Source organism: Sphingobacterium puteale (genome assembly GCF_003627955.1).
Taxonomy (GTDB): domain Bacteria; phylum Bacteroidota; class Bacteroidia; order Sphingobacteriales; family Sphingobacteriaceae; genus Sphingobacterium; species Sphingobacterium puteale.
In genome coordinates, this window is record NZ_RBWS01000012.1 from 173,014 (window position 1) to 227,803 (window position 54,790).

Sequence of the window (54,790 nt, forward strand, 5' to 3'; positions counted from 1 at the left end):
TCCAAAGATAATGCTCATCTGGAGCAACTGTGTATGGGATACGGCTTTTGTGCCTCCGTAGGTGGTGTAGATAACTACAAAACTTCCGATAATCAGCGTTGTTAGTGTCAGGTCGATATGCAGAATGGCCGAAATGATCAACGATGGGGCAAAAATGGTGATACCCGTTGAAATACCACGCTGGATTAAAAACAGTAATGCCGTGAGCCCGCGGGTCTTGACGTCGAATCTTTTCTCCAGGAATTCATAAGCCGTGAAGACTTTAAGTCTGTGAAATATCGGAATAAAAGTGATACAGAGTACAATCATGGCCAAGGGGAGGCCAAAATAAAACTGTACAAAACTCATTCCCGAGGAGTAGGCTAATCCCGGAGCCGACAGAAAAGTAATGGCACTCGCCTGAGTGGCCATTACCGAAAGCCCGACATGGTACCAGGGCAATGAACGATTGCCCAGAAGATAACCATCAATATTTTTGATCCCTCTACTTTTATAGATGCCATAGACGACAATCGACAAAAGTGTTAGCAATAGAACAATCCAATCTACCGTACTCATGAATAATGATTCGTAAAAAAGTACAGAAAAAGGATAAATATAAATAGCCAGATAACGACTATCCAATAGTAACGTTTCCAGCTATTCATCTTGTTTTTTATCTATCTGAGGCCTTTTGAGGATAGATCACACTGTTAAAAAATGCAGCGATAATCAATCCGATAACAGCACCACCAATGATACTTAAAAATGTCTCATTTGCAGTGAAGCCAATTAATGCACCAAATACTACAGCAACTAAAAGGATAATTCCTTTAGCCTTTCCTGCATCTATTGTTGTACAGTTGTTGTCAATCTGATTTTCCATTATGATATTCTATTTTGATTTTGATAACAAATTTACAAATAATCTGTAAGCTCCGGGAATTCCCGCAGGCAATTGTCTAAAAAAAGATAGTGATGTATAGACAAATTTCCCTTTCCCATAGTTAGCAATCAAAAGAGATCCTTTGTGCAGTTGCTCGCCCGGATCCTGCATACTGATCGGTGTACGGTATCTCTTGTCGATATTTTCGGCGAAATACAGACCTCTCTCCTGCACCCAATTGTCAAAGTCTGCTTTTGTAATTTTATTGGGATAATTGAAAACCGGATCTTTTTCGTCAAAATGAACCGTGGCAAGTTCATCGGTAACCCGGTTCCTCCCAAGGCCAAAAGCGTAGGGGCCCAAATTTTTGGAAACCAATCCGTTACTTACATTATATTGCTCGAGAACAGTGCCGCCACTACTGACATAGTCCAGCAGTGTTTTCTGAATTTGTGCGATATCTTTATTGACATTGAATATCCTGACACCCAGGATGACCGCATCGTAACCCGATAGATCTCCTTTTAAGAGCTGCTCACCTGTTAATACATCCACTTTGATGCCAATAGCACTGAGCGACTCGGGAATAAGGTCTCCAGCACCATGGATGTAGGCTATTCTTTTGACTTCATTGCTGAGATTTATATTGCTCATTTTTATAGCAACATCAGGAAAATAAACGATCTCCGGAATATGGTTATAGCCTATGGTTTTTATCTCTTTTAGTCGATCTTTTTGATCAACTTGGAAGAGTAGCGTATCAATGGATGAAATAGCCGAATTCAAAGGGCTTATTGTGATTTCTTTTGATAGGCTGCTAACGTCCGGGTTAAACTGGAGATCAAATGAAGGCGGATTTATTTCCCAGCCTTTTATGCTAATTGGCGTTATGCGAAATGATTGTGCGGGTGCCTGTCCATTTTTTTGGAATGAAATATTTACTTTGACAGATCGGGCATTTTGGGTCAGAGCCAGTGGGCTCGAACTCTTTGCTGTGAGCTGTGGCAGAATGACGACCGGATTATAGATTTCACCACGGACAGGGTCCGTATACTTATATTGTATATTCTGGTCAAATGTGACGGTGGTACCGTTGATCATTAATTCAAAGCGTACTTTTGGATGATCGGGGTTTTCGGGGTAACCGGTGAGGCTGAAGTCCCTGACATTAAACTTCCCTTTGGCATGGGGTTCATTAAGCCAATAAGGTTGTGTGGAGTTTGTCGCATTTACCGCAATAGTATCTTTTAAAAGAAGGTTGCTGACCAGATTTTTATGGATCTCTTTGCCATTGAGCTTCACCAGCTGTACGGTAACATCCGGACGTCTCGCAATAAGGGCGTTGTCGACATTGATCTGATCACCTACAGCATAATCCGGTTTTTTTGCGATACTTTCAAGCCAGATCCCGCCGCAGGCAAGGATCAGTTTTTCGACTTCTTTTTTCTTTTGATCCCGCCAGTAATCATCCTTGATCTGATTGAGGGCTTTATAGAGCTGCAGCAGTTCTGGTAAGGCCGATTCCGGTTTGTCGATCTGATAGTTTTGATTGACTTTTGTGATCAGTGATTGTACTGTTCCGCTATTTGGTATTCTTTTCCAGGAAGTATCTATTCCTTCCAACGGAGAAGCTGTTGCGGGTGCGCCGTCGACATATTCAAAATATTCAATGGAAGAGCCGCGTTGGGCGGCAGATCCGAAACCCTGGCTTTTATGGGAAGAGCGGCTATGTGCGGCAATTTCACCGTATGAGGCACCTGTCAGCGCATTGTAGTTGCCGATGTCCACTTTGAGCTGATCTTCACGCGTATTGTCCTGTCCGCCAAAGTTAAAGGTATTCCAGAGAAGGCGTTTCGCCTGCCATGGCTTTACATATTGAAGCTGTTCCGTAAACTGCTTGGGGTCAGCGGCGGCTTTGAATGCTTCGTGTGCGAGCATTGCGGAGGCCTGATGATGGCCATGGCCACCCCTGGCATCGGGTGGAAATCTCGTTATGATCACATCAGGTCTAAATTTGCGGATCAACCATACTGCTTCGGCGAGCACCCGTTGTTTGTCCCAAAAGTCAAATGTTTCCTCAGGAGTCTTTGAAAAGCCAAAATCGTAAGCTGAGGAGAAAAATTGTTCCCCTTTGTCGATCTTTCTCGCAGCAAGAAGCTCCTGCGTGCGGATCAGTCCCAATTCAACGCCTTGTTCGGTGCCGATAAGATTCTGCCCTCCGTCACCACGGGTCAGGGATAAATAACCCGTTCTATATTTTTTCTCCTGGGCCAGCCAGGCGATCAGACGGGTATTTTCGTCATCCGGATGTGCTGCAAAGTACAGAACGGAGCCTAAAACATTCAATTTTTCCAGGTTGAGCTTAATCTCGGCGGCATTCCACTGTGGATTTTGTGCTTGTACAGTTGACTTTGACAGCATGCTGGCCAATAGAATAATGACAGAAAGAAAGGGTTTTCGCATGCCTAAAGATAAAGATTTCATCCAAAACAGCATCGTTACGCATTGTAATATTAATGTATATTATTTGATTTAAAGAAGGTGAAAATCTGAGGAAATAAGAAGGTTAGCTTAAAATTCGTCCAAAAATAAAAAACGGAAATTCCAACCAAGTTGAAATTTCCGTTTAACAATTAAAATATTTTTTCCTGAAACGAATTTTTAGAGAATAGTTATTTTGTCGCTTCGCTCCAAGTGGCAACCTTTAACATAGTAAATATATGTAGAAAATATTTAGTTCTGTCAGATTCCTTCAATTAGTTTTCCACATTGCTAAATTTTGTCAACAATTTAGCTTTTGAGCAACTAAAAATATGAAAAGAAAGTTTCACTTCAGTGTGTTAAGTCAAGCAAAATTATTTGTCTATTGCTCCTAGAACACGTTTCATGAACATATTTAAGGCATCTTTCTTCGAATTGCCTTCTTTTATCAATTTATCAACCTCCACGGCACCGTATAGGTTAGAAATTAATTCACCGATCACATCGAGTTCCTCATCTTTCAATGGAGCCTCTGTAAGAGCTTCCAGTGTCTCGATGGTCTCCAGGACATAGTCAACATCATTTTGTTCGATGAATTCTGTAAGATGTTTAATTACCGGCAGCTTCATTGAATAATTCTACTAATGCGTCCAACTTATTTGTTTGTACTTGATTTACCAATTTACCATTTTTAAATGCAGCAAATGTAGGCAGATTATTGACGTTTGCCAATTTGCGTGATTCAGGAAATTTCTCCGCATCAGCGATGATAAAAGGAACACTTTCGTTTTCGCCGGACAATTTCTTGAATTTTGGTTTCATGATTTTGCAGTTACCACACCATGTAGCAGCATACTGAACCATCACAATATCGTTATTGTTTACAATTTCTTGTAAATTATCGCTTTCTAATTCTTGTAACATGATTTTATTATTAAGGTGATTGATGGAGAAATCAACAGGAGCCGGGATAAAGGCCCCTGTTGATAAGACCTGAGGTCCTTTATTGTTAGTGTTTAGCTAAATAGTCAGCTACACCTTTTCTGTCTGCATTCATTGCATCTTTACCTTCTTCCCAGTTTGCAGGACACACTTCGCCAAATTTTTGCACGTGAGCATAAGCGTCGATCAAACGTAAATATTCTTTTACGTTACGGCCCAAAGGCATGTCGTTTACAGACTCGTGGAATACACGGCCAGTTTCGTCGATCAAATAAGTAGCTCTGTAAGTAACAGCAGATCCCTGTGCTAATGTACCGTACTGAGGATGCTCAACTTCCTGAACGTCCAGGATACCCAATACGCTAGATAAGTTGCGGTTCGTATCAGCTAAAATAGGATATTCAACACCTTCGATACCACCATTATCTTTTGCAGTGTTTAACCAAGCAAAGTGAACTTCGTTTGTGTCGCAAGAAGCACCGATTAAAATTGTATTGCGTTTTTCGAATTCAGCAGCAGCCTCTTGGAACGCGTGTAATTCTGTAGGACATACAAAAGTGAAATCTTTTGGATACCAGAACAAAAGTACTTTTTTACCTTCTTTAACTGCTTTTTCGAAAATGTTGATCTGCAAATTGTCGCCTAAATAATCAATCGCATCTACTGTAATGCTTGGAAAACTTTTACCTGTGAAACTCATAATATATCTTTCTTTTTTTGTTGACACAAAGATAAGGTAACCCGGTTCAAAAAGCGAATTGATTTTACCAATACACTATCATCAAAATCTATTATGACTGGAATATAACAATAAGTTTTTATTATATTAATATAGTGCGTTTGAGGGGAGACGGCCCGAACGGGGATTTCTTGAAAAAATAAAACAATTCATACTGGGGTAGTTACAGATTAATGCGTCAAAATAGTTGCACAATTGATGTGCAAAAGCTACTTTTGCGACGTTCTATATCAAAATAGGGCAATGCTGGAGGGGTTCCAGAGCGGTCAAATGGGACGGACTGTAAATCCGTTGCTTCGGCTTCGAAGGTTCGAATCCTTCTCCCTCCACATTTTTTCCTTTATAAAATTGACTTAAATTTCCCCGCCAAAATAGATGAGCATATTGGACCAACGGCACCATTTAAAGATGGATTTTTAAATTATATAACTCCATTGATGGGAGTCTACTGCTGTTGCCCTATAAAGCATATTGTAAGTGTATTAAGTACTGTCTTTTAAAAATTCGGTGAATCTATTAAGGTATAGCTGGAACTGCCATTGTATGTATTATGGGGTTTATAACAGTGTGCGGTGGCAGTTGAGATTATTGGCGGCAATCCTCACCGAATTGCATTTTGCTTCTGATCACAGCGTCCGGAAAAAAATATAGTATGGATTTTCAACTTACTATTGACTTATTTATAAAATAAACCTAAGTTTGGCTTTTGAAACGGCCCCGTAGTTCAACGGATAGAATAGATGTTTCCTAAACATTTGATAGCAGTTCGATTCTGCTCGGGGCTACATAAGGAGAAGTGATGTCAGCAATTTCGCTTTTCAATTGCAGGAGAAATACGATGAAAGTAATTTCTCCTGTTTTATTTTAATGGATAATCATCTTCGCTATTTGTATTCCCTAATGTAGTTGAATTAGGTGTTGGACGGCGTCTCTTTAAATAGGGATAGCCTTCCGACCATGCCAAACATGAGTAGGCCGAAGCAGGCGAAAACACCATAGGAATAGCGCAAACTAAATGCTTCTGCAATATAGCCGATCAGTGGAGGACCCATTAAAAACCCGAGATAGCTAATGCTGGAAACCATGGCCAAGGCCACGCCTGATGGCACATTTTTATTTTGACCGGCGATGCTATAGATAGACGGTACATTACAGGCGACACCGATACCCACGAGCATAAAAGCAAGCGTGCATATAATAAATTGAGGAAAAATGACCGAGGTCATCATGCCTACGAACATCAGGAGTCCGCTATATTGTAAGGTTCTTTTGCGTCCCAGCTTACGGATCACGGCGTCGCCCACAAAACGGCCCGTCGCCATCATGATCATAAAAGAAGCATAGCCCACGACAACGAGCTTTTCGGGCGCATGAACGATTTCCTTAAAGTATACCCCGCTCCAGTCAAACATGGCGCCCTCGGTTGCCATGCTGAAAAAACCGATGATGCCCAGTTGTAAAAGACTGCCCTCAGGTCTGGAAAAAAAACTTCGCCGTTCTTTCTGTGGTGATTTTCCAGGAACCAGATAGCGTTGATTGATGAATGTATTGCCGATGACCAAGGCCAATATGATCAAAAAATGTGATAAGGTATCCAGACCAAGGTTCATGGTGAGCAGCCCGACCAAAGCGCCTGTAAAGCCGGCGATGCTCCATGCGCCATGGAAAGATGTCATAATGGACTTTTTATAGATCTGTTCGGTAGCTACCCCTTGCGTATTGACGGAGATATTACACATATTTCCCGTTACGCCAAAAAGAAAGAGAATAGCTCCCAGTTGCCAGGCATTTTGAGCAAAGGCGATGGAGCATAGGACCAATGCATATGCAATCGGTACGATACGCAGCACTTTGGCGCTACCATATCTGGTGACCAATTTACCCGAAAGAGCCATTGTGACCAGCTGTCCTATGGGAAGCATCAATAAAATGGTTCCCAGCTGCCCTTCGCTCAGATGAAGACGCTCCTTGATGACCGGAATACGGCTAGCCCAGGAGGCGAAAGCAATACCCTGACAAAAAAAGAAAAGAGATACTGCAATCCGAATGCGATTACGTTTATTATAAAGATCTTCTTCTGAGAGAGTTAGCGTAGTGTCCATAGTTCCTGATTTTGAGGGTGCAAAGTTACGGATAAGTATTTCATTTTACGACAGCATCAATAAAGAAATTTAATCACTCAGTCCCGAAGGAACATAATCGCTAAGGCTTGGCAAGAGTAGAAAATGATAATAAAGATTGTTGAAAATTATATCTAAAACAAGTGATAATTATCTTCTTTAATTTCGCTTTATGGTGGCCAAGGTTGCGATAATTATCTTCTTTTATGCATTTGTGTAAATTTTGTTATGTTAAACGCTTTATTATTAGATTGATACATTTTCCAGAACCAAACTTGACCCTACTCTACTTGATCAAGACGGCATATGTAGAATTTACCTGCCTTTTTTACTTAAATATACGAAGTTGTCCAAACAAGACCTACTCATGTCAGGTTAAAATACAATCAAAATGTAAAATTCGCAATACGTCAGTAGTTTTTCGATTTCGTATTCTATTTTTGTTAAAGGCAAACAATTATTAGCCTCCTAGATAAATGATAAAAAAACTGCTTTTGAGTGCAGTTCTGGCCTACGGCGGAACTGCTTATGTCGTTGCGCAGCAACCGACATTTTTGTCTCATCCAACATTGACACCCGATGGGAAGGAGATGGTATTCAGCTATGAAGGAGATCTTTGGAAAGTAGCGAGCCAGGGAGGTGTTGCTGTCCGGCTTACGGGTATGGAGGGCAACGAAATCAACCCCCGAATCTCTCCGGACGGTAAATGGTTAGCATTCTCGGCCAATCAAAATGGGAATATGGATGTGTATGTCATGCCTTTGGCCGGTGGGGATATCCGTCAGCTGACCGCACATGATGCCTCCGATGAGGTGGACAGCTGGAGCTGGGACAGTAAATCACTCTATTTTACTTCGACACGTTATAATCGCATGGGAGGCTACCAAGTCTCATTGGACGGGGGGACGGCAACCCGCCTATTTCCACATTTTTTCAACTATATCAGCGGTATCGTTCCTACACCTTCAGGAGAGCTCCTATTTAACGATAGCTGGGAAGGATATAGTTCGGCAAACCGCAAGCGATATAAAGGAGCATTCAACCCCGATATCCGTTCCTATAACCCCAAAACAAAAGCCTTTCAGCAATATACAGACTATGTTGGAAAAGATCTTTGGCCAACGGCAGATCAAAAGGGAAACATCTACTATGTTTCGGATGAAAACAACGGCGAATACAACCTGTATCAGCTCAGCGGTACGACCAAATCAGCACTGACAAGCTTTACAGAATCCATTAAAAGACCGTTTGTGTCAGCAAATGGCGATAAAATTGCATTTGAAAAGGGGTATCAACTCTATATTTATGATGTCGCCGGAAAAAAAACGGTACAGCCTAATATCGCTTTAAACCGTAATCAAGTACTTGGAAAGCTGAAGGAATTCAATATTTCGGGCAATATCAGCAATTTTGATGTTTCGCCCGACGGCAAAAAAATAGCCTTTGTATCCAGAGGAGAGCTATTTGTTTCCGATAGCGAAGGCAAGTTTGTGCGTCAGATGCCGGGCTCAGGCGAGCGTGTCATGGAAGTCAAATGGCTTAAGGACAGTAAAACCCTGCTTTATAGTCAAACATACCGGGGATATCAAAACTGGTTTTCACGTACGGCGGATGGAAAAAGTGAGGTGAAGCAGCTGACCGAAGACCTTCGAAACAACCGCGACATTAGCTTTAACGCCGACCGAACGAAAGCAGTATACCTAAGCGGCCGCGATGAGGTACGAACATTGGATCTAGGGAGTCTCAAAAGCCAGACCGTGGTTAAAGACGAAATCTGGGGCTTCCAGAATTCTTCTCCCTCATTTTCGCCCGACGGCAATTATCTGTTATTTACGGCAATGCGTAATTTTGAGCAGGATATCTTTGTCCATAACCTCAAGAGCGGACAAACGACCAACCTAACCAATACCGGTGTCTCCGAAACCAGCCCTTATTGGTCTCCGGATGGGAAGTATATTTATTTTGCGAGCAACAGAACGAAACCCTCATACCCTACAGGAATGCAAAATTCGAGCATCTTCCGTATGGCACTGACCAATTTTGACCAACCGTATCGCAGTGCCAAGTTTGACGAATTATTTGCCCAGCCCGCAGTAAAAAAAGATTCGGTCGCAAATAAGCCGAAAGCGCCTAAAAAAGAAAACGACGCTAAGGATAAGAGTAAGTCAAATGCAGATAAGAATAAGCCGGCAGCTCCCGGTTCAGAATCGAAGAAGACGATCTTGGTACAGCTTGATCTTGAGGGCTTGCGTGATCGTATCGAACAGGTCAGTCCTGCATCCGGGACACAGTACAACCCTTTGGTGATCCAAAAGGCAGATAAGACCTATGTGTTCTATTCGTCTGACCATGAGGGTAAATTCAGTGCTTACCGTACCGTATATGAACCATTCACGGCGCCCAAAACTGAAAAGGTCATCGAAGGTGGCATGGGACAGGTACAGGAATCGGCAGGTAAATACTTTGTGCTGAACAGGGGCACCATCCAGAAATACAGTCTGGAGGGAAACAAGCTCGATGCGATAACCATGAGCTTTAAATTCAACCGAGATCTGGAGAAAGAGTTTAACCAGATGTTTTATGAGACTTGGGCCAATCTGGAAGAGAACTTTTATGACAGTAATTTTCATGGGGTAGACTGGACGGCAACCAAAAAGAAATACGAAAAATATCTGCCCGGCATTAACGACCGCAATGATCTGCGTATTCTCCTGAACGATATGCTGGGCGAGCTCAACTCATCACACTTGGGCTTTAGTTCCACGGGTGCCGAAGAACGGAAGCCTTTTGGCTTCGTGACCAACGAAATCGGAGTGGAATATGATAGCGAAAACCCGTATAAGATCAGCCGGATCGTAGGCAACGGACCTGCAGCAAAGAAAGAGGTGGATATTAAAGCGGGTGATGTGTTGGTCGCGGTCAATGGTGTTAAATTGAATACTACGGCAGATCGGGACAGTTATTTTACAGGACCATCATTGGAAGAGGAAGTGCAACTGACATTAAGCCGTAATGGCAAAGAGGTCCATACCAATGTGCGGCCGGTTTCGAGTACAGCTTTTAGGGAATTGATTTACGATGAATGGATCAAGGATAACCGCAGCCGTGTAGACAGACTTAGTGACAATAAGATTGCTTATTCACATATGAAGAATATGTCGGGCGGAGAATTACAGCGTTTTCTTATCGATATGGCTGAGCAGGAAAATAACAAGCAGGGCATCATCTTAGACCTGCGGTATAATACCGGAGGAAATGTACATGATGAGGTCTTACGCTTTTTATCGCAGCGGCCCTATCTACAATGGCAGTATCGTGGTGGAAAACGAGCGCCACAGAGTAATTTTGCACCCGCTGCCAAGCCGATCGTGCTGTTGATCAATGAACAGTCTCTGAGTGACGCAGAGATGACCGCAGCTGGATTCAAAGCATTGAAACTGGGTAAAATCATTGGTAATGAAACTTACCGCTGGATCATCTTTACCTCAGGTAAGGGACTGGTCGACGGGTCTTTCTACCGCCTACCTTCCTGGGGTTGCTATACGCTGGATGGTCAGGATCTGGAGCAGACAGGTGTCGCACCTGATATTTTTGTGAAAAATACAGTTCAGGACCGTATGGAAAATAAAGATCCGCAGCTGGAGCGGGCAGTGAAAGAAATCTTAGCCGATCTCAAGTAATACTGCACAACAATACAAGGCTGGAAGCTGGAGGGGAATCCCCTCCGGCTATAGCAAGATTAATTCCTCTGCGACCTCTTTACAGCTATTTAAAATTATTTTATCCCGCTCTTGTGAAATCTTGATCTTTTGTGCATCCCTTCTCAAAACATAAAAAGAACAGACATGGAAAAGATCATATTACAAGTAAAAGAATCCTGCATGGCGGATTGGGGAAAAATGACAGCAAAGGAACAAGGGCGCTTTTGTGGCAAGTGCGAAAAGATAGTCGTTGATTTCTCTCAGATGAATGATCAGGAAATCGTTGATCAGATCAAAAGATCCAGTAAAGGGCTTTGCGGTCGTTTTTATGAAGATCAGCTGTTACGTGAATTGGATGCCAGTTTTTCCTTTGCAAAAAATCCGGTATGGCTTAATAAGTGGAATGGTATTGCTGCCGGACTGATGCTGATCGGTTCATTGAGCTTGCCTGTGGTGCAGGCACAAACCTTCACAACAGGAAAAGTGGCTATGGTACATTCAAAAGACGTAGCAGCGATCGAATCTGTCGAAAAACAGACAATTCCGAGCCAAGCTCTCAAAAGTGAACCTGCATTGTCAAATCAGGATAGCATTAAGGTAAAGATCTCAGGAAAAATTGTATGTGCTTCTGGCGAGGGCAGCATGGCGGGAACTGACGTGTCAATTGGAGATCACCATACGAAAGCTGGTGAAAATGGCAGCTTTGAGCTTTGGGTACCACAATCCCTATTTAGTAAAGACCAGGAACTACGTGCACAAATGATCGGGTATAAGACTGTTGTTGTTCGCTTAAAAAAGGGCAACTCGAAAGCTATAAATAAGCCTATTAAGATGGAGGTTAGACCAATGATCATGGGGCTTATTGCTACTTCGGATCGGTAGAAACTAGGCCACCTGAAGGTGTTCTATTTTTTGCTTGGCTGTAAGTGAGTAATGGTCGATGCATCGAGATGCCCAGAAGACTCTTTTGACAGTTTTTAAGTGCTTATATGTCTAATCTGGGCTTTTCCGAAAAGGTTTTGATCGTTATCGCATGTTATATAATTTTGTGGAACCAATGTATGAATGTACATTTAAGGCGATCGAAGCCATGGAACAAAAAATGGAAGACAAAAAATAAAAAATCGACTTTATACTTGACTTTCTCTTTGCTGAACCTTACATTTGATTTATCGAATGACTTCGTAGCTCAGTTGGTAGAGCAACAGACTCTTAATCTGTGGGTCCTGAGTTCGAGCCTCAGCGGGGTCACTTTCAAAAAAGCCGTTTTACGTGAGTAGGACGGTTTTTTTTTGTGGGTTATCCGTTCATTTACAATGAATTAGTGTATATCGTAGCATTTTGCTGGTTAATATTTTTGTTAATTAATTCTATGTCCTAAAATACAACATTTAGGGCATAATTGATGTAAAAGTTATAGTTTTGGCGCATTTTTGGCGCACTTTTTTAGACTGTTTTCCAAGTAGGACATGATTTTTTTAGGTTTAAACCAAGTAATTATTGTGCCTTAGTCTATCATAATAATTGTTGATATAAATTTTGAACGGGCATACTATCTTTCTTCATTTTTTTAAATGGCAGTGGGTTGATTAAATCGGTCGCCAGCCGTACTTGTCGTTCAGGTTTACTACAAAATAGCCGCACCAAAGCCTTGCTTGGCTTATGGGAAGGAATTATAAAATTTTTAGTTTTTCACAAAGGAGTCTCATAGTAGACTTCGGATGCACTGAAGATAGGATTCCGTAGTAGAACTATTTAAATCTTAACATTTATATTGTTTTGCCGTAGATAATCACTAGGCGACATATTCGTAATCTTTTTAAAATTCCGGTAAAAACTTGTTTTGGAACTGAATCCACATTCAAATGCCAATGACACTAGATTATATTTTCGATTTTCTGGTATTAGGACTATTCGTTTGAATGTCTCTACCCTAAATGAATTGACATAGTCATAGAAATTCTTGCCTTCTATCGAATTTATGACCTGAGAAAGTGAACCAGGTGGAATAGTAAGGAGGATTGCCAGATCACCTAATGTCAAATCTGGATTTTGGTAACATTTCTGATCTTCCATCAACTGGGTAAGCTCAGCATAAATTCTGTTCCTCTCGGTATCTTCTAATCTTGTTTTTTCGTACTTAATTTTGTCAGATTTTTTCTCTTTATCAACCACTGCACTATACAGTGGATTTATAGTTAACTCGATCTCTTTAGGAAGAAGTACTTCATGTGTAGACAATGCATTTGAAAAGATACCTACCTGTCGGATACCAAAATATCCGATAAAAAAAATAAATAGTGTTATCCCTATAAATAAGACTGGGGGGATCTGCACTGTTATTACAATTGCCCAGATAACCCCCATTCCGAAAACGAGATACTGCATCCAATTCAGCGTAATTTTGCTAGTATTGGAAAACTGCGCTTTAATGTTTCGATTGTGTCGATATAAAAGGATTGTGGATAAAATAATATATATAGCTCCTGAAATCATAAGACCGGACTCCATTATCAAAAACACAAGGTCAAATTCAGGTGCAACATGATGATACCCTTTTGTGGTAACGATTGCAACAGGCAATAAAAAAACTAATACTATAGCTATTATAATAGCGGGAATAAAATGAAACAAATAATGCCATGTATATTTCTGTTGACCACTTATAAAAACAATATATAAGTACAAAAATGGGCCATGTAAATATGGGAATGGTAATTCCCAGCCGATTAACTTTGGTATTTTTTGTATTTCGCCCGAACCGTAAAGCCCTATGAGAATAAGGTCAAAAAAAGCAAAAAAAAGCCAAGAGGCTAAAATTTTGTCTGCAACATTTTTCTGTTTCTTGGTAAGGAGTAAAAGAAACAGAAATAGTGAGATGCTAACGCCAAAAAAATAAATAAATAGCCAAGCTAAGTTCATAACGGGGTATAAATAAGCAGAAATAATTGCTGTTTTTTAATGAATTACTCGTTAAAAGCCAATTGTCCAGCTAACTTTCCATCAATGAGTACTCCATATCCAGACATCACTACAAAATTAATTTAATTGGTTTGAAATTAACTGGAAAAAAAGAATTTGTTGTGTAATATCTTTTACACAACAAATTCTTCAGTAAGATAGATCTGCACTTCAGATTGTAAGCTATTGTTTTTCACCCACAAAAGTATATGGAATTTCTAATTCATTAACCACTAAGCTTAATTTCTTTTCTGAAACTTGATATGAAAACACCCCTTGAGGATCATCACCATCAACCAATCCTGGGACATCTGCTTTTGCCTGAATTGTCCTGGGGGGCACGCTTGAGTAAGGTTCTCCTGATTTTGCTTCAAACTTTAGTCGTTTATTATCCACCTTAGTAACAATAAATATGGCATTTGTATGGTTAGTTCTGCCAATACTTAAAATACCCTTATATGTTCCTGTTGCCACATCGATGGAGCCACTATCTGAACCAGGGTTGTCATCCTTATCTTTGCTGCAGCCAACGTAAGATATCAACGCAAAAATAATGATCAATGCACTACTAAACCTAATTTTTAAATTTGTCTTTTTCATATTATTCTATTTTTAATTAGAGATTCAAAACTAAATAAACAGGTGACCATAAAAGTTCCACCTTACAAAACGGAACTCCTTTTATCCATATTTAAAGCCCATTATTCCCATGTGGCAAAAGGGATCACATGATAACACCAAAGCGTTACCAGGCATTGTGCGATCAGGACAACCAACCAAAAATCAAAGCGTTTTGCGCTCTTTTTTAGGTTCAGTCCGTAATGTATTATGGATGTGAAATTCCCCACGGGAAATAAAATTGTTGCACAATACAACAGGATCGTTGAAAAAGATTTATCCCCTATCTGGGTAATGTCATTGCTGAATACGATAAGCCCCGAAAACACGAATAGTAATAAGGCAATTGAACTGGGAGCTTCTGCTGATTTGAAATAGTTACACTTCTTTCCATAAATATTAAAAATGAAAAGTAACAACAAGGTCGGAGCCGCCAGCACTCCAAGCGTAATAGAAAGAGCTGGTAATATGATTTTCCAGCCATTAACTTTTTTTAAGGTCATTATACCTGTCGTAAGATATGACTCCCCATGTTCATCCTTATAGAATAAGTGAGAGGCTTCTGTCTTATTTTGAGCAATATAGAGCAGACCATCTTCAGCTGTTATGAGGGTTTCTTTCTTTAGGAATGGTTTGATCGAAATGGCAGATTTGTGATTTTCTACCTTGGTATAAGAACTGATGATATCCAAAAGTTCCATTGGGAAAATCTTTGTAATTACGGGCACATAGTATCCGTTTCGATCCAAGTCCCACAGAGCATGGGCCGTTTCTTTTTTTGAAGGAAAGGATGTTCGCATCGGATGTATATGCAAATTATCGATCAAGGCTTGATTAAACACTTCATAGTTCGCTGTCTCACTGTCCATATTATGGGCTATAAAGAAAGCTTTTTTTTCTTTTGGGAAAATGTAATACATTGCCCGAAAGCCGATTGTGTTCCCCGAATGAACAATTCCGACTACGGCATGGCGATCTCTGGATAAAGCGCCAAATGCGTAGCCGAGCTTCAGCCCGTTCTTTGCGGCGATGGTCTGTTCGGGCCGTCCAAATTGTTTAATAAATTCGCTTCTGATGAATTCTTTACCATCTAACCGCCCCTCGTTGAGAATAAATTGCAAAAAAGTCCCCATATCCTGAGCAGTGGTGGTGAATTGACCTGCCGGACGGACATAGGTTGGCATGGCAAGGGCTAGCCGACCATTCTCAAAATGTCCCATAGCCAGTTCTTTATCTTCATTTTGGGAAATGAATCGAAATGTACTGTTATGTAGCCCAATAGGTTGAAGGAGATTTTTATCAAGATAGTGTTCGTAAGGTTCCCTCACAATACTTTCTATCAGCATTCCCAATAGAGTGTACCCCATATTAGAATAGGAGAACAACGTTCCGGGTAAAACATGTATATCCAATACGTGGGGATTTCTTCTGTAAGACTCCTTTAATGGTGTTTGGGGACTAACTTCTGTGCTGAAAAAATGCCACAGCCGAATGTCGGAAAGACCAGCGGTATGGTTAAGTAAATGTTTAATTGTGACAGGATGTGAGCTTTCCCAAGGGTTGTTCATGGGTAAATCTTTCAGATATTTCTTGATAGGATCATCCAGATTAAGCCGATCTTCGGTGGCCAGTCGCAAAACCCCCATTGCAAGAAGGGTTTTGGTGATAGAACCCACGTGTATTTTGGCATCTTTAAGCATAGGTTCACGGGTCTCCATATTTTTTAAACCGGAACTATAACATGTAATATGACCATTATTCACAACCGAATAAACGGCTCCTGATAAATTTTCTTGTTTTAGAAGATGGTCTATCTTATTTTGTATGGGCTGGCCAATTACAAATAATGACAGGAAAATAAATACAGTAAGGAGGAAAAATTTCATATCCGATAAAAAGAGTGATTTTTTGAACTGTAAGATCCTATTTTGGCATCCTCTGCCACGTGTGCGATAATTGAACGTAGGCATAAAATTTTTTAATCATGCTTAAGGACTTTAGCTATTTTGGCTGACAATGTCTGGTTCTTTATTTTTACCCTTTTCCAAAGTAAGGGCTTAATTATCACCCATAAAGTGAGGATAAGAATGAGCAGAACTGATAGTGCAAATATTATCAGAGCTGATGAATGATTTAAGGAGTCTAAACAATAGAGAAAAATCGCAATGAGAAAAAGAGTCATTCCAATAGAGAATATGTTCAGCTCTTGGCGCTTCTGCTTCCAGTGGATAGCTGATAGAGTCTTTATAAAATCAATACTGTTTGACAAATACTCCTTTCGCTCCTTATTGATCTTTTGCCAGGAGTAACTGAAAAGATAAACAGAGATCAAGAGCACAATTATCTCGGAGATACTTTTAGAAATGCTATTCAATTCATCCGTATAGATGATGTAGCCGAGGGAAATGCTAGAAAATAGGATGACTGAAATACTCCAGAAGAATACTGCTCTTTTCTTTTTTTTTCTCCAGCGACGCAACTCTTGGTGGAATTCTTTGAGATTTTTATCCGTATCTGTTTCGGCGGTCTGCCAAACTTTCTTTAAAGCTGTGATATCATTATTCATCATCTTTCATTTTTTTTGACAAAACTTCTTTTATCCTATGGATCCTCACCCTGACGTTGGAATGGGTAATTCCCAATATTTCAGCAATCTTTTCCTGTTTCAGGTCTTCTAGAAAAAAGCCTATGATAAGTCTATCCAATTCAGGCAAATCAGCTATACATTGATGGAGTTTAATAAAGGTTTTCTCTTCCTTATAGGGATCTACTTCGCTGGATTTTAGAAATCTATAATCTTTAACAAGTTCTTTTTTCTTTTCATTTTCTATCTGTCTCAGGCATTTATTGCTTGCAATTCTATATATCCAACCAGGGATATTCTCATGATGTCTCAATTCATCCATGTGTGTGAATACTGTAATAAATGTATCTTGCATCACATCTTTCGCCTTTTCAGCATCATTAAAATACCCCAAGCAAACTCTAAATATTTTGCCTGAATAATTTTTATATAGATATTCAAATTCCATTATAACAGATAAATACAGGAAGCTATAAAATGTTACAAATTATTTTCAAATCTATTACAAAGTGGTAAAGATTAGGGTAGCCGTAGACGAAAGGATTACGAATACCATAACAACGCGGATGGAACCTAAAATGTAAAATCTGGTCTACAAGACTGCAGGTCGAAAAGTCTGTGTATTCCAGGAATGACACCGATGTCATGACATGCGATTATTTTAGCTTTGATTTTCAGGACCTGGATCTTTGCCGTACTCGATAAATTGTCAAATCCGTAAAAACTACCTTCCTGTTACTTAATTCAGTAAATTTATTCCGTAAATTTGTATCGGAGGCAATAAGTTTATGGAAAACAAGAAGATTTCAATATTGTATGTTGATGATGAGGAGAATAATTTGTTTTCCTTCAAGGCGACATTCCGTTTAAAATATAAGATATTTACGGCCATTAGTGGAGCGGAGGCAATTGATCTTGTTAAAAATAATTCGATTAATATCATTATTACAGATCAACGGATGCCCGAAATGACCGGTGTCGAGTTTCTGGAGAGGATCATTAAGATTGATGCAGCTCCAATGCGGATACTTTTAACGGGGTATACTGATATGGCTGCTGTGGTCGATGCAGTCAATAAAGGAAAGATATTCCATTACCTCAATAAACCTTGGAGCGAAGCGGAACTGGACGAAACGATTCAGCGTGCGTATGAGGTATATCTGGAACGGCAAAAAATAATCGAAACGAATGCGAAACTCGAATCATCCAATGATCAACTTGAGTTTATGCTGCGCCAAAAACTGCTTTCCTAAAACAAAAGCTTTTAGGAAAGTCAGAGCTATTTACTCGGTATACTGACTGTAAATGTCGTGCCTGCACCCAGTGGCGATTGTACATCAATGCTTCCCTGCAGCTTTAGTAATGCGTTTTGTACATTATACAAGCCAAATCCCATGCCTTTGGCCTGATCACTGCCCCTAAAAAACAGTTTGAAAATATCATGAATGTGTTCGGGAGAAATACCGATACCATTATCGCTCACCACAATCTTCGCCTGCTTGTCAGATACGTCAACAGATAGTTTAACGAATGGCTCCGCCTGCCCCTTTCGCTGATATTTGAAGGCGTTGGATAGTAAATTGTGTAAAATCAATTCCAGGATAGCTTTGTCACATTTAAATGGTTCTTTTTGGTCAACACAAATATCAAAGGTTACGTCTTTGTTTTGGGTATACATTTTATAGAACTGTCTCACATTGCCGAAAAGTTCGTCAAAATTAATTTCAGAGAGCAAGAGCTCACCTCTCCGCAACAGATAGTAGTCCCTTAGACTATCAATATAAGCGTCTAGACTGACCAATGAACTATCCATCAAAGTAAGTAATTCATGGATGCGGTCTATATTGTCAAATTCTAGCCCAAGTTTTACGGCGGAGAGTACCCCTGTTAAAGGATCACGTAAATCATGACTGACACTATAGGCAAACTTATCTAGCTCATCGTACGCTTTCTGTAGTTCTTGATTCTTGGTCTCCAACAGCGAATTTGCAACATAAAATTTATTTGCTTCTTCAATTGCTGAAATAATCTCCTCCCTCATCCAAGGCTTGCGGACAAAGCGAAAGATATGCCCCTTATTGATCGCGTCAATAACTGTATCCATGTCAGCATAAGCAGTCAATAAAATACGGATAGGCTTCGGAAAATCTCTTTTGATGCGGTGCAGAAAATCTATTCCCAGTTCTTCGGGCATACGCTGGTCACAAAAGATCACACGGATCTTTGAATTGGCGAGAAGTATTTTCTCGGCTTCAGCTGTGTTTGATGCAGTATGAATGACATAATCGTATCTAAAATTCGCTTTAAAACCAATTAAGTTATTTGCTTCATCATCAATATATAGTATTTCAAGCTCCGTCTGCATAATTTTTATAATCTGGTTTACTTTCCCAAAATGACCGAAATTAATCATAATTTATCGAACTCATTGGGTTACTTTTACGTCAATTCTTTTGTTGTATGGGGATTTGTAGCGTAAAGACTGTTCCCTCTCCTACTTCCGATTCTACAATAATCCTACCATGATGCTTGGCAATGGTATTATAGGCGATGGACATCCCTAACCCTGTCCCCTCGCCGACGTCCTTTGTCGTGAAAAAAGGTTCAAAAATACGTTCCTGAATATTTTTTGGAATACCGATGCCATTGTCTGCTATTTTAACAAAAATACTGGACTGATCCGCAGCGAGTCCGGTTTCTATCCCTAATTTCCCTCCTCCGTTATCACCGAATTTTTTGTTGATGGCATACAGTGCATTCGTTATAATATTCAGAAATACCTGGTTCAATTTCCCTGCATGGCATTCTACCATCGGTAGGTCGCCATATTTTTTTTCAACTTCAATCGTATTATTGATCAAGCTGTTCAGTATCACCATCGTGGACGCTATGCCTTCGTTGATATCGGCAAATTTTAATGTGTCCTCATCGACACGTGAGAAGATACGTAAACTTTTTACAATTTCAGCGGTACGATGGGCCCCATCATGCATTCCTTTCAATAGGAAATCGACTTCTGTCTTCAGATAGTCAAGGTCCAGATCATCCTTGAATTTTTTGATCTGTAATTGCTTCTCGTCATCAGAAAACTCCGGTGCAAAAGCAATACGTTCGACTTCGTCCAAAGTGTCCCAGATCATCCTGATATCTCTTTTCAGGGGGGCTACATTCGAGGTGACGAAGTTGATTGGATTGTTGATTTCGTGTGCGACTCCTGCGGTCAACTGTCCCAACGAGGCCATTTTTTCGGCTTCAACCAGTTGTGACTGAGCTTCTTTCAGATGTGTCAGTGTCATTTGCAATGACGCATTGGATTCTTTTAGTTCATGTGTCCGTTCACTGACCTTTTGCTCCAACACCACATTCTGCTCACGGATGAGCCGCTCGTTTTCTAAAGAGATAGCTAATTCTCGTAGCCTAGATTCTTCCTTTTCCTGCTTGAGTATATTGATGCTGTAGGCCAGACCAAAGGATAGCAATGCCATTTCGATTACTGAGGCAATCTGAACAGCGTTGCTTGTAAAGTTATTATAGTCTAATATTCCGTAGTCTTTTAACAAAAACACAACGGACCCCAGGAGTAAGACGGTCCAGCCATAAACAAAGTATTTTGCTGGTTTATAACCGCTTATCATAATTCGGTAGGATAAATAGAGGACAAATAAAGAGCCAGCACCGGTGGTCACCTGCATCACGAAAAATGCGGATTGCGTTAAACTGGCTAGCGCCAGGATGGTACCAAAGGCAAACAAAATAATAAAAATGGTGATTATCCGTCTTGATCGCGGTGCATTTTTCTTTAATTGGAGAAATGAATCTGCAAATAAAAGCGCACTAAGCCCCGATAAACAACCAAATATGATGGGGCCTTTGGTTGCAAAGTAAGGCCAGGAAGGCCACAGATACTGAAAACTATAACCTTTGATGCCCATTTGGGTGACACCTGCACAGAGGACATATAACACGTAATAAAGGTACCCCCTGTCCCTTACAGAGAAAAATAGAAAGAGATTATATATCACCATAATAAGTACTATTCCGATATAGATGCCACTAATGAGGCTATCGTTATTCATCTGCGTCACAAATTGTCGCTCGCTACTCAGATAGATGGGTAATATAATCTGCTCGGTACTTTTTATACAAATGAAAAAGGTCTTTTCCGACCGTTTGGGCAGATGAATATCAAATACATAGTTCGGAACTTTATATTTTCGTATGGAAAAATTTTGATGTTCCCCAAGTTTGATCGATTGGTAAGAGCCATTCCCGGACGGGCTATATAATTCAACTTCATCCAATAGCGGATAGGCAATTTCTAATAGAAAATATAAATCTTGTTCGCTGGCATTTTTTATAGGAAGGCGAAACCAGACAGCGTCAGATGAGGTGCCCAAGTTTGGTACTGCACTATTTAGGGGTTGAAAGTCCGATGAAGATAAAATGTTTGAAAATTCAGGATTTCCCGGTCCCGTATAGCGCTCCAGCTGGCGACCGATCAGTAGCCGTTGTCCGGAATGGTCAACAGTGAGCTGTGCTCGTGATGGGAGGCAGGGGAGAATATACAGACAGATCAAGGAAAACCAGCATTTCATGTTTAGGACGCTATTTTTTTGCCTGGGCGATGACCAGATTCATGGACACTAAAAAACAGCCGGTTTCATCCAATTGTTTCAGGGTTTGTTGGAATTCATCAAATTCTGCTTGGCTCAATTTGCCTTTTTCGAACATTTCCAAGAGGATGCTGTCTAAAAAAAGATAGCGGTTGGCCTCTTCTTTTGAACGTGTCACCATGCACAACGTTTGCAGTTGAACATCTTGAAATCCATTTGCAAGGAGGTCTGCTGTTAGCTTATTGCCCGCCCAGCCGTTGTTGACCTTCTCTTCGGTCAAATAATGGCAGATCTTGGCTTCTATGCTTACATGTTGGGTGTAGAAAGTCAGGCTATTCCAGATGGTTTCAACGATAACCACAGGTTGCCCCTTGCCCAATATGCGATATACCTCACGAAACATCTTTTGTGGATCAGTCAAATGCTGGACAAGACGTTCCATCCGCACTCCGGAAGCCTCCTCATCTTCGAAATCGAGCTGATATACCTCACCCTGAACAAAATTAACATTGCTGATTCCGTCGCTACCTGCTTTCGCATGATCAATCAATTTCGCATCATGGTCAATGCCGATCACCTGTACTTCGCTTCCCAGCATATTGGCCAGGTTAATAGCATCCATTCCAGTACCGCAACCCAAATCGGCAAGGAGCCCTTCTTTGATCGTAGTGAAAGGAGAATAGGACTGTATTTTTAATTGCTTGAGAAACTCTCCGGTATCCTGTAAATAACCGGCGCCATAGTGTTTAGTGTCCATTAAAAAATATTTAGATTACGTTGATCTGTATTGTGATCTGCCGATGTGTGTTGCAAATTTTTTATGACTTCTTCAAGATCCCACCGGTCTAGGTTAGGGATGTCTATTTGATAGTGAATTTCAATTTCTTTATTCCGCAGGGTTTCTATCCGGACAATATTGGAATTGTTTCGGAGGGAGAAAATGGCTTCCTTATTTTCCTGATCTGCTTCAGTCAACGTATCCAGATTTCTCATGATCATGACTGTCGCCACTAAGTCTAATTTTGGATAGTAAAAAGTACCATTGTTACCAACGCTGGTATCTATGCGGTAACCGACACTTTCTGCCAGTTTTACCGTATATGGAGCACACAGTGCAAATAACGATTTGATCCCGATCTGTGTGCTGATGGCTGCTCCGGCCCTGGTGAGGAAAATACTGCCGATTCCATATCCTGCGATTTCACGGGAGTTCCATAGCCCGCAGCCTTCGCCGGTACCGTGTAAAGCGTAGTCGTATACTAAATCGTAAATCCGCGCATCCATGGCACCTGTAGCCTGTTCTATCGGCAACGGCTCACTTCCTCCGGCGGCATGTATCCGGACACCTCCATATACCTTCTCACCATCAAGAGATTCTACAATAAGGACGAATGACGCCGGATTATACATCCATTCGTTCTTGGATGAAGTAACTTTCTTGACGCCTATCGCTGTCAAGACATGGGCGTGCCCTTCTATAAAACGTTCACAGGTCGTAGGATCGTCGATAGCACGAAATGCTCTCAGTCTAACTACCGGACGTCCATCGTTGAATAATAATGCCACCGAAATGCTTTAATTTATCGTTGAAACACAAAACTAATCAATAAAAAGCAAAAGGTGTTTAAAGCTTTGACAAATAAACACCTTTATGATCTGCCGTTTACAAAAAATATGTGTAAGGCTGGTCCTATATGTAAAAGTCAATTATAAAAATAAAGATCGCGGATCAGTTTGGAATGACCTATCAACGTTTTTGTAAACTATTCTTATAAATTTGTCCGTCTTTGATAATAAGGAGAAAATTCTTGTCCGGATCGGCCAGCAGTGTCAAGTCTCGGAGCGGATCGCCATCGACCAGAAGCATATCGGCCAAGGCTCCTTCTTCGATCACGCCTAGTTTACCGGGATATGGGCTCCGTAAACCCGCAAGCTGTAAAAGCTCCGCGTTGTCCTGGGTAACCATTTTAATGATCTCAGCATTCGTAAACCATTTTTGAAGACGGAGGATAAATGAATTTTGCAGTTCATTCAGATCTGGTTCAAAAAGGAAGTCGGTTCCCCAGGCGAGCTTAACACCGTGTTTCTTGGCCAAAGGCCATACTTTTTCCTGTCCTTCGATAACGGGCTTGCGTTTTATTCGCCTTTGCGGATCCATATCAGGAGTGTCTTCGACCAGATTTTGTAAGCTGAGCCAGATATTTTTCTCTGCAAGAAGTTGCAGCGTTTCCTCATCCAATAGCTGTCCGTGTTCGACACACTTTACCCCTGCTTCGACCGCCCGGCGTATCGCCCTGGGCGTATAAGCATGTACGGTAACATAAGTGCCCCAATCTTCTGCTGCTTCGACCGCCGCCTTCATCTCATCCAGGGTATATTGTGTAACATCCACGGGGTCATACGCTGAGGAAGTTCCCCCGCCGGCCATGAGTTTGATCTGACTGGCGCCGAACCGTAAATTTTCCCTGACGGCGGTCAGTACCTCATCGCGTCCGTCGGCTATAAAAGTGGCTCCATATCTTTCAGCGCGTGAAACAATGCCGAAGAATCTGCGCGATTTTTCCTCTGGCGTCCTAAAATCACCATGCCCCGCAGTTTGGCTTATTGTAGCCCCGGAAGGCCAGATCCTGGGGCCGATTAGTTTACCTTTGTCAATCGCAGCCTTTAATGGAAAAATCGGCCCGCCCACATCGCGCACACTCGTAAATCCACGCATGAGCATTTTCCGCGCTGATTGGCCAACCTTGTTTACCAGAAATTCCTCAGAAAGATCGTTTGTCATCATCTGTGGCATAGTAAGTGCCCCAAAAACCAAATGCACGTGGGCATCAATCAAGCCGGGCAATAATGTTTTGCCTTTGGCATCTATCTTTGCAATTTCGGCTCCCGTGGTTTTAATGGGTTCAGCACTGATTGTTTGAATCGTGTTGCCATTGATCAGAACGTGCTTCAGGCCGCTAAGGCTCTGGTTTTTATAATCTATGAGTTTGACATTTTCCAAAAGGATCTGTTTTTGCTGTGCTGTTAAAGCATGGATACTGCAAACACAGAAAAAGAAGGTAAGTACATGACGTAAACGCATAATTATTAAAATATAATGTGTTTAAATAATACTATGACTATAGTCATCAGACCATATAAAAGGCCTGTTTGATGAAAGCTATTTCCTAAGTTAAATATAATTTGGATATTTCTTTATTATAGTGTAATAATATTTCGCCATAATTAGTCGATAAGTGTTTCTGTACGATCAAAAAGTGCTATAATCAGCGCTAAATTTTTAGTAAATTTGTTGCTGATTATGATCAATCTAACTCGATGGCTAGGGCAGTATCAACAGGTCATCCCTGGCATATTTTCTCTCCGGGCCTCGCTGCGGTACGCTTTTTTGCTGGGAGGATCCTGTTATCTTTTTTTAATCATTTTTCAGCCTTTTGGTACCTACAATTTTGAGGATTCAGCCAAATATATACTATTGATGGGCTATGGGGGTATTTTCGCCTTATCTTATCTATTCGCTTCCGCCTTATTGGCCAACGGAAAGAAATGGACGGTAAAAAAAGAATTCCTGCGTATGCTATTGGTATACGTAGCAGCGACAATATTGAATTTTTTATACAATAGTTGTGTTGTGAGCCGGGTGTCCATGCAATGGATCAACTTGCTGTATATGGGACTTTATACCCTGTCGCTTTATGTGCCCATCGGACTGATCTATTTTTTAATACTCATAAAAACGGATCGGGGTAAACCGACCGAGTCTGTATCGGTCCCTGTCGCCCAGAAGCAAGTTTTGCCGATACGGGTGAGTTTACCGGCGCAGCGTATATCGAACCTCGGTGCTCATGCCCCAGCAACTCCACTATTGGGGAGCTTAACGGATCAGCATGCCGTTGTTTCTGATAACAGCGCTATTGCTTGTCTTGCTAATGGAAGCCAGCTTGTATGTTTTGGCCGACAGGATTTTATATTTGCCAAATCCATGGATAATTATTGTGAGGTCTATTTTTATGAAAATAAAATAGCCAAAAAAGAGATTATACGGATCACTTTGGGAAAGTTAGAGGAGCAATTGACAGATGCGAACATACACCGCTGCCATAGATCCTATCTGGTTAATTTCGACAAGATTCTGGTCAAGGAGGGCAATGCAAAAGGCTATCTGTTGCGTTTCGCTGATAGGGACGAATATGCACTGGTATCGCGTTCGATGCTCCCGGCTGTAAAAGCCTATTTATTGAAATGATGTGGTTCAATTGGCTTGCGATAAACTGTACCATTCGTCCCTAAATCTGGCGAACCGCCACATATTTTTGTCAGTCCTGACATTGCCATATAGTTTTGTCACCAAAAAAATATGAATCGCACTAATTTCAACTTGCTTGTTTTGTTTTTCTTTTTCGGGATTTACTTTGCCTTGGACCAGCTATTTTTTGCGGCTGTTCAGTCCCGGATAATCGGCTTTATTCACAACAGGGCCCTGGCCCATATGGTAGCCTATATCCTCAGCCTGCTGCCTTTGCTCTTAGGGGCACTTTTACTCAAGCCTAAAGATCAGGATACACTGGTGTCTAAATTTGGAGTAAATGGTTCTCCTGCTTTAGGGATAGGAATCGCCGCGTTGGCAACACTCCCGATGTTTATCGGTTATGCATTTAGGTTTTCTTTGATCAGGGAGCCCGATTTCAATTCATTGGTCATTAATACCTTCTCTGCGGGATTGTTTGAAGAACTTATCTTTAGGGCTTATTTTTTTGGTCTTGTTTACCGCTATACACGCCTTGGGTTTATTCCCGCTATTCTGGCAACTTCGTTGGTATTTGCATTCCTGCATCTATATCAAAGTCAGGATCCGATGGAATTGGTTCTCATTTTTATGACAACATTTTTGGGATCGGTATTGTTTGCCTGGTTATATACGGAGTGGAAGTTTAATCTTTGGATTCCGGTAGCCTTACATATATTGATGAATCTGGCCTGGATGCTATTTAATGTGGACGACAATGCTGCGGGCAACTTGTATGCTAATATCTTCCGCTTTTTGACGATCGCTTTGGTTATCGTATTGACAGTAATAAGAGCCAAGAATATGAAGATCGGTCTACGGGTAAATCGAAAGACACTCTGGCGCAAGTTATAAAATTAGGAAGCGTGAAGTTACGGAGTATACATTGGCGTTTGTGTGATATCGGTAGGGACGGTATATGGACGTTTCCGAATTTATAGCAATATGGGAGAACCCCTGAATACCAGTATTTTTTTCGGCACAGGAATCGCTATCTTCACCTATATGAAAAGACTGTTATTTTTACCTGCGTATATGCTTGTCGGAAGTACTATTTTGATGGGAATGTTAAGCTGTGGTGACGGAGCAAAAAAGAAAGCTATCCAGAAGGCGGATTCGGTGCAAATGGATGTGAGTGCGATCAAAGATACCGCGGTAGCGGAGAAGTTTCCGCCCTTGCCGATCAATTATGATCAGACGAAGGTCTTGAAAAATCTGTATGTGATCGACCGTGCAGGCGTGGTTTTGCGTCAGGGGGCAGATGACAATGCTCCGGCGCTTGGAAAATATCCGTATGGGACAAAACTGGACGTGATCGGTGAAGAGGGGGAATGGCTTGCAGTGATGGATCGCATACAACGGGATTATAAAGGCCCCAATGGTGAAGCCAATGATGTAACACAATGGGAAAAAGGATATGTGGCGAAATCTAAATTGGGTAAGCAGGATAAAATAACAATATCACCCAAAGATTTAAATATTATTGTCTCACAGAGGGTGAACGGAAAGGAAAACTATTACGAAAAAGGGCATCCTTTGGATCAGCATCTCTTTTTGGAATTAATAGATGAGCAAACTTTTTTGGCCGCTCGAAATACGGCAGAAGACTATCTGATCAAAGACACACTTTCATATATTAAAAACGGAAAGATTTTTGAATTGCCATTGGCAAACGGAAAAAAATTGACATTTACAGATAAGGATATAGATAATGAGCTGGAATCTCGCTATTCGTATATGGGGCATTACGATTTTCTGAATGCTTTTGCCGTCGCGGGCAACTATTGGGAAAGTGCTGATGTACGCCTTTTTGATCGGCAGGATGGTCATCTTATTGTGGAATGCGGCGATTATCCTTTCTTTTCCGCGGATAAAAAATATTTGATGACGTTGCATGCTGATCCCTATGAATCAACAGGTGATCTGCAAGTCTTCCACGTGAAACAGGGAAAAGTGATCCCAATGCTTTCAGTTAGTTTTAAAGAATGGATGCCGACCTGGAAAGAGGAACTGATGTTCTGGGGTAAAGATGGGTATATCTATACCGCAGCCAACCACGTGAATGGTTATTGGGGCGAGGAAGGAAGTTTGAGTGAAAGATCTCAGTTTATTAGAATCAAGTTGCTTAAACCTTAGTCGGTGCCAAAGAGGGAGTTTTGCCGATTCAATTTGCGAATATCAGACTGCATGAACACTATTTTTCTGTTTTAAGTAAAACTATTCTGGGACGCACCTGTTGTATTCCATAAAATAGATTATAGTTTGTAATTTAGCTGAATGAAACTAAAAACACTACTGTTATTTGCTGTGCTATGTTGTTCTTTTCTCCTCGTAAAGGCACAAGATAAATCTTGGAAAGAACACAATAGATGGATCTGGGGACCTTCGGTAGGGTATCAATACCAAAGTGGCAATTTCTTAAAAGTTTCAGGATGGGGTTTATTTGCTCCAAACGATTTTCAGTATATGAAAATAGATGCTGGTGCCAATTTTAGTTGGATGGAGAACCAGACAACAGTGGTTCCGGAAGTGGGCTTTACCTATTATCTGAATGACTTTGTACTGTTTCCTTTTGTAAAGGCCGAGCTGACTCCTTATACGATAACGCCTAAAGTTGGCGCAAGTTTGTTTTCTATCGTCGACTTGGGTATAGGCTATGGCTTTGATTATAACACAAAGAAGAATTTTAAGCCTATAGATGGTTTTACGGTATCTGTGGGAGTGAATATCCCCTTGAATTTTCATCTCTATTAAAATGATGAACCATGCAAAATAGAAATACACTTTGGATAACCTGTATGATCATATTGCTTGCATTTGGAAGAAAGGCCACTGCACAAGATCATTTGATCGGTCCAACACTGAGCTACCAGTTCCAAAAAGGAAGCATCGTTAAAACAGGAGCCTATTTTGCATTTCCATTTTTAGGTGATAATATCTTGCGGGCGGATGCCACAGCCAACTTTACCTGGACACAAAAGAAATTTGCCGTTATTCCAGAAGCAGCGTTAACCTATTATCCGCAAACGTATGTATTAACACCATTTGTACGTGCGGAGGTGACCCCGTATACTTTCACTCCAAAAGTCGGGGCCAGCTTGGCGACACTGTTGGATATCGATTTTGGATATGGCTTTTCCATCAAAGACAAAAAAGATTATCGTCCAATGAAAGGGTTTGCTGTATCCCTGAGATTTAGTATTCCGCTGAACTATAGGCTCAATATGTAACCGCTACCATTATATCTGCCTTTTCCTAGCCGGCAGATGCTTGCTCGATGACTTGATCCTGGATCACTTGCATGTAATTTAATAACTTCATGGATAGTGAAGTGTACGCTCGACCCGAGATTATTGATCGAGCCAATTTTTGAAAGCAACGACTTTCTCCCTCGAAACGATCAGTTCGTCAGATTCGTAATGCTTGAGGTATATTTTTAATCTCGCATTGGAGTGTATCGCAATAGTTTTGATGGCGTTAAATTGAACAATGCTGCTTCGGTTTATTCTGAAAAAGTCTTTGGGTGACAATTGTGGCGTCAAAGCATCTAAGGTTTGGTCCAATAGGTAATTCCCATTTTCATTGGTATACAGGTAGGTCCCTTTGTTTTCGCTGTAGATACACTCGATCTGCTGGCTGGTTACAATCTTGAGGTTTTGGCCGATCCTGATGGTAAAACGCTCCTTAAATGTTTGAGTGGTATTTTTAAATAATGTCTCAAAAGTTGTTAGGTCAAATGGAGAGACTGGGCGCCGAAACTGCAGAAACTTTTCAATCGCATTTTCCAGTTCTTCATCTTCAATCGGCTTTAACAGGTAATCAATGCTATTTTGTTTAAATGCCCGTAATAGATATTCATCATACGCTGTCGTGAAAATGATGGCCGAGCTAGGTTTTATCTGTTCGAGGATCTCAAACGATATGCCATCAGCAAGTTGAATGTCCATAAAAAGTAGATCAGGTTCGGCATTTGACCTAAACCATTCAATCGATTCTTCAACGGTCTGCAGTGTTGCTGCTACCGTGTAACCGAGTCGTTCCAATTTTCTTCGGAGCAATCTTGCGGAGGGAAGTTCGTCTTCTATAATTAATATTTTCATTGGATATTTTCGTTCCCATTGATCGTCTGATCCCTGAGTGGTTTATTTATTTCGCATTCAGGTCATACCTGCCTGCTTATGAAATTTAATTGCTACTGGTATTTTCTTTGTTTTATTTAATGGTCTCTTGGACCGGATTGATCCTTGTCATCAAATACTACCGGCATTGACTTGTTTTTGAACTAGCTGGCTTTCATGCTACTGTTTCGGCAATAATCGGCAGCCCCACAGAAAACAAATCAACGCTTTCCTGAATGTAAACTGGTTGATCGGACAGTAATGCATAACGTTCCTGGATATTTTTTAAACCGATGCCAGGGGTGCTGTTGAATACTTTCTTTTTCTGGAGATTGTTTTCGACATATAAATAATCGTTTTTACGATAAATCTTCAACATCAGTGGACTCTTTAACGAAATAATATTGTGCTTGACTACATTTTCGATGAGCAATTGGAGAGAAAGCGGTAAAATACAACCACTGCTCTCGTCTTGATGGATATGCAAATCAATCTGGATGCCTGCTTCAAACCGCAGATTCAAGAGATTCAAGTAGGCTTTTGAAAAGGTCAGCTCTTCCTGCAAGCTAACAAGACTCTTGTCTTTATGTTCCAGTACGTAGCGGTATATCCTTGAAAGGTCCGTTGTAAACAGGCTTGCCTTTTTGGGATCTTCTTCGATTAGTCCATTCAGCACATTTAAGCTGTTGAACAGAAAGTGGGGATCCAATTGGTTTTTTAAAGATTCGAACTGTGCTGTGATCTGTTGTTTTTCCTGTTCCGATTCTTTAATCTGATAATCTTTGAACCTTTTATAAAAATAGAAACCAAAAAACAGCATTGAAATGAACCAGGAGATAATCGCAAGTTGAAAGTAGTAAGCAACACGCTGTTGATTAATAAAATGATTGAAGCGCTGGAGAAAGTCTTTGGATCCGGTCGGGATAAACAGGCCGGAAAAAAAAGCATTTACTAAAAAAAACACCAGTATGGTCAAGATGAAACTGAGACTATAAAAAGCAATCATCTTCTTTTTAAAAGCCTTACTGCTTGGATATTTTTTTGTGACCCACTTTGATAAATAACCATGACCCAGAAAAAGAATAAATCCATACAATAAACCTCTTGCCATATTAGGATGCAAGATGATGGATAGTAAAGGGATGTCTTTATGATCGAGCTTGGCCACCACGACAAAATAGGTGGAAACAACCACACTTGCTAATATGGCCTGAATAATGGATTTAATTGGGAATCTTTTCACAGCAATATTATTTGCACGCTTTTAGTATCTGCTCTGCCCGATCTTTACCCCAAGAAGGTGCAAAGGGAGCAGCAGGCTTTTCTTCATTGAATAAAGATACCGCTTTCTTGACATCCTCACATTCTTTACTGCTGTCTTGATTGAAATATTTTTTGGCGTTCATCTGAAACTCGGCAAGCCCCAATATCGCACGGGGATTATTTGGATTGATTGCCAAAGCTTTTTTGTAAAAACCAATGGTGATTGGTGATAATTCCTTGGCTTTTGTCATGGGATCGGTTAACATTAAGGCGGTTTTATTCATTGCCCTTAAGACAAGCCACTCTGAGTTGTTGTCCTGCGTGCTGTTGTTCAGGATGTCTTCAGCAGATTGTATGTATTTTGCTTGTGTTTCTTTGTTTTTTTCCTTGAAGGCGGCTGTCGTCAGGATCATTGCTTGATAATAGTTCGGAATCCAATTGTCCTTTTCGGCTTGGCTGATTCGTTCCAGTAGTCCGGACGCTTTCTCGATCTCCCCAGACTGCCATAAGCTCATGGCTTGTCCCATACTTTTTTCATAATTGTTTTGTGCAAATGCGGTGCTGCTTATGAAGCAGATAATGACGATAATAATTGATTTCATGATTTTTTGTTTAGTGGTTAACATTTTTGATTCTTCTATAGTGGGTTCATATTTTGTTGAACTCCAGTGAAATTGCGGATAGCAACTGACAAACAGGAATAATTTTGGATGAACCGGCATATTTTGATGATGAGTTGTTGATTGTTATAGATTGTCCAGTTGATTGTCTTTTTTATTTTTACTTATCGTCCAGAAATAGCCCAAAAAGACAAAGCGTTTAGCTGTAGGCACAATAGGTCTACGATCATAAATGCCCTGAATATTCGGTCGGCCTGCATATTGATATCCATAGATTGGTGAAGCTCCGAGGACATTGCTGACAGAGAAATGGATAATTTTTTGCTGACTGTACAGGAATGACCAACTCATGGATAGATTATTATATCCTTTGGTATGGCCATTCATAAAAGTGGTTTGGTTCGGGTCATTGTAATTTCTTCCTGAAACAAACGAATTTGTCAAACTGAGCTGTGATCTGAGACCTGCAAACCAGTATTTTCCAACAATAAAAAGGCTATGCTTATAGACATATGAGGGAGTAACTGTATGGGGATAGTTCGCTTCATTTCTTTTGCTGTCTGTGTAGGAGTATGAAATCCAGTATTGTAGATTCTTTACGCTACTGGTATTTTTGTAAAATACATCAAAGCCTTTGACTTTGCCGTTGCCATTGTTGTCATATTGACTGTCATACCCTGCTATTTGGCTGTTGTATTTTATCAGGTTATCGTATGTTTTGTGGTAGGCTTCCAGACGCAAGAGGTGTCCACTTTTCTCGTAAAAGTAATTTGCGATATAATGTCTGGCGGCTAGCCAATCCAGCTGGGGATCATATTTTAATAGTGGACTGGGAGCTTGTTGATGAAACGTTCCATAGGCCAACGAGAGCTGAGTATACTTGTTCAACGCGTAGCCCAAGGATGCCCTTGGCTCTATTGTTTTTTTGCTTTGTAAATTGGACGTAGTCCCCCGTAGACCGATCTTTCCGATGAGGTTTGGTAATAGGCCAAAGGTGGTTTCGGTAAACAGTGAAGTCATTTTGCTATGGTATCCATAGGGGTGGGCGAGTTCTTGACGATGGTATTCTTCCTTGTAATTGTTGTCAAAATATTCTATTCCCCAAATGCTTTTTATACTGTTTTTCCAGGTTTTCCTTAAAGTTCCTTTTACATGGAGGCTCTTTTCGTTGTTGGGGAGGTAAATGTTACCGTAATGGAACTTGTCTATCAGGTAGCCTATCCCAACACCTGAATGGAATGCCCAGCGATTTCCTAAGTCTTGACTATAGGTGATGTTAGCGTAGCTATTGTTGGACTTCTTTTTCAATGGGATAGGCTCTTCGTAATTGATGTCGGATTGGTAAAGCCCCATATTCTCAAAATTGTACGCCCCATAAATATTTAGAAAGCCTTTTTTAAACTGATGGCGATAGATCAGTTCTCCGGAAGCGTTTTCATAGGGCTTGGTCCATCTGATGTCGGGGGTAATGATTTTTGAATAGGGTTTTAAGTTTGTATAGCTGTTGTTGAATGTCAGTGAGTTTTTACCCCATTGTAATGTATGCCCCAGACCAAGGCCCACAGATGATAAGGAAACTTCTGTTTTGGGCTGCTCAATGGTGTTTTCTGTACTAAGGGCCAAAATGCTGGATAAGGCATTGCCAAATTCCGCAGAATAGCCGCCAGTGGAAAAATTCACCCCTTTAAAGAGCATCGGTGAAAATCGACCCCTGACAGGAACTTCATTTGGGGTTGCGGTATAGGGTTGTGCGACTCGTATCCCGTTGATGTAAGTCTGTGTCTCGGAGGCATCTCCGCCGTGAACCATGAGGCGGCCGTTTTCTCCCGCAACTTGTGCACCCGGTAATGTTGCCAGGGCACTAATGATGTTGCCCATGCTCCCAGCCGTGGTGACAATATCCAAAGGGCTCATCACGGTGTTTCTACCAGAGCTGTTGGCTTGAAGGACTCCGGCTTGAATACTGACCTCTTGCAAGCGATTCTCGCTGGCCTGTAATTGAATAACCAAAAGTTCCTTATGTGGTAATTCAATGAGTTTGCTATACAGTGGACGACCTACAACTGACGCTTTGATTGTCTTGGCACCCCGCTCATTGGTTTCAAAAGTAAAATTTCCGAGCGAGTCTGTTGTACTCCCATCGTAGGTACCTTCTATATAAACATTGGCTAAATAGATAGGTTTACCGTTTTTCTCTACTATCCTGCCCTTGAGAATAGACTGAGCGAAAACGGTGGTGATACTTAAAAATAATAAGGTTAATACCAGCTTCATTTTATTGACTTTTATCCAAAAATGAAACGGGGCACTTGCTTTCAAGAAAAAGAGTGGATGAAATGTCAAAATATGATGATGAAATGTCGGATTCCGATTTTATGCTGTAAATTAATGCTTGGAATGAGAACCGATCGTGTTGACGAGCGGTGAAAATTAAGTCACATAGAGATGCGAATAACCATTTTAGATGACTATCAAGATGCTGTCCGACAGTTGGATTGTTTCAAAATACTTGATGGTCATGATGTTGAGATATTGAAACAATCCTATACAGATCCGGCTCTGCTAGCCGAAAAGATTAAAAATACAGAGGCGTTGGTGCTAATCCGGGAGCGAACGAAAATCGTTACGGATCTGCTCGATAAGCTTCCAAACCTGAAGCTTATCAGTCAGACCGGTAAAATTTCCAATCACCTTGACCTAGCGGCCTGTACTGCTTATCAGGTTGCTGTAGCAGAAGGTGTCGGGGCCCCGACTGCACCTGCCGAACTGGCCTGGTTGTTAATTATGAATGGTTTAAGGAAGCTGCCGCAGGCGATTGCTGCGATGAAACGGGGGCAATGGCAGACGAATATCGGTCAGTCCGTGGCAGGAAAAACAGTGGGGATATGGGGCTACGGTAAGATAGGTAGGCTGATCGCCCAATATGCCAAAGCATTCGGCGCGGAAGTGATCGTTTGGGGCAGCGAACGTTCACGGGAAGAGGCAGTGAAGGATGGGCTATTAGCAGCAGCCAGTAAATCAGATTTCTTCCATTTTGCGGATGTGGTAACCTTGCACCTACGATTGGTGCCAGAAACCCGGGGTATCGTAAAATTGGAAGACCTACGGTCCATGAAACCTACGGCGCTATTTGTAAATACTTCACGTGCGGAGTTGGTTGAACAGGGGGCATTGCTGGACGCGTTGCGAATGGGAACTCCGGGCGCTGCAGGCCTGGACGTCTATGAATCCGAACCAGTCACCGATCCCAATTATCCATTGTTGCAAATGCAAAATGTCATCTGTTCTCCGCATTTGGGCTATGTGGAAGAATATGGATACGAAAAGCTGTTTAAGCCGGCTTTTGAAAATATTGTCGCTTTCGCGCAAGGAAAACCGCAGCATATCGCCAATCCGGAAGTACTTAAAGCTTACCCTAGATCGACCGGCCCGAGCTGTTAACTTGCTTTTTGTAGTGCTAATGGATTTTTCGTTCATGAGTAAATGACGCAAGTAAATGGCGCCTGTGATGCTACTCTTTGGTCATAAACAGAGCTGAAAATTAGAACCGAATGTTTCTGTTACAATTTGATAGACCAATCCAAATGCGTATTATTGATTATAATACCCTGCATGCAGCAGGGACTCCATGGTTAAAATGAAAAATTTCACACAACTTGATCAGCCCACCGGACGGTCCATATATCTGGATGAAAAGGAGTACCTCTTTTTTGGGGGAACCTCTTATCTGGGGCTGGCCACGGATAAAGCATATGCCGAACTTTTTATTGAGGGAGTGAGACGGTATGGTGTTAATAACGGTACTTCGCGGAATAATAATGTTCAACAGGCTATATTTGATCAAGCAGAACAATATGCGGCGCAGCGATTTGAATTTGAGTCGGGATTATTGCTGTCAAGCGGCTATTTGGCGACCCAATTTGTTGTCAAAATGTTATCAAAGGAGGGTGAACTGCTTTACGCTCCTTCCTGCCATCCCTCTTTATGGCTTGACGTAAATCCTGCTGTAACGGGCGATTTTAGGGGCTGGGGTCTGCGAACTGTCGAGTATATCAATCAATCCAGAGCGGCCTCTTTTGTTATCGTTAGCAATAGCTTGGATAATATGACTCCAGAACGCTATGACTTCTCGGTTTTTAGGAACGTTTCGGCAGCGAAAAAAGTAGCCTTAATCTTGGATGATTCTCATGGTATAGGTGTACTGTCTGAAAATGGCATTTCTTTAACCGGGCGTGATTTTCTGGGATTAAATATCGAGCTGATTGTTGTGGCCTCCTTGGCAAAAGGCTTAGCGACAGATGCAGGGCTGATCTTAGCCAGTGCGAAACGGATTGAACAGCTTAAGAAATCAAATTTTTATACGGGGGCCTCCCCCAGTTCCCCGGCGAGCCTCTTTGCTTTTTTAAATGGGGAACACATCTATCGTACACAATTTGAAAAACTGCAGGCAAATATTCGTTATTTCGAATCACTTTCTGATGGATATTTAAATAGCATTGCTAATTTTCCGGTCTTTTCTTCCAAGGATACCAGCCTATATGCAAGGCTGATGGAGTCTGGTATACTGGTCTCGAGTTTCCCCTATCCGCTTCCTACGGACTCCTTATTGAATAGGATTGTGGTCAATGCACATCATACATTTGAAGATTTGGACCGTATTAGTCATGCAATTGGCATATCTTGAATTTTCTATGACATCCAATGAATCAACTTGTTGTAAATTAGGAAATTGTTTTTATTTTTGATATTTATTTCAGTATTTGTTGGATGTGAAATCGCGTTAATTGATTGTAAATGTTTGGCTTTTGGAAGCTTATTTATCAAAAAAGTATTTAAATAATTTCCATTCCTCATTTTAAAACAATACTTTTGCATCCCCAAACATTAGTTGGCTTAAGGGTTGAAAAATAAATAATTACAGTAAAATAGATATGACTAAAGCAGAAATTATTGCAGAAATCTCTAACAAAACTGGCTTAGAGAAGGTAGATGTTCAAGAGACCGTAGAGGCGTTCTTCAAAGTTGTCAAAAACGCAATGATCGGAGGAGAAAATGTATATGTAAGAGGTTTTGGTAGCTTCGTAGTCAAAAAAAGAGCGGAGAAGACTGCAAGAAACATTTCAAAAAATACAGCAATCATTATTCCGGAGCATTTTGTCCCTAGCTTCAAGCCAGCTAAGATTTTCGTAGAGAAAGTAAAAAATGGCAATAAATAATCTTAAAATAGATTAAAATGGCAAAAACCAAACAGATAATAGTCATAGGAGCAGTTGTAGCCTTGGTTGCTGTGCTATTTGCGCAGCCTATTAAAGGTTTGGTGGACAAAGAAAAACAAACTGCTGCAGCATCTGAATCGAAACCTTCCAATGAAGTAAACTTGGAAAATATCTCTTCGATGACAAAACAAGGTTTAGATGCTAGTTTAGTCAAAGAAATTTCCGATATTGAGGCCCAAGTTGCAAAAGCTTCAGGTGAAGATAAGATAAAGCTGTTGCAACAGTTGGCAGATAAGTGGGACGATGTCGCAAAACCAGCCCCTCAAGCATTTGTGTATGAGGAAATGGCAAAGGTTTCTCCTCAATTTGAATATTGGTTGAAAGCCGGCAATGCTTATCGTGCTGCTTATACGAATTTGCAAGATTCTACTTTAGCCCAAGCTCTCAATCAAAATGCAATTCATGCTTATGAGGCAGCGCTAAAAGCGAATTCAAGTAGTCTGGATGCAAAGACAGGATTAGGTGCCGCAATGGTATCAGGAACAAACAACCCAATGGCAGGCATTGCTTTATTACGGGAAGTTGTTGCTGCTGATCCTAAAAACTTAGAAGCGAATAAAACTTTGGGATTGTTTTCATTACAGTCCCGTCAGTTTGACAAAGCCATCGAGCGTTTTAAGACCGTTATCGATCAGAAGCCCGATGCAGAGTCATACTTTTACTTAGCCACAGGCTATGAAAATATTGGGATGAAAAAAGAGGCCGTCACTGCTTTTCAAAAAAGTAAAGAGCTGGCTGCTGATCCATCCCTATCACAATTCATCGATCGAAAGATTGCGGAATTGAGCAAGTAATTAATTTATTATTTATAATCATTAAAAAATTTAGCTATGCCAAGCGGAAAAAAAAGAAAAAGACACAAGATGGCTACTCACAAACGTAAAAAACGTTTAAGAAAAAATAGACACAAGAAAAAATAATCTTGTGATGAGCTTTTAAACATCTTGGCCCATTTTGCTGAGATAGCTTTACGAAACGATCTACATGTCTTTATGGATGTGTAGATTGTTTTTTTCGTAACAACGTTCTTTAAATGTTTAATCGGATACCGAAAATTGCGATAGGATATTGCATAGGTATCAAAAATGAGTAGCTTTTGGTAAAGGAATTAATTATCGATTCGACTCCTGATAAAGGGGTAACTATTGCTTTACTACAGGACAAGCAGCTCGTTGAACTTAACCGTGAGCCCGCAAATAACAATTTTGCCGTTGGGGATATCTATCTCGGACGGATTAAGCGAATTATGCCGGGGCTAAATGCGGCTTTCGTGGATGTAGGCTACGAAAAGGACGCTTTTCTACATTATTTAGATTTGGGTCCCCAAGTTCAATCTTTGCTAAAGCTTACGCGTATCGTAAAGAATGGCAGTTATCAAGAAAAACTGCTCAATAGTTTAAAACTTGAAAAGGATATCGATAAAGCTGGTAAGATCTCTGATGTCTTGAGCAAAAATATGCTCGTGCCAGTGCAAATCGCCAAAGAACCCATCTCAACAAAAGGACCTCGTCTGAGCTCAGACCTATCAATTGCAGGTCGTTTTGTCGTTTTGGTGCCTTTCTCAAGTACTGTTTCCATTTCCAAGCGTATAAAAGGCAGTAACGAGCGCAACCGCCTCAAAAAGATTGTCGAAGGTATTAAACCAGCTAATTTTGGTGTAATTATCCGTACAGTCTCTGAAGGAAAGGGTGTTGAAGAACTGCAACGCGACTTATTGGACCTGATCTCAAAATGGGAGCTGTTTACCAAACGTCTTCGTAATGCTGAACCACCACAAAAGGTTCTCGGCGAAATGGATCGCGCGTCCACTATTCTACGGGATATCCTAACGGATGAGTTCTCGCATATTTATGTTAATGATCCTTCGATCTTCGAAGAAACAAAATCATATATACACGATATATCTCCGGATCTGGAGAAAATTGTAAAGCTTTACAAACATAAAGAACCAATTTTCGACCATTTCGGAGTTGAAAAGCAAATCAAGGCAGCTTTTGGCAAGACTGTTACTTTGCCCGGCGGCGCGTATCTCGTAATTGAGCATACTGAAGCCCTGCACGTAATCGATGTCAATAGTGGTAACCGTTCTGCCAATAAGGAGAATCAGGAAGATAATGCATTGCTGGTCAATATGGAAGCAGCAAAGGAAATTGCGCGGCAACTGCGCCTGCGTGATATGGGGGGAATTGTAGTCATCGATTTTATTGATATGCATAAACCCAATCACCGAAAAGAGTTGTATACATTCTTAAAAGAATGTATGGTGTCGGATAGGGCGAGGCATACGATTTTGCCGCCAAGTAAATTTGGTCTGGTGCAGATCACCCGTCAACGTGTAAGACCTGAAATGAATATTGTCACAAACGAGAAATGTCCGGCTTGTGATGGTACAGGTGAAATCCGGTCAAGCATTGTCCTAATGGATGATATTGAAAATAATTTGAGTTTTATTCTTCAAGAACAGAATGAGAAAAAGGTGACCTTATGTGTTCACCCGTACATAGACGCCTACATTAAGTCTGGGTTGATTTCTAAAAGAATGAAATGGTTTATGAAGTACGGTAAATGGATTAAAGTAAATCCAATGACGTCATATTATCTAACTGAATTCCACTTTTTCAATGCGAAGGACGAGGAAATCAAGTTATAATAGAAAGAGATTAACGAAAAGGGTTAGTAGTCATACTAGCCCTTTTTTGTTTATATCCAATGGATCTTGATCCCGTCTTTTTCCATTTTTCGGAAGTAAGTCATTTGACGTTTGGCATACCGGTGTATTTCTGTTTCCAGTTTGGTGAAAAAGGTCGTATAATCCACTTGCTCAAGGAGATATAAGGAGGCATACTTGTACTCTAAACCATAATATTGCAGCTGGTCATGAGAAACTCCTTCGGTCAGTAATTGTTCGACTTCTTGTAGAAAACCACTTTTGATTCGCTCATTCAATCGCTTACTAATACTTTCCCGCCTATTTTCTAATGGTGGATTTAAACCAATGACAAGAGCTTCTGGAGCTTGCTGTTTGGGTTTGAACTCAGGATTCTGTTGCAGGAATTCCAGTATCTCAATGGCACGGACAATACGTTTATTTGTGGAATGGTCTATCTGAAAATCCAACGGACATACATAGGCGCCCAGCCGTTCCATCAATTCAGGTGTTGTCTTCCCGGCGAGAGACTCTTTGAAGCCTGTTATACTGGGAATTAGTGCATAGGGTGTCTGTTGGATAACACTCTGCAAATATAAACCCGTTCCGCCGCAGAGGATCGTGTGCTTGCCCTTTTTTAAAATGGACTGATGGGTTTGATGGAAGTCCGCAATAAAATTTCCAAGATTGTATTTAGCTCCCGGTTCTCGTATATCAATGAGATGGTATGGAATGCCTTGGTATTCAGTCAGGTCTTTTCCTGTTCCAATATCCATGCGTCGATAAATTTGACGGGAATCGGCACTGATAATTTCGGCATCAATTTGTTGGGCTAGTTGTACTGCCAGTTTGGTCTTGCCAGAGGCTGTTGGGCCTAGGATAACAATAACTTTCTCTTTTGGAACCGATTGTTGTTCCAAAAGAGAAAGTATAGGTTTTAGTCTGTCTATCACAGAACAAATTTAGTCCATTTTTCTGTTCCTTCATTATTTTTTACGACAGTATCGATGAAAGCCATACCTCTGACCCCGTCATAAACTGTTGGAAAGTCTTGTTCTTCCGCGGTTGGAGTTCTTCCTTCTCGTTTTGCGGTAACTGTTGCAGCAAAGTTACGATAGATATTGGCAAAGGATTCCAATAGCCCTTCTGGGTGACCAGCAGGAACACGTGTATTGTGCGTTGCAAACGAGCTCAATGTATACGGCGCAGCGTATGCATTTCCTGTACGGTACAGCTGGCGAGGTTGATCAAGCATTTTGATGATCAGGTTGTTCGGGTCTTCGTTGGCCCATTCCAATCCGCCTTTTTCGCCATAAATACGTATGCGAACAGCGTTCTCTTCTCCTGCCGAGATTTGTGATGCCATTAATACACCTTTGGCGCCGTTTTGGAAACGCAATAATACGGAGCCATCATCATCTAATAATCGGCCTTCAACAAATGTCGTTAAATCAGCACATAACTCTTCGATTTTTAATCCCGAAACATATTCCGCAAGATGAGCTACGTGTGTACCGATATCACCCATGACCAACGACTTGCCCGAGCGTTTTGGATCTGCGCGCCAAGCCGCGCCAGCATTGCCTTCGCGTTCAGTTAAGCGGCTCAACCAGCCCTGCGGATATTCAACAACAATTTTTCTTATTTTACCAAAATGGCCTTCTTTTACCATCGCTTTGGCCTGCTTTACCATCGGATAACCTGAATAGGTATGTGTCAGACATAATGTACGGCCTGTACGTTCTACAGTCTCCTGTAATTCTTTTGCTTCTTCAACAGATACTGTCATTGGCTTTTCAACAACAACATCGAAACCTTTTTCCATAGCCAATTTAGCAGGAGCAAAATGTAGAAAGTTTGGAGTAACAATCGTTACAAAATCCATACGTTCCCCCTCAGGAAGTAAAGATTCTTTCTCGATCATCTCTTCGTAGTTTAGATAGACACGCTCAGGAGCTACAAATAGGTCTTCTCCAGATTGTTTTGAAATCTGTGGATCAATGCTAAATGCGCCACAAACCAATTCAATCTTTCCATCCATAAAAGCGGCAATGCGGTGTACAGCTCCAATAAAGGCGTCGTTTCCGCCTCCGACCATACCCATGCGAAGTTTTCTCTTCATAACGTTATTATTTTTGATTATTTATTTTTCAAATTTATTACAGTGTACAATATACACAATTTAGCTTATTTTATATACAAAATCATCTTGATGCTTCCCATGTTTTCCTTTGGAAAGCCAAGTGGAGCCTGATCCATTAATACACTTAGCTCTTCTTCATTACGATAAGTATATCTATGCGCTCCTGCAACCCAGAAAGTGATAGGAGCTGTAATGTCTTTTATCGTGAAACCGATTTTTTCTAAGGAAGAATGCTGATTCCAATCTCTGTCGGTATAAGTCATGATATCTCCCGGGGAAAAGTCTTTCGCAAAAGCCTTGATTAATTTGCTTAGTCCGCCAATCACATTATAGCCAGATTTATTGCAAAAGCGCAATAACTCAAAAGATCGGTATTCGTCATTTTTATCGCTCATACGGCGCCCTCCGGAAAAAACAGCTATGGACACGAGTTCGCCCTGCTCATATAGTCCGTATCTGTATTTTCCCGGAAGTGGAGTTTGTAGATGGTGTTCCACGAGGAACTGCTGGCTTACTTTTTTATCAATCCGCGCAACGATTGTTTTCCGTGCGTAAATACGACGATTATTCTTCCATTTGGCAACGATGCGCTGCACAATGAGGTCGAATTTTTGTGCCAATATATCCTCGTCTATATGGATGCCTTCTTCGGGCCCCTGAAACCGTGAACGTCTTTCGTTAGGATAGAGAAAGATCTTTTTTGTTAATTCAGAAGATTCAATTTGTAGATATCCATCTAGTTCGATCAGGGGTAATCGCACTGCCAGGTGCCGTTCAAGCTCGATTTTGAACCGAATAACAAGATCTTTAAAAGCTGGATTCATAAAACAAAAGTAACTCTTATGGAAGTTCTGACGAAATATTCGCTTTTAATAATTATCCGTATCTTTGTGCAAAATATGATTGTACTGTGAAATATCCATGCTTAAAAAGCATAACACCGATGTTGACTGAGCATCTGCAGGGCATAAAAAAACATGTGTGGTATATAATTTATACAGCATATTTCATAGGACTTTAAAAAACAAACTAAGTGCGACGACTTCATTTGTACCAATGACAATCGACACTTATAAATAATTATTTATATATGAAACTTCCGATAGTGGCGTATGGCGATCCTGTATTAAGAAAGGTTGCCGAGGAAATAGATGAAGACTATCCTGATTTAAAGAAATTGATAGATGATATGTTTGACACCATGTATGCTGCACATGGTGTAGGAATTGCGGCGCCGCAGGTAGGCTTGCCAATACGTATGTTTGTTATTGATGCGACGCCGTTTGCTGACGACGACGAAGAGAATAAAGAAATGCTCAAATCTTTCAAAAGAGTTTTCATCAACCCGATTATGGTAGAGGAATCTGGTGAAAAATGGGCTTTTGGCGAAGGCTGCCTAAGTATTCCTGATATTAATGAAGACGTACTTCGTCATAAAAATATTCGTATCAATTATTTGGACGAGAATTTTGAGGAGCACGAAGTGGATCTGACCGGATTGGCGGCACGCGTTGTTCAACACGAATATGACCATCTTGAAGGGAAGCTGTTTACAGACAAATTGAGTACACTTAAGAAAACAATGTTAAAGGGTAAGTTGGATGCGATTGCCAAAGGCAATATCCGAGTGAGCTATAAAATGAAATTTCCACAGCAAAAGAAAAAGCGTTAGTCCAAACTAACGCTTTTCTTATTTTATAGTAGCGATAGTTTTCCAATCTTCCCACTCAGTCCAATCGGGGAAGATATAACCGATACTTAACCGCGGTCATTCGAATCAGAAAAACGACACTGGCAGCAATAATGGCTGCCCAGGACAAATCCAGATCGAGGTGAACAAGCAGAATATAAATTAATCCGCCCGCCAAACAGGCCGTAGCATATACCTCCTTTTTGAAGATCAAAGGCGTCTCATTGAGAAGGATATCTCGTATCATACCCCCACATACAGCTGTAAACATACCAAAGATGATGGCTGCATAGACATTACTTTCATAGTTCAATGACTTTTGCACGCCTAAGATGGTGAAGAAGCTGATTCCTATTGCATCAAAAAGTGTCAAGGTTCTATAATAGCCATAGAGCTGCCTATTGAAGACAATTGCAATTAAGATGCCTAAGAATATCGCAATAAGATAATTGCTGTCATTTACCCAAACGGGGCGTAAATTTAGAAATACATCGCGCATGGATCCGCCGCCAATAGCTGTCACAAAGCCCAAGAAAGCAGCTCCAAAAATATCGATGTCCTTACGCTTTGCGGATAAGGTGCCCGATATCGCAAAAAATAAGGTGCCAAGCAAATCGCTTAAATAAAAATAGTTGGCATCAGTTATCATCGTAATACTTTATTAAAATAATTCCCCTATTTACGCTCTACTAGATCGAGAGAGATTTATGCAAATTTAGGAGAAATCCCGATAGTTTAGGTTTACTGTAAGACGAATAGCTTTCAAACCTACTATTCCTTGTACATCCTCCAGTTTGAGATGCTCTATGGTACTTTCAATGATGCCCATATCATAGATAGCCTGTATACTTAGATTAAGGTCTTCTAACACCTCGTCCGAAAGATAGACAATGGCAATCTTGTTGACCTGGGTGAGCCTTTCCTTGGTCCGTTTTACCCGTATTTTATCTATTCTTTTTTTGATGATTTCGTAACGGATATTCAATGAGCCCTCGACATCAAATCTACGCTCGTCTTCACGAAAGCTGATGTCAATACTGTGAGGGTTGATGAAAATAAGCTGTGTGGTCTCTAAGGGAATTGGTAAATCCTGTTTTGCGTGATGTGCTTTCAGTGCAATACGGGCCATGGAGATAATCTGCTGTCGTCTAAAGATATTGATAAATTCTTTGCTAAAGGTCTGCTGTGGTGTAATGGATTCTCCTATATAGATATCGTATTCAATACCGTCGGTTCTGAATTTTTGAAAATACGATGGATAATTGCCCTGGATAAAACTGTTGAAATGATTGAGTTCCTTACTGATGATTTGATTTATCTTCCATAATGAGGTCTCAAATTCATTTCTGTAAAATTCTCCAGTTTCACGATTCGTGAAAAAATGCTTGGCATAATGCTCAATAATGGCGTGCTTTGTTGAGAATTCTCGTCTCGCGGCCTCGATAAATGGCTGTACATCTTTTCTGAAAAATTCAATGATCTTGACCATGGATTCATCAAAGGAGATTTGGTCGAGTGACAAAGTAATCTGGTCTACCCGTTTTGAAAAATCAATAATGAGCTGATGTTTGCCGTCCCTGGATAGTTCGTCAATGAGAAGAGCTAGTTGTTTCACTTTGAAACCAAAATCTTTTAAAATAGATGCATTGCGGATGACGGTAGAATCCTTTACATCTATAGCACCATAAAGAGGATAGACTTCTTCGAAAATAACAGGTTTAATATGGGCGTTCTGTTCATCATTTTCCAGTTCCTGAATATATTGAGCTGCAATATGATTAAACTTCCACTGTACGGCCGGCTGGATTGTTGTAAACCGATTAATAATAATCTCGTCAATGCGTTTCTTGAACTCTGCCGTGATATCATAGGATAGCTGAGACAATAGCGGCACAAGCGCGCGAAGGGATTGAATGGTTTCATTATCCAATTGATCCAGCCGATGACTGTAGACTTCCATAATCCCGGACAAGGCGTGGTTATGTATCAATGGAATACACAGATAGGTCTTAACCCCGGACGCCTTAATTCGTTCATCAAAAATGGATGTTGTATTTTTAATGGCATCTAGGGTATTATAAAAAATAAGATGCGGGTGTTTTAAGTAGTTTGCAACTTGCGGATTGATGTTGGTATAGCTGTTGCTGGCGTGTGCTTCGGAGATTAAAATACTTTTATTTGTAATGGAATAATCAAAAAAAGGCAGGCCATTTAACTGAAACAATGGAAACAGACTAAAGATTGTATCCGTACTCTTTAGGATCGGAGTGATAATTTTCTCCACATCTGATAAAAAAAGATGATAATTGTATGTGGCAAGATCCAATAAAATAGACTGAATTCTGTTAATAGTATGTTCAAGACTACTTTTTTTGACAGTGAGAATAGTGAACCCGGATAATTCAAAATCTTCTAGCTTAATTGCATTAATGACATGATCCCAATTGAACAAAGAAGCGTCATTGGTGTTTTTGCTCAGATTTCTCAAGTCAAATTGCGGAAGTTCTTTTTTTTGCTTAATATCAACAAATTTGAAATCTATAGTTAGATCATAATAATCGATGATTTCGCCTTTTTCATTTAAATGATGATAAACAATTGTATTATTTTCTTTGGCAGGCAGTCCGTATAGACGTTCGAGAATAAGCGCATATATCAGCTTTTCCTGGTTGCTTAGGGTCTTTCCATCTTGCATTTGACCTGGGATATCCTGTTCCTCCAATCTATTTTTCCAGAGGTCAAAAAAGGCATCTGTCCCATAAAACGTTTCTTCTGCAAGCGGCGTAGCGAGCGCCCAATATCGTTTGGGATCTGTATCTATAAGCGATACCGAAAGGCTATAGATGAGCTGCAAAATATCTTTATAGGCACTTAAGTTGTGTTTACATAGCTTACCGCTGACACTTTCAATTTCTTTTATCCGCTCTAGGGCAAATAATGGAATCATATCATCAGAAGATATACCACTTTCGGTAAAGGATTCTAGGTATCGAAAGAAAGGTTCAAAATGAAGTTTTTTTTCGAGCTTATAGATTATGCTTTTGCCTTTTGTCAGTTGTACTTTCCTTATTTCCATTTATTGAACATACTTTAGAAGCGAAAGCCTGTACTAAAATAAGGATACCAGCCTTCGTTGGATTTGGCCATCACGAAGTGCAGGGGCAAGGCATTTGCCACGATATAATAAAGCCCACCGCCGAATCCTTGGTGGAAAGTGGAACTGTTATGGTCTTTTGCCCAGACTTTTCCAATATCATACATGCCCATGAGGCCCAGCTCACCGGGCAGAACGTAGCTTTTTATATCATGGATCTTAACACGAGCCTCGAGGTTATTGTAGACCATTTGTTCCCCAGCAAAACGGTATTGTCGATAACCACGTAGATTTTCGTGACCACCAAGAAAAAGATATTGATAGAATGTTGGGTTACCTACCACCGTTCCTCCTCCTACCCTGTTGGCAAATATAATACCTTCGTTAATTGCACTAAAATAACCGGTCATTTCTGCGCTTAACTGTGCCGAATGACGCGAATATTTATTTAAACCTAAAAAGGAATGCATTGCAGCCTTGACAAATACTCCTTTACTGGGATTGATCTTGCGATTACGTGTATCTTGTGTTAGAAAAGCATTTAATCCAGCGAAGGCCTTGTCATGGGTAATGGAGAGACTATCATAGGAATGCAGCGCCTGCGGATTTAGGATAAAACGACCTTGATTTTCAACGGGATCCAGATGATAGAACTGGATATGGGGGCCAATCGCGTAATTTAACGTTGATGATGGATGCCACCTCAGTAGCGGATTGATATTAAAAATATTGAATCGGCTACGGTAGTACTTTGCCCCATGCTGATCTTCTAAAAACAATGAATTGTTGCCCACGCCAAAAAAGTTTTGTGTATTGTCGGGAGCTTTTGCCAGTGCGTCAATGACGAAGTCGGCATTGCCTATGACATCTTCCCATTCACCGCGATAATGTATTTTATAGGCACCTGTGCGGAATGCCGTAGCGACTGTAATCTGCTGTTTGTAGGTAAAAGGCGCTTTCCTAAATCCCCGCTGGTGGGTATATGCTGCGCCAAGCCCCAAAGAAAAACCATCATCAGCATTGTAGCCAGCTGTTAATAATGGTAGCCAGGAATTGTATAAATTTACGGGAACAAATGTTGTATTTACGCTATCTTTACCGCGATGTAGCTTGACTCGTTTTTTTTCTCCTAAAATCGTTGAATTGGACGTGTTTTCATAGAGCTTTATTCTTGATCTGCTATTGTCGATTACATAGGTTTTTGGCAAACTATCGCCAATTATTCGCAGTTTTATCGGAGAATTTGTATTATTTATTAACAACGAGTCCTGCCCCTCAGAAAGGTATAACCGAATCTCTTTCGTCAAATTTTCTTCGTAAACTTTGTCCATTATTGTTTTAGTCACCCTTCCATCTTTGTTGATTTTGGATACCTTGACATTTAATCCCCTGTCTTTGGTGTTGACGATCTCTACCTTCTCGTTCTTATCACTGAAATGGATATCTACAATATTATTGATAAAGCGATAATATTGTTCCATCGCAGTAGGCAGAGCATCACGTCTGCTCTGAAGGGTGCGGAAAATCTGTTCGCCCCGAATCGCTATGGATGATTGGGGCAAGCTGTTGACAGACTGCCGGAGTACCGAATCGGTCAATCGGGCGACAAATTGGTCTACTTCTTTTGTCCATTCTTTGTGGGAGAGCTGATTGCTGGGGTGTGCATTTAAAAACCTGGATTTGAAAAGGGAATATCTGATATTTGGAATGCCCATAGTAAAACCTTGCATAACAGGATTTACAAATCGCTGGTAAATATCTTTCATCAAAAATCCCTGTGTAACACGTAAAGCCTGATCGCGGTCACGTGGAATGGGAATATAGTCCTTATCTTTGTCATCCGTATTCTGATTTTCATTGTACCAGCGCCATTGATCTTCATGACGATCCCAATCGCTTACCATCACGTCCAGCATGCGTGCTCTGAGGTATGCCTTGGGTTTAAAATCATCGTCATTGTCTTCCTGGAGTTTGCGAACCGCTTTAGCACTATTATCAGAGTCGCCCAGCGGTTCCCGTTCTTCCAATAGGGCTACAGTATTTTCGAATAGCGCTGCGTATTGGCCAAGGATCGGATCCGGTGCGACAAATCCAATAATAGGATGTGCATGTGGGACATTGACAGCATTGGCCAGTGCGGGCATCATCAGCGCAGAATAAGGATGTTGCGCACTTGTCGCATCGTCCAGGACATCCTGAACAAAGGTTCCGTGCAATTCTTCTGGAATCAAAGATTCTGTTCGTTTATTTACTGATCGAAGGGCCCATTCTCTTCCTGTTGGATCTGTCAATCGGAGTGACACGGATTGCATGCCTCCTCCTTGTTTGACCGGCGTTAGACCTCCGAATAATTTAGATAGCTGAAGTATGGGTAATGAGGTTTCGGCAGCCCATTCTTTGCGGTAGTTTTCTCCCAGAAATGATTTTTTAAATTTGCCCGCCTGTCCATACTTTGCATTTGCGACAACAGTAATACTATCTTTTATCACGGCTTGCGTCAAAGACTTGTCTTTGTATGCTTCAGCTGACAAGGTCGACTTGTTCTTCTGCTGAGAATAAGCTTGTGCGGTAAAAAAAAGTAAAAGAAATGGTAAGACCCGTTGCATGCTGATTATTTTTCAAATTTATAAATGATTCCTTTGTCCTGATCACCTGCTTCACTGCTGATGTAAAGATTGGATTTTGAATCAAAGTTGATCCCTTCTGGTTGAGGAAATAGCTTTGGATCCAACGGCGTTAAGGACTTGACCTTGAAGTTTTCGTCCGTTACAACGAGCGCCTTGTCAATGGAGGATAAAATATACCATTCATTGCTATCGGTTTTCTTTGCAAGCGCTGACGGTTTGAAGGTCTTTTTGATCTTGGGATCAAGTTTCTTTAGCTCATCGACTTGGATGGCAAATTCGCCTTTTGGACTGAATTTGCCATCCGCTCCAATGGAAAAAATATATCCGGTTGTTTGTGATTGTTTTTTGTCTACTCGGCATTCTTTGCAGAGAACATAAGCGAGGTTAGCTGCTTTATTGACATAAAGTCCTTCATATTCGCCCTTAGGAAGAATGTCTTTTTGCTCAGCGACCGCCTGTATGTTATCTTTATCTGTCATTGGGAAGGAATAGACACTGCCATTGCTCTTTAAAACAAAGAAATGTGTTTTACTAATACCAATGTCTTCGTAATCACCATCTTTTCCGAATTGGCTGAATGTGAGCTTCTGAGTAGGCAAATGGTATTTAAAAAGTAATCCTTGTTCATCTTGAATGGCATAAATCTCTTCATCCTGCCCCTCTAAAAATGCGATCCCTGATATTTCGAGCAGCTCGTTGGGTAAACTTATCTTTTCGCCGGACAGCAATTGATAAGGAATTGCCTGTTGCGGTTTTTTGTCTGTTGTTGTGTCCGTAAAATGAGCTGTGCGTTCTTTGTTTGCGTTACTGGGGTTGCAAGCTATTAATACCGAGGAAATTATTCCCAAAGCAAAAACTGATAGTCGTGTTGAGTTTTTCATCAATTTAGTTGTTTAAGTAATCAACAATTTGTTGCTGCGATTTATTGCCAAGCGGATGTGCTATAGGTATGTTTTGCCCTAGGTCGTCAATAAAAGTAGCTTCGATATCGTCAGCGAACTGGATTTCGAAGAGCTGCTGAATCTTTTTGGATAATACTGTTTCCAGTACCGGAAAACAGGTTTCTATCCGACGGTAGATATTGCGATCCATCCAATCTGAGGAACCTAAATATACCTTTGTATCATCGCCGTACCGAAATATAAAGATTCTCCCGTGTTCTAAATAGCGACCTACAATCCGTTTAACTTTGATATTTTCACTTAAACCTTGTACTTGAGGCTTAAGCCGGCATATTCCTCTGACCAACAATTGTACCTTTACACCTGCTTGGCTAGCCTCATACAATTTATTGATTAACGATTCTTCCTCTAAATTGTTTAGCTTAATTTTTATCAAAGTAGTTCTTCCTTGGCTGAGCTGAGCGATTGCTTCGTCGATCAGCCCGATGAAAGTCTGCTTTAGATTGAATTGCGCTACCAATAGGTGCCGAAATGAAATATCTGTTGGACTGCTTGGTTTCTTTCTATTGGGTAAAAACTCAAATAGCTGACCTAGTTCCGCTGTCAGTAAACGGTTGGATGTCATCAAAAAATAGTCAGTATATACGGTGGCGGTCTTCTCGTTTAAGTTGCCAGTCCCAAATAGTGCGCTTTCTTTTCCATCTTTTCGTCTGACAAGTGCAATTTTAGCATGCACTTTGAGATTAGGAATGCTATAACTGATTCTTACCCCCTGTTCCTTCATAATTCTGGACCAATGTATATTATTGGCTTCGTCGAAACGTGCTTTTAATTCAACAAACACATTTACTTTCTTTCCATTCTTTGCTGCAGTGGCCAGCGCTTGGGCGATATGCGAATCACCGGCAATTCGATAGAGTGTCGTGTGGATTTCCACAACCTCAGGATCGATAGCCGCTTCGTTAAAAAATCGAAGAATGGGATCAAACGATTCATAAGGAGTACAGATCAATATATCCTTCTGATCGAGCTGATCAAAAAGGGAATGTTCGAAATCCTGATGTACCTCTATCTGTCGCTGTTTCGGGAAGGACAATGCTTCCTCTTTTATTGGGAAGGAGAAAAAGTCCTTTAGATTATGGTAATAACCTCCGGCGACAATACTACTTTTCCGCAGGTCAAAAAGAACCGCAAGTCTTTCGATGAGCTGTTCTGGAAAACCCGGCTGATGTAAGAATCGGGTTGCGTAACCAAGATCTCTTTTATTGACTTCTGCCTCTATTTTCTGAGCAATATCACCCTCAAATTCATCTTGCAAATTAAGCTCAGCGTCCCGGGTAATTTTGAAGGTGTAGAAATTTAAACTCTTGTCTTTTATGAAGTTGGGTAAAAATAATTTAATGATATCGTCGATGAAGACAACATATGTTTTGGCATTGACCTGGCAGGTGAAGAACCGATTAATGCGATCTGCGGGTATATTGACAATGAACAGATCAGACGCACTATTGTCTGTCAGAGCAAAGTACAGACGGTTGTTGATCGGAAAAAAAGAGAATTCTTCGTTAACAGGAATGATTTGCAGATAAGAAGCAATCGTGCTAAAAAAATATTTTGCGGCAAGAGATTTTACCGCTAATGGAATCTCTTGGTTATAGATTAGGATAATGTTTTCCGCAGCTAACTGCTGAATAATATCAGTTAAAAAGAGTCCAAATTTTTCCTGTTGTTTATGGATAATTTTGGATGCTTTTTTATACGTCCCAATGTCAAGATTCGGGACGACCTGGTCAGTAGTCTTTTTTTTAATTTTCTTCCAAGCCATTAATACGGGCATCCGTACACGGTAGAACTCATCTAAGTTTGAGGAAAAAATAGCGAGAAACTGTAATTTCTCCAACAATGGTACTGCCGGGCGTCCAGCTTCGTTAAGTACCCTGTCATTAAAGGAAAGCCAACTGATATCTCTGTTGATATATAGGTCTTTTTTTTTCATTCAAAAAAATAATCTAAGGAATAATGCGGTTAGAAAAGCAGTATCCATTTTATAAGAGTGTTGCAATAACAAAAGAAATAACAGAGATGACCAAGCCAAACATAAAGATTCCATAAGCATAACGTAATAACTTGTATTTTCTGCCCAGAACGACGCCTTGGGAATAAACATCTTTTGTAAGCATGCCGTATAAAAATTCGGAGTCGATCATTACTTTTTGCATCCCCTCGTTATAGTCGTCGAGTTTCATTTTGTAGAAGTTTCCGAAAAATAATAGATTGACGGTTTTATCCTCAATCTCCTGTTTTGAAAATTTTCCAGCGGGTATTTTGGGTATAGTCGATAATATGGCCATCACCATAGTTGCCACAACAATTAGAGTGAGGATAATCGTTGGAAAGATCAGATGCTCATTGCTATCTAATTTTCTAAACAGTACCGCAATGACAACGGATAGAATAATGGAATTGACGGTTAATAATATGTTCGCTTTATTGTCAGCCATGTCGCTCAGGCGCTGGTTGTTGGACGATGTTATCCGAAACATCGTCTCTATGCCACGTTCGGGTTTGGCGCTTTTGTCTTTCTCTTTTTTTGTTTCTTTTTTGTCTTCTTTTTTCTTGGCGTTAGATTTTTCCTGTTTTCGTTCGAGTTCTTTTAAGTTCTGTTCTTTTTTTGCATTGAGCTTTTGTTGCGCATAATCCGTATGGTAATGATGGCCGGCCAAAAGTTTTATTGTACCTGCACGCCAGACATCTTTGTCAATTTCTTTTCCCAATACAGCTTCCGCTTCGGCTTTCATAAGTTTGTTCCTCTTTTCAAAGTCGTCATTACCAAAATGAAACAGGTCGGCATCACAAAGAATCTGTTCCAGTAGATTGTTTGGGTCCTGAGGCATTCTCGTCGCAAGGATGCAACCTTTGATTTTTTCTTTAACATCTTCGGATATGTCTTTATCTTTCAGAAAGTCCAAAGCTATTTCTACGCTTCTTTTCTCATGGCCAATCGCGTTGTCAGATTCTACATAGCCTAGATCATGAAAATAAGCAGCACTGATCACAATAAAATGATCTTCATCGTTTAACTTATAGAACGACGAAATCTCTTCTGCCGCCTGTACTACTGAATGTGTGTGTAGGCTGTTGTGAAAACAATGACAAGAAGATATGTTTTCTACAATATAAGTATTAGAATAGTGCTCTACTTGTTTTAAAAGCTCGTTATAATCTATCATGACCAATATGATGTTTATTTAGAATAAAAGTATTCAATATCTTTAACATCTTGTATATATGTGATCCCTTTTCGTAATTTTTTGATCTAGATCAAGTTTGATAGACCAGAAAGCAGACAAAATCATTGTTTTTTTGTACAGCGTGCGTCCTTTAAGTTTTTACTTAAGTGTAATTGCTGCTATCGATGCCGTGGGACCACGAGCATTTCTGATTTTTAGGATGCCATGTCCTGCTGTTGTTCTTTTAAGCTCCTCGGGTTAGTTTGATAAGCGGTAGCTTCTCCTCTACCTTTTTATGTGTTTTACCTGATTCTGACTAGTTGTAGTTGCCCTCGGTGATGAATTGTGGTTTGCTTAGCTTGATCCTAATGAAGTGTTTTTGCGTTAGATAAGAAATACAATGTTTAAGTTGGTAAATATTCTGATCCAGGTCCACGGCTCGCAACCACAGTCCTACTATCGTTCATGTCGCATCTCCGTCTTTAGTTTATGTTATGATCTGCTCAGGTATCAATTTTATAATAGTTTAGAAATAATCTAGACTTAGGTTAGTGTTTAGTTAGGTATCTATTAGCTTTTACCTAAAGAATACCTAAACTAAACCTAAACAAAACCTAAGTAAAACCTAAGTAAAACCTAACTAAACATAGGATCTGTACCGACATTGTTGTTGGTATTGTTGCCTTATTTTTCTATGGGCTCCGCGGACTGCCCGGCTGCGGTTCTTATGCCTGCCCATGACTCGGTCTCCCCGGTCCGGGTGGGGCCGGCTCATCGGATTTTTTTGTTTTGTACCGTTGTCTTCCCGGCGGGCTTACTGTTTTGTCCACGCCTGCTTCCAGTCCTCCGGTCTTCCCACGGGATCCCCCTAGGGATCTCTGTTGGCCAGTCCTGTGCTTCTGGACTAAAAAAGCGTCGGCGCCGCCGATGCTCCGTTCAAGGATGCAGGTGACCGAACTGGGATTTCACGGCGTTCTGTATCCTCTTCCAGTCCTCCGGTCGCCGCTCCTGCCCCCGTCGCACCCCAGAGCCCGCCGCAGATCCGCGGATAACCGTCCATTTTTGCATCCCAGAGCCCCCAGGATCCTGTTCCACAAAAATAATCCCCCAAGTTCACAGCCAGTTAGCGGCAAAACGAAATAAATAAGAACAAAAGTCTTGGAAGTTTGCCCGAAAACTCCCTATCTTTGCACCACTCCGCAAGGGAGGGACGGTTACCGCGAGAGCAGGTATTCATGAAAAAAGAAGGGTTTAACGAGAGTTAAACGCGG

Annotated in this window: 45 protein-coding genes and 3 tRNA genes (1 of these 48 cut by a window edge); 17 read left to right on the forward strand and 31 right to left on the reverse strand. The window is 40.8% G+C overall.

Annotated features, from left to right (window positions below; translation table 11 throughout):
- From D7322_RS16810 to D7322_RS16835, 6 genes are all read right to left on the reverse strand, one after another.
- Positions 1-558: the beginning of a sodium:solute symporter gene (locus D7322_RS16810; protein WP_121125430.1), read on the reverse strand. 1,158 nt of this gene lie to the left of the window's left edge; 558 of the gene's 1,716 nt are visible here — the first part of the coding sequence; its start codon is at positions 556-558; its stop codon lies off the left edge, out of view.
- Positions 559-655: 97 nt separating this feature from the next.
- The gene (locus tag D7322_RS16815) at positions 656-865 is read right to left on the reverse strand and encodes a hypothetical protein (RefSeq protein WP_077436917.1); all 210 of its coding nucleotides are present in this window, start codon (positions 863-865) and stop codon (positions 656-658) included.
- Between the two features lie 9 nt (positions 866-874).
- Positions 875-3,328, reverse strand: a complete 2,454-nt coding sequence (locus tag D7322_RS16820; RefSeq protein ID WP_121125431.1) for a PIG-L family deacetylase — start codon at positions 3,326-3,328, stop codon at positions 875-877.
- 392 nt (positions 3,329-3,720) lie between these two features.
- The gene (locus tag D7322_RS16825) at positions 3,721-3,975 is read right to left on the reverse strand and encodes a DUF6952 family protein (protein WP_077436919.1); all 255 of its coding nucleotides are present in this window, start codon (positions 3,973-3,975) and stop codon (positions 3,721-3,723) included.
- Entirely contained in the window at positions 3,956-4,270 is a 315-nt protein-coding gene (locus tag D7322_RS16830; protein ID WP_121125432.1) for a thioredoxin family protein, read from the reverse strand. The genes D7322_RS16825 and D7322_RS16830 overlap by 20 nt, the downstream gene beginning before the upstream one ends.
- A gap of 85 nt (positions 4,271-4,355) precedes the next feature.
- Positions 4,356-4,988, reverse strand: a complete 633-nt coding sequence (locus D7322_RS16835) for a peroxiredoxin (RefSeq protein ID WP_121125433.1) — start codon at positions 4,986-4,988, stop codon at positions 4,356-4,358.
- 287 nt (positions 4,989-5,275) lie between these two features.
- Here D7322_RS16835 and D7322_RS16840 point away from each other — a divergent pair.
- Together D7322_RS16840 and D7322_RS16845 are read left to right on the forward strand one after the other, a co-directional pair.
- Positions 5,276-5,356: transfer RNA gene (locus tag D7322_RS16840), tRNA-Tyr, on the forward strand.
- Positions 5,357-5,740: 384 nt separating this feature from the next.
- Positions 5,741-5,812, forward strand: a tRNA-Arg gene (locus D7322_RS16845).
- A gap of 126 nt (positions 5,813-5,938) precedes the next feature.
- On the opposite strand, the gene D7322_RS16850 is transcribed toward D7322_RS16845, so the two are convergent.
- The gene (locus D7322_RS16850) at positions 5,939-7,129 is read right to left on the reverse strand and encodes an MFS transporter (RefSeq protein WP_121125434.1); all 1,191 of its coding nucleotides are present in this window, start codon (positions 7,127-7,129) and stop codon (positions 5,939-5,941) included.
- A gap of 494 nt (positions 7,130-7,623) precedes the next feature.
- Between D7322_RS16850 and D7322_RS16855 the strand changes: the two genes are divergently transcribed.
- From D7322_RS16855 to D7322_RS16865, 3 genes are all read left to right on the forward strand, one after another.
- Entirely contained in the window at positions 7,624-10,827 is a 3,204-nt protein-coding gene (locus D7322_RS16855) for a S41 family peptidase (RefSeq protein ID WP_121125435.1), read from the forward strand.
- Between the two features lie 165 nt (positions 10,828-10,992).
- Positions 10,993-11,730 (forward strand): peptidase associated/transthyretin-like domain-containing protein, encoded by a 738-nt coding sequence (locus tag D7322_RS16860; RefSeq protein WP_121125436.1) that lies wholly within the window; start codon positions 10,993-10,995, stop codon positions 11,728-11,730.
- 296 nt (positions 11,731-12,026) lie between these two features.
- Positions 12,027-12,099 (forward strand) — tRNA-Lys (locus tag D7322_RS16865).
- A gap of 504 nt (positions 12,100-12,603) precedes the next feature.
- On the opposite strand, the gene D7322_RS16870 is transcribed toward D7322_RS16865, so the two are convergent.
- The 5 genes from D7322_RS16870 to D7322_RS16890 all read right to left on the reverse strand — a co-directional run bounded on the left by D7322_RS16870 (position 12,604) and on the right by D7322_RS16890 (position 17,459).
- Complete coding sequence (locus D7322_RS16870) at positions 12,604-13,770, reverse strand: AraC family transcriptional regulator (RefSeq protein ID WP_121125437.1); 1,167 nt, start codon at positions 13,768-13,770, stop codon at positions 12,604-12,606.
- A gap of 222 nt (positions 13,771-13,992) precedes the next feature.
- Entirely contained in the window at positions 13,993-14,409 is a 417-nt protein-coding gene (locus tag D7322_RS16875; protein WP_121125438.1) for a hypothetical protein, read from the reverse strand.
- Positions 14,410-14,510: 101 nt separating this feature from the next.
- A complete protein-coding gene (locus D7322_RS16880; protein ID WP_121125439.1) occupies positions 14,511-16,397 on the reverse strand; it encodes a serine hydrolase domain-containing protein in 1,887 nt (628 codons plus the stop codon).
- Positions 16,398-16,405: 8 nt separating this feature from the next.
- Positions 16,406-16,996 carry a hypothetical protein gene (locus D7322_RS16885; RefSeq protein WP_121125440.1) on the reverse strand — a complete coding sequence of 197 codons (591 nt, stop codon included), beginning with the start codon at positions 16,994-16,996 and terminating at the stop codon, positions 16,406-16,408.
- Complete coding sequence (locus D7322_RS16890) at positions 16,986-17,459, reverse strand: RNA polymerase sigma factor (RefSeq protein WP_121125441.1); 474 nt, start codon at positions 17,457-17,459, stop codon at positions 16,986-16,988. Before D7322_RS16890 ends, D7322_RS16885 begins: the two co-directional genes overlap by 11 nt.
- Positions 17,460-17,799: 340 nt before the next feature.
- Here D7322_RS16890 and D7322_RS16895 point away from each other — a divergent pair, with 340 nt between their 5' ends.
- Complete coding sequence (locus D7322_RS16895; protein WP_108635465.1) at positions 17,800-18,264, forward strand: response regulator; 465 nt, start codon at positions 17,800-17,802, stop codon at positions 18,262-18,264.
- 26 nt (positions 18,265-18,290) lie between these two features.
- On the opposite strand, the gene D7322_RS16900 is transcribed toward D7322_RS16895, so the two are convergent.
- The 5 genes from D7322_RS16900 to D7322_RS16920 form a co-directional block, all read right to left on the reverse strand.
- Entirely contained in the window at positions 18,291-19,424 is a 1,134-nt protein-coding gene (locus D7322_RS16900) for a sensor histidine kinase (protein ID WP_245971358.1), read from the reverse strand.
- A gap of 31 nt (positions 19,425-19,455) precedes the next feature.
- Positions 19,456-21,606 (reverse strand): sensor histidine kinase, encoded by a 2,151-nt coding sequence (locus tag D7322_RS16905; RefSeq protein WP_121125442.1) that lies wholly within the window; start codon positions 21,604-21,606, stop codon positions 19,456-19,458.
- Between the two features lie 10 nt (positions 21,607-21,616).
- Entirely contained in the window at positions 21,617-22,381 is a 765-nt protein-coding gene (locus D7322_RS16910) for a methyltransferase domain-containing protein (protein WP_121125443.1), read from the reverse strand.
- Complete coding sequence (locus tag D7322_RS16915; RefSeq protein WP_121125444.1) at positions 22,381-23,190, reverse strand: hypothetical protein; 810 nt, start codon at positions 23,188-23,190, stop codon at positions 22,381-22,383. The genes D7322_RS16910 and D7322_RS16915 overlap by 1 nt, the downstream gene beginning before the upstream one ends.
- A 181-nt stretch (positions 23,191-23,371) precedes the next feature.
- Positions 23,372-24,706: a metal-dependent hydrolase family protein gene (locus D7322_RS16920; protein ID WP_121125445.1), complete on the reverse strand. Its 1,335-nt coding sequence runs from the start codon at positions 24,704-24,706 to the stop codon at positions 23,372-23,374.
- A gap of 219 nt (positions 24,707-24,925) precedes the next feature.
- On the opposite strand from D7322_RS16920, the gene D7322_RS16925 reads away from it, so the two are divergent.
- The 5 genes from D7322_RS16925 to D7322_RS16945 all read left to right on the forward strand — a co-directional run bounded on the left by D7322_RS16925 (position 24,926) and on the right by D7322_RS16945 (position 29,139).
- A complete protein-coding gene (locus D7322_RS16925) occupies positions 24,926-25,870 on the forward strand; it encodes a LytTR family DNA-binding domain-containing protein (RefSeq protein WP_121125446.1) in 945 nt (314 codons plus the stop codon).
- A gap of 111 nt (positions 25,871-25,981) precedes the next feature.
- Positions 25,982-26,764: a CPBP family intramembrane glutamic endopeptidase gene (locus D7322_RS16930; RefSeq protein ID WP_121125447.1), complete on the forward strand. Its 783-nt coding sequence runs from the start codon at positions 25,982-25,984 to the stop codon at positions 26,762-26,764.
- Positions 26,765-26,914: 150 nt separating this feature from the next.
- On the forward strand, positions 26,915-28,045 hold the full coding sequence (locus tag D7322_RS16935) for an SH3 domain-containing protein (protein ID WP_183078734.1): 1,131 nt from the start codon (positions 26,915-26,917) through the stop codon (positions 28,043-28,045).
- A gap of 141 nt (positions 28,046-28,186) precedes the next feature.
- Positions 28,187-28,663, forward strand: a complete 477-nt coding sequence (locus D7322_RS16940) for a hypothetical protein (protein ID WP_121125449.1) — start codon at positions 28,187-28,189, stop codon at positions 28,661-28,663.
- 11 nt (positions 28,664-28,674) lie between these two features.
- Complete coding sequence (locus D7322_RS16945; protein WP_121125450.1) at positions 28,675-29,139, forward strand: hypothetical protein; 465 nt, start codon at positions 28,675-28,677, stop codon at positions 29,137-29,139.
- Between the two features lie 120 nt (positions 29,140-29,259).
- On the opposite strand, the gene D7322_RS16950 is transcribed toward D7322_RS16945, so the two are convergent.
- The 4 genes from D7322_RS16950 to D7322_RS16965 all read right to left on the reverse strand — a co-directional run bounded on the left by D7322_RS16950 (position 29,260) and on the right by D7322_RS16965 (position 34,184).
- Positions 29,260-30,009 (reverse strand): LytR/AlgR family response regulator transcription factor, encoded by a 750-nt coding sequence (locus D7322_RS16950; protein WP_121125451.1) that lies wholly within the window; start codon positions 30,007-30,009, stop codon positions 29,260-29,262.
- A 193-nt stretch (positions 30,010-30,202) separates the two neighbouring features.
- Entirely contained in the window at positions 30,203-31,270 is a 1,068-nt protein-coding gene (locus tag D7322_RS16955; protein ID WP_121125452.1) for a sensor histidine kinase, read from the reverse strand.
- Between the two features lie 7 nt (positions 31,271-31,277).
- Positions 31,278-31,892, reverse strand: a complete 615-nt coding sequence (locus D7322_RS16960) for a hypothetical protein (RefSeq protein ID WP_121125471.1) — start codon at positions 31,890-31,892, stop codon at positions 31,278-31,280.
- A 144-nt stretch (positions 31,893-32,036) separates the two neighbouring features.
- Positions 32,037-34,184: a TonB-dependent receptor gene (locus D7322_RS16965; protein ID WP_121125453.1), complete on the reverse strand. Its 2,148-nt coding sequence runs from the start codon at positions 34,182-34,184 to the stop codon at positions 32,037-32,039.
- Between the two features lie 171 nt (positions 34,185-34,355).
- On the opposite strand from D7322_RS16965, the gene D7322_RS16970 reads away from it, so the two are divergent.
- The 5 genes from D7322_RS16970 (at position 34,356) to D7322_RS16995 (ending at position 39,836) form a co-directional block, all read left to right on the forward strand.
- Complete coding sequence (locus D7322_RS16970) at positions 34,356-35,351, forward strand: D-2-hydroxyacid dehydrogenase family protein (RefSeq protein WP_121125454.1); 996 nt, start codon at positions 34,356-34,358, stop codon at positions 35,349-35,351.
- Positions 35,352-35,547: 196 nt separating this feature from the next.
- A complete protein-coding gene (locus D7322_RS16975) occupies positions 35,548-36,594 on the forward strand; it encodes a PLP-dependent aminotransferase family protein (RefSeq protein ID WP_121125472.1) in 1,047 nt (348 codons plus the stop codon).
- 247 nt (positions 36,595-36,841) lie between these two features.
- Positions 36,842-37,126, forward strand: a complete 285-nt coding sequence (locus tag D7322_RS16985; RefSeq protein ID WP_028071165.1) for an HU family DNA-binding protein — start codon at positions 36,842-36,844, stop codon at positions 37,124-37,126.
- A 17-nt stretch (positions 37,127-37,143) separates the two neighbouring features.
- Complete coding sequence (locus D7322_RS16990; RefSeq protein WP_121125456.1) at positions 37,144-37,980, forward strand: tetratricopeptide repeat protein; 837 nt, start codon at positions 37,144-37,146, stop codon at positions 37,978-37,980.
- Positions 37,981-38,282: 302 nt separating this feature from the next.
- Positions 38,283-39,836, forward strand: a complete 1,554-nt coding sequence (locus tag D7322_RS16995) for an Rne/Rng family ribonuclease (protein ID WP_077436961.1) — start codon at positions 38,283-38,285, stop codon at positions 39,834-39,836.
- A 50-nt stretch (positions 39,837-39,886) separates the two neighbouring features.
- Here D7322_RS16995 and miaA read toward each other — a convergent pair whose 3' ends face one another.
- From miaA to D7322_RS17010, 3 genes are all read right to left on the reverse strand, one after another.
- On the reverse strand, positions 39,887-40,786 hold the full coding sequence (gene miaA, locus D7322_RS17000; RefSeq protein WP_121125457.1) for a tRNA (adenosine(37)-N6)-dimethylallyltransferase MiaA: 900 nt from the start codon (positions 40,784-40,786) through the stop codon (positions 39,887-39,889).
- On the reverse strand, positions 40,783-41,955 hold the full coding sequence (locus D7322_RS17005) for a Gfo/Idh/MocA family protein (protein ID WP_121125458.1): 1,173 nt from the start codon (positions 41,953-41,955) through the stop codon (positions 40,783-40,785). The genes miaA and D7322_RS17005 overlap by 4 nt, the downstream gene beginning before the upstream one ends.
- Positions 41,956-42,020: 65 nt before the next feature.
- Positions 42,021-42,800: a hypothetical protein gene (locus tag D7322_RS17010; protein WP_121125459.1), complete on the reverse strand. Its 780-nt coding sequence runs from the start codon at positions 42,798-42,800 to the stop codon at positions 42,021-42,023.
- Between the two features lie 266 nt (positions 42,801-43,066).
- Here D7322_RS17010 and def point away from each other — a divergent pair, with 266 nt between their 5' ends.
- Positions 43,067-43,648, forward strand: a complete 582-nt coding sequence (gene def, locus D7322_RS17015) for a peptide deformylase (RefSeq protein ID WP_121125460.1) — start codon at positions 43,067-43,069, stop codon at positions 43,646-43,648.
- A 55-nt stretch (positions 43,649-43,703) separates the two neighbouring features.
- On the opposite strand, the gene D7322_RS17020 is transcribed toward def, so the two are convergent.
- The 7 genes from D7322_RS17020 to D7322_RS17050 form a co-directional block, all read right to left on the reverse strand.
- Positions 43,704-44,315 carry a trimeric intracellular cation channel family protein gene (locus D7322_RS17020; protein WP_121125461.1) on the reverse strand — a complete coding sequence of 204 codons (612 nt, stop codon included), beginning with the start codon at positions 44,313-44,315 and terminating at the stop codon, positions 43,704-43,706.
- 66 nt (positions 44,316-44,381) lie between these two features.
- Complete coding sequence (locus D7322_RS17025) at positions 44,382-46,742, reverse strand: GAF domain-containing protein (RefSeq protein WP_121125462.1); 2,361 nt, start codon at positions 46,740-46,742, stop codon at positions 44,382-44,384.
- A 14-nt stretch (positions 46,743-46,756) separates the two neighbouring features.
- Complete coding sequence (locus tag D7322_RS17030) at positions 46,757-49,366, reverse strand: BamA/TamA family outer membrane protein (RefSeq protein WP_121125463.1); 2,610 nt, start codon at positions 49,364-49,366, stop codon at positions 46,757-46,759.
- 5 nt (positions 49,367-49,371) lie between these two features.
- Positions 49,372-50,268 carry a hypothetical protein gene (locus tag D7322_RS17035; RefSeq protein ID WP_121125464.1) on the reverse strand — a complete coding sequence of 299 codons (897 nt, stop codon included), beginning with the start codon at positions 50,266-50,268 and terminating at the stop codon, positions 49,372-49,374.
- A 4-nt stretch (positions 50,269-50,272) separates the two neighbouring features.
- Positions 50,273-52,285: a polyphosphate kinase 1 gene (gene ppk1, locus D7322_RS17040; protein ID WP_121125465.1), complete on the reverse strand. Its 2,013-nt coding sequence runs from the start codon at positions 52,283-52,285 to the stop codon at positions 50,273-50,275.
- Between the two features lie 49 nt (positions 52,286-52,334).
- The gene (locus D7322_RS17045; RefSeq protein ID WP_245971359.1) at positions 52,335-53,519 is read right to left on the reverse strand and encodes a Pycsar system effector family protein; all 1,185 of its coding nucleotides are present in this window, start codon (positions 53,517-53,519) and stop codon (positions 52,335-52,337) included.
- A gap of 904 nt (positions 53,520-54,423) precedes the next feature.
- Positions 54,424-54,630: a hypothetical protein gene (locus D7322_RS17050; RefSeq protein ID WP_147430457.1), complete on the reverse strand. Its 207-nt coding sequence runs from the start codon at positions 54,628-54,630 to the stop codon at positions 54,424-54,426.
- Positions 54,631-54,790: the final 160 nt, after the last annotated feature.

Coding starts and splice junctions, on each gene's coding strand:
- D7322_RS16890 (WP_121125441.1), bottom strand. CDS start 17,459: ATGGAATTTGAATATCTATATAAAAATTATTCAGGCAAAATATTTAGA.
- D7322_RS16965 (WP_121125453.1), bottom strand. CDS start 34,184: ATGAAGCTGGTATTAACCTTATTATTTTTAAGTATCACCACCGTTTTC.
- D7322_RS16835 (WP_121125433.1), bottom strand. CDS start 4,988: ATGAGTTTCACAGGTAAAAGTTTTCCAAGCATTACAGTAGATGCGATT.
- D7322_RS16860 (WP_121125436.1), top strand. CDS start 10,993: ATGGAAAAGATCATATTACAAGTAAAAGAATCCTGCATGGCGGATTGG.
- D7322_RS16990 (WP_121125456.1), top strand. CDS start 37,144: ATGGCAAAAACCAAACAGATAATAGTCATAGGAGCAGTTGTAGCCTTG.
- D7322_RS16970 (WP_121125454.1), top strand. CDS start 34,356: ATGCGAATAACCATTTTAGATGACTATCAAGATGCTGTCCGACAGTTG.
- D7322_RS16895 (WP_108635465.1), top strand. CDS start 17,800: ATGGAAAACAAGAAGATTTCAATATTGTATGTTGATGATGAGGAGAAT.
- def (WP_121125460.1), top strand. CDS start 43,067: ATGAAACTTCCGATAGTGGCGTATGGCGATCCTGTATTAAGAAAGGTT.
- D7322_RS16830 (WP_121125432.1), bottom strand. CDS start 4,270: ATGTTACAAGAATTAGAAAGCGATAATTTACAAGAAATTGTAAACAAT.
- D7322_RS16815 (WP_077436917.1), bottom strand. CDS start 865: ATGGAAAATCAGATTGACAACAACTGTACAACAATAGATGCAGGAAAG.
- D7322_RS16945 (WP_121125450.1), top strand. CDS start 28,675: ATGCAAAATAGAAATACACTTTGGATAACCTGTATGATCATATTGCTT.
- D7322_RS16960 (WP_121125471.1), bottom strand. CDS start 31,892: ATGAAATCAATTATTATCGTCATTATCTGCTTCATAAGCAGCACCGCA.
- D7322_RS17025 (WP_121125462.1), bottom strand. CDS start 46,742: ATGGAAATAAGGAAAGTACAACTGACAAAAGGCAAAAGCATAATCTAT.
- D7322_RS16870 (WP_121125437.1), bottom strand. CDS start 13,770: ATGAACTTAGCTTGGCTATTTATTTATTTTTTTGGCGTTAGCATCTCA.
- D7322_RS16850 (WP_121125434.1), bottom strand. CDS start 7,129: ATGGACACTACGCTAACTCTCTCAGAAGAAGATCTTTATAATAAACGT.
- D7322_RS16855 (WP_121125435.1), top strand. CDS start 7,624: ATGATAAAAAAACTGCTTTTGAGTGCAGTTCTGGCCTACGGCGGAACT.
- D7322_RS16820 (WP_121125431.1), bottom strand. CDS start 3,328: ATGCGAAAACCCTTTCTTTCTGTCATTATTCTATTGGCCAGCATGCTG.
- D7322_RS16950 (WP_121125451.1), bottom strand. CDS start 30,009: ATGAAAATATTAATTATAGAAGACGAACTTCCCTCCGCAAGATTGCTC.
- D7322_RS16920 (WP_121125445.1), bottom strand. CDS start 24,706: ATGCGTTTACGTCATGTACTTACCTTCTTTTTCTGTGTTTGCAGTATC.
- D7322_RS16875 (WP_121125438.1), bottom strand. CDS start 14,409: ATGAAAAAGACAAATTTAAAAATTAGGTTTAGTAGTGCATTGATCATT.
- D7322_RS16905 (WP_121125442.1), bottom strand. CDS start 21,606: ATGAAATGCTGGTTTTCCTTGATCTGTCTGTATATTCTCCCCTGCCTC.
- D7322_RS16930 (WP_121125447.1), top strand. CDS start 25,982: ATGAATCGCACTAATTTCAACTTGCTTGTTTTGTTTTTCTTTTTCGGG.
- D7322_RS17045 (WP_245971359.1), bottom strand. CDS start 53,519: ATGATAGATTATAACGAGCTTTTAAAACAAGTAGAGCACTATTCTAAT.
- D7322_RS16885 (WP_121125440.1), bottom strand. CDS start 16,996: ATGATGAATAATGATATCACAGCTTTAAAGAAAGTTTGGCAGACCGCC.
- D7322_RS17030 (WP_121125463.1), bottom strand. CDS start 49,366: ATGCAACGGGTCTTACCATTTCTTTTACTTTTTTTTACCGCACAAGCT.
- D7322_RS16935 (WP_183078734.1), top strand. CDS start 26,915: ATGAAAAGACTGTTATTTTTACCTGCGTATATGCTTGTCGGAAGTACT.
- D7322_RS17020 (WP_121125461.1), bottom strand. CDS start 44,315: ATGATAACTGATGCCAACTATTTTTATTTAAGCGATTTGCTTGGCACC.
- D7322_RS16825 (WP_077436919.1), bottom strand. CDS start 3,975: ATGAAGCTGCCGGTAATTAAACATCTTACAGAATTCATCGAACAAAAT.
- D7322_RS17005 (WP_121125458.1), bottom strand. CDS start 41,955: ATGAAGAGAAAACTTCGCATGGGTATGGTCGGAGGCGGAAACGACGCC.
- D7322_RS16880 (WP_121125439.1), bottom strand. CDS start 16,397: ATGCCTACGTTCAATTATCGCACACGTGGCAGAGGATGCCAAAATAGG.
- D7322_RS16940 (WP_121125449.1), top strand. CDS start 28,187: ATGAAACTAAAAACACTACTGTTATTTGCTGTGCTATGTTGTTCTTTT.
- D7322_RS16910 (WP_121125443.1), bottom strand. CDS start 22,381: ATGGACACTAAACACTATGGCGCCGGTTATTTACAGGATACCGGAGAG.
- D7322_RS16975 (WP_121125472.1), top strand. CDS start 35,548: ATGAAAAATTTCACACAACTTGATCAGCCCACCGGACGGTCCATATAT.
- D7322_RS17035 (WP_121125464.1), bottom strand. CDS start 50,268: ATGAAAAACTCAACACGACTATCAGTTTTTGCTTTGGGAATAATTTCC.
- D7322_RS16925 (WP_121125446.1), top strand. CDS start 24,926: ATGATCAATCTAACTCGATGGCTAGGGCAGTATCAACAGGTCATCCCT.
- D7322_RS17010 (WP_121125459.1), bottom strand. CDS start 42,800: ATGAATCCAGCTTTTAAAGATCTTGTTATTCGGTTCAAAATCGAGCTT.
- D7322_RS16900 (WP_245971358.1), bottom strand. CDS start 19,424: ATGATTAATTTCGGTCATTTTGGGAAAGTAAACCAGATTATAAAAATT.
- ppk1 (WP_121125465.1), bottom strand. CDS start 52,285: ATGAAAAAAAAAGACCTATATATCAACAGAGATATCAGTTGGCTTTCC.
- D7322_RS16985 (WP_028071165.1), top strand. CDS start 36,842: ATGACTAAAGCAGAAATTATTGCAGAAATCTCTAACAAAACTGGCTTA.